Origin of the sequence: Diaphorobacter sp. JS3050, assembly GCF_013154915.1 — a bacterium.
Lineage (GTDB): Bacteria > Pseudomonadota > Gammaproteobacteria > Burkholderiales > Burkholderiaceae_C > Diaphorobacter > Diaphorobacter nitroreducens.
This window is the reverse complement of the sequence record NZ_CP053553.1, coordinates 950003-1006347: the sequence shown is the minus strand read 5'-3', so window position 1 is coordinate 1006347 and position 56345 is coordinate 950003. Positions and strand designations below refer to the sequence as shown.

52 protein-coding genes and 1 pseudogene (2 of these 53 running past the window's edge) are annotated in these 56345 nt (G+C 64.2%); 19 read left to right on the top strand and 34 right to left on the bottom strand.

All coding sequences use genetic code 11. The features are described from left to right. The 5 genes from HND92_RS04945 to HND92_RS04925 form a co-directional block, all read right to left on the bottom strand. Positions 1-415, bottom strand: partial view of a phospholipid-binding protein MlaC gene (locus tag HND92_RS04945; RefSeq protein ID WP_047349918.1) — the 5' portion only. The gene continues 233 nt to the left of window position 1, outside the view; only the first 415 of its 648 coding nucleotides appear in the window; the start codon lies at positions 413-415; its stop codon lies beyond the left edge, outside the window. A gap of 178 nt (positions 416-593) precedes the next feature. Further along, positions 594-1358, bottom strand: coding sequence for a VacJ family lipoprotein (locus HND92_RS04940; protein ID WP_172206270.1), 765 nt, complete (start codon positions 1356-1358; stop codon positions 594-596). Then, entirely contained in the window at positions 1355-1843 is a 489-nt protein-coding gene (gene mlaD / locus HND92_RS04935; RefSeq protein WP_172206268.1) for an outer membrane lipid asymmetry maintenance protein MlaD, read from the bottom strand. Before mlaD ends, HND92_RS04940 begins: the two co-directional genes overlap by 4 nt. Before the next feature lie 34 nt (positions 1844-1877). Then, entirely contained in the window at positions 1878-2660 is a 783-nt protein-coding gene (mlaE, locus tag HND92_RS04930) for a lipid asymmetry maintenance ABC transporter permease subunit MlaE (protein ID WP_172206266.1), read from the bottom strand. After that, a complete protein-coding gene (locus HND92_RS04925) occupies positions 2657-3478 on the bottom strand; it encodes an ABC transporter ATP-binding protein (protein ID WP_172206264.1) in 822 nt (273 codons plus the stop codon). The genes mlaE and HND92_RS04925 overlap by 4 nt, the downstream gene beginning before the upstream one ends. A gap of 363 nt (positions 3479-3841) precedes the next feature. On the opposite strand from HND92_RS04925, the gene speD reads away from it, so the two are divergent. Both speD and speE read left to right on the top strand, forming a co-directional pair. Then, complete coding sequence (gene speD, locus HND92_RS04920) at positions 3842-4252, top strand: adenosylmethionine decarboxylase (RefSeq protein ID WP_172206262.1); 411 nt, start codon at positions 3842-3844, stop codon at positions 4250-4252. Next, complete coding sequence (gene speE / locus HND92_RS04915) at positions 4252-5214, top strand: polyamine aminopropyltransferase (protein ID WP_172206260.1); 963 nt, start codon at positions 4252-4254, stop codon at positions 5212-5214. The genes speD and speE overlap by 1 nt, the downstream gene beginning before the upstream one ends. Positions 5215-5673: 459 nt before the next feature. On the opposite strand, the gene HND92_RS04910 is transcribed toward speE, so the two are convergent. The 17 genes and pseudogenes from HND92_RS04910 to HND92_RS04830 all read right to left on the bottom strand — a co-directional run bounded on the left by HND92_RS04910 (position 5674) and on the right by HND92_RS04830 (position 27167). After that, positions 5674-6456: an amino acid ABC transporter ATP-binding protein gene (locus HND92_RS04910; RefSeq protein ID WP_103737815.1), complete on the bottom strand. Its 783-nt coding sequence runs from the start codon at positions 6454-6456 to the stop codon at positions 5674-5676. After that, positions 6437-7090 (bottom strand): amino acid ABC transporter permease, encoded by a 654-nt coding sequence (locus HND92_RS04905; RefSeq protein ID WP_011804194.1) that lies wholly within the window; start codon positions 7088-7090, stop codon positions 6437-6439. Before HND92_RS04905 ends, HND92_RS04910 begins: the two co-directional genes overlap by 20 nt. A 177-nt stretch (positions 7091-7267) precedes the next feature. Continuing rightward, a complete protein-coding gene (locus HND92_RS04900) occupies positions 7268-8068 on the bottom strand; it encodes an amino acid ABC transporter substrate-binding protein (protein ID WP_041835888.1) in 801 nt (266 codons plus the stop codon). A 316-nt stretch (positions 8069-8384) separates the two neighbouring features. After that, positions 8385-9863 carry a glutamate synthase subunit beta gene (locus tag HND92_RS04895; RefSeq protein WP_172206258.1) on the bottom strand — a complete coding sequence of 493 codons (1479 nt, stop codon included), beginning with the start codon at positions 9861-9863 and terminating at the stop codon, positions 8385-8387. Between the two features lie 63 nt (positions 9864-9926). Next, complete coding sequence (locus HND92_RS04890; RefSeq protein ID WP_172206256.1) at positions 9927-14660, bottom strand: glutamate synthase-related protein; 4734 nt, start codon at positions 14658-14660, stop codon at positions 9927-9929. A 181-nt stretch (positions 14661-14841) separates the two neighbouring features. Further along, positions 14842-15543 carry a transposase gene (locus HND92_RS04885; RefSeq protein WP_172206254.1) on the bottom strand — a complete coding sequence of 234 codons (702 nt, stop codon included), beginning with the start codon at positions 15541-15543 and terminating at the stop codon, positions 14842-14844. Positions 15544-15625: 82 nt separating this feature from the next. Continuing rightward, positions 15626-16555, bottom strand: a complete 930-nt coding sequence (locus HND92_RS04880; RefSeq protein ID WP_253940105.1) for an SAM-dependent methyltransferase — start codon at positions 16553-16555, stop codon at positions 15626-15628. Further along, positions 16552-17169, bottom strand: coding sequence for a DUF1415 domain-containing protein (locus HND92_RS04875; protein ID WP_172206252.1), 618 nt, complete (start codon positions 17167-17169; stop codon positions 16552-16554). Before HND92_RS04875 ends, HND92_RS04880 begins: the two co-directional genes overlap by 4 nt. A gap of 158 nt (positions 17170-17327) precedes the next feature. After that, positions 17328-18416 carry an IS5-like element ISDisp1 family transposase gene (locus HND92_RS04870; protein WP_011803559.1) on the bottom strand — a complete coding sequence of 363 codons (1089 nt, stop codon included), beginning with the start codon at positions 18414-18416 and terminating at the stop codon, positions 17328-17330. A gap of 108 nt (positions 18417-18524) precedes the next feature. Next, positions 18525-19603: pseudogene (locus HND92_RS04865) on the bottom strand (IS630 family transposase). Positions 19604-19763: 160 nt separating this feature from the next. Beyond that, positions 19764-20918, bottom strand: a complete 1155-nt coding sequence (locus HND92_RS04860; protein WP_371814853.1) for a deoxyguanosinetriphosphate triphosphohydrolase — start codon at positions 20916-20918, stop codon at positions 19764-19766. A gap of 75 nt (positions 20919-20993) precedes the next feature. Further along, the gene (gene aroB, locus HND92_RS04855; protein WP_011804186.1) at positions 20994-22097 is read right to left on the bottom strand and encodes a 3-dehydroquinate synthase; all 1104 of its coding nucleotides are present in this window, start codon (positions 22095-22097) and stop codon (positions 20994-20996) included. A gap of 71 nt (positions 22098-22168) precedes the next feature. After that, entirely contained in the window at positions 22169-24259 is a 2091-nt protein-coding gene (pilQ, locus tag HND92_RS04850) for a type IV pilus secretin PilQ (protein ID WP_011804185.1), read from the bottom strand. Beyond that, the gene (locus HND92_RS04845) at positions 24256-24807 is read right to left on the bottom strand and encodes a pilus assembly protein PilP (protein WP_011804184.1); all 552 of its coding nucleotides are present in this window, start codon (positions 24805-24807) and stop codon (positions 24256-24258) included. Before HND92_RS04845 ends, pilQ begins: the two co-directional genes overlap by 4 nt. Continuing rightward, the gene (locus HND92_RS04840; RefSeq protein ID WP_011804183.1) at positions 24804-25478 is read right to left on the bottom strand and encodes a type 4a pilus biogenesis protein PilO; all 675 of its coding nucleotides are present in this window, start codon (positions 25476-25478) and stop codon (positions 24804-24806) included. The genes HND92_RS04845 and HND92_RS04840 overlap by 4 nt, the downstream gene beginning before the upstream one ends. A gap of 1 nt (position 25479) precedes the next feature. Continuing rightward, the gene (locus HND92_RS04835; protein ID WP_135149653.1) at positions 25480-26091 is read right to left on the bottom strand and encodes a PilN domain-containing protein; all 612 of its coding nucleotides are present in this window, start codon (positions 26089-26091) and stop codon (positions 25480-25482) included. Next, positions 26088-27167: a pilus assembly protein PilM gene (locus tag HND92_RS04830; protein ID WP_371814852.1), complete on the bottom strand. Its 1080-nt coding sequence runs from the start codon at positions 27165-27167 to the stop codon at positions 26088-26090. The genes HND92_RS04835 and HND92_RS04830 overlap by 4 nt, the downstream gene beginning before the upstream one ends. 300 nt (positions 27168-27467) lie before the next feature. On the opposite strand from HND92_RS04830, the gene HND92_RS04825 reads away from it, so the two are divergent. Continuing rightward, entirely contained in the window at positions 27468-29807 is a 2340-nt protein-coding gene (locus HND92_RS04825; RefSeq protein ID WP_370567812.1) for a penicillin-binding protein 1A, read from the top strand. A gap of 75 nt (positions 29808-29882) precedes the next feature. Here HND92_RS04825 and cyaY read toward each other — a convergent pair whose 3' ends face one another. Beyond that, positions 29883-30212, bottom strand: coding sequence for an iron donor protein CyaY (cyaY, locus tag HND92_RS04820; RefSeq protein WP_172206246.1), 330 nt, complete (start codon positions 30210-30212; stop codon positions 29883-29885). A 12-nt stretch (positions 30213-30224) separates the two neighbouring features. On the opposite strand from cyaY, the gene HND92_RS04815 reads away from it, so the two are divergent. The 3 genes from HND92_RS04815 to HND92_RS04805 all read left to right on the top strand — a co-directional run bounded on the left by HND92_RS04815 (position 30225) and on the right by HND92_RS04805 (position 32627). Next, positions 30225-30434 carry a lipoprotein gene (locus HND92_RS04815; RefSeq protein ID WP_084002063.1) on the top strand — a complete coding sequence of 70 codons (210 nt, stop codon included), beginning with the start codon at positions 30225-30227 and terminating at the stop codon, positions 30432-30434. Then, a complete protein-coding gene (gene lysA / locus HND92_RS04810; RefSeq protein ID WP_172206244.1) occupies positions 30431-31726 on the top strand; it encodes a diaminopimelate decarboxylase in 1296 nt (431 codons plus the stop codon). The genes HND92_RS04815 and lysA overlap by 4 nt, the downstream gene beginning before the upstream one ends. Before the next feature lie 64 nt (positions 31727-31790). Beyond that, positions 31791-32627, top strand: a complete 837-nt coding sequence (locus HND92_RS04805; RefSeq protein WP_172206242.1) for an MBL fold metallo-hydrolase — start codon at positions 31791-31793, stop codon at positions 32625-32627. Between the two features lie 67 nt (positions 32628-32694). Here the strand turns inward: HND92_RS04805 and HND92_RS04800 are convergent, their stop codons facing one another. The 5 genes from HND92_RS04800 to HND92_RS04780 form a co-directional block, all read right to left on the bottom strand. Continuing rightward, positions 32695-33354 (bottom strand): sulfite oxidase heme-binding subunit YedZ, encoded by a 660-nt coding sequence (locus HND92_RS04800; RefSeq protein ID WP_172206241.1) that lies wholly within the window; start codon positions 33352-33354, stop codon positions 32695-32697. Continuing rightward, complete coding sequence (gene msrP, locus HND92_RS04795; RefSeq protein ID WP_172206239.1) at positions 33354-34352, bottom strand: protein-methionine-sulfoxide reductase catalytic subunit MsrP; 999 nt, start codon at positions 34350-34352, stop codon at positions 33354-33356. The genes HND92_RS04800 and msrP overlap by 1 nt, the downstream gene beginning before the upstream one ends. Positions 34353-34443: 91 nt before the next feature. Beyond that, positions 34444-35778, bottom strand: coding sequence for a c-type cytochrome biogenesis protein CcsB (gene ccsB, locus HND92_RS04790; protein WP_047350981.1), 1335 nt, complete (start codon positions 35776-35778; stop codon positions 34444-34446). Continuing rightward, entirely contained in the window at positions 35775-37928 is a 2154-nt protein-coding gene (locus tag HND92_RS04785) for a cytochrome c biogenesis protein ResB (RefSeq protein WP_172206237.1), read from the bottom strand. Before HND92_RS04785 ends, ccsB begins: the two co-directional genes overlap by 4 nt. A gap of 168 nt (positions 37929-38096) precedes the next feature. Further along, positions 38097-38735 carry a c-type cytochrome gene (locus tag HND92_RS04780; protein ID WP_011804161.1) on the bottom strand — a complete coding sequence of 213 codons (639 nt, stop codon included), beginning with the start codon at positions 38733-38735 and terminating at the stop codon, positions 38097-38099. Between the two features lie 84 nt (positions 38736-38819). Here HND92_RS04780 and yihA point away from each other — a divergent pair, with 84 nt between their 5' ends. Together yihA and HND92_RS04770 are read left to right on the top strand one after the other, a co-directional pair. Then, positions 38820-39542: a ribosome biogenesis GTP-binding protein YihA/YsxC gene (gene yihA / locus HND92_RS04775; RefSeq protein ID WP_047350979.1), complete on the top strand. Its 723-nt coding sequence runs from the start codon at positions 38820-38822 to the stop codon at positions 39540-39542. Positions 39543-39590: 48 nt separating this feature from the next. Beyond that, complete coding sequence (locus HND92_RS04770; RefSeq protein ID WP_172206235.1) at positions 39591-40520, top strand: alpha/beta fold hydrolase; 930 nt, start codon at positions 39591-39593, stop codon at positions 40518-40520. Between the two features lie 45 nt (positions 40521-40565). On the opposite strand, the gene HND92_RS04765 is transcribed toward HND92_RS04770, so the two are convergent. Further along, positions 40566-41438, bottom strand: a complete 873-nt coding sequence (locus HND92_RS04765) for a lysophospholipid acyltransferase family protein (protein ID WP_011804158.1) — start codon at positions 41436-41438, stop codon at positions 40566-40568. After that, on the bottom strand, positions 41435-42310 hold the full coding sequence (locus HND92_RS04760; protein WP_172206233.1) for a lysophospholipid acyltransferase family protein: 876 nt from the start codon (positions 42308-42310) through the stop codon (positions 41435-41437). Before HND92_RS04760 ends, HND92_RS04765 begins: the two co-directional genes overlap by 4 nt. Before the next feature lie 132 nt (positions 42311-42442). Between HND92_RS04760 and metK the strand changes: the two genes are divergently transcribed. The 9 genes from metK (at position 42443) to HND92_RS04720 (ending at position 50272) form a co-directional block, all read left to right on the top strand. Then, complete coding sequence (gene metK, locus HND92_RS04755) at positions 42443-43624, top strand: methionine adenosyltransferase (protein WP_011804156.1); 1182 nt, start codon at positions 42443-42445, stop codon at positions 43622-43624. 205 nt (positions 43625-43829) lie between these two features. Then, the gene (locus HND92_RS04750; RefSeq protein WP_172206231.1) at positions 43830-43970 is read left to right on the top strand and encodes a hypothetical protein; all 141 of its coding nucleotides are present in this window, start codon (positions 43830-43832) and stop codon (positions 43968-43970) included. A gap of 169 nt (positions 43971-44139) precedes the next feature. Further along, complete coding sequence (locus HND92_RS19485; protein WP_256376596.1) at positions 44140-44274, top strand: hypothetical protein; 135 nt, start codon at positions 44140-44142, stop codon at positions 44272-44274. 129 nt (positions 44275-44403) lie between these two features. After that, a complete protein-coding gene (locus HND92_RS04745) occupies positions 44404-44589 on the top strand; it encodes a DUF1328 domain-containing protein (protein WP_011804154.1) in 186 nt (61 codons plus the stop codon). A gap of 66 nt (positions 44590-44655) precedes the next feature. After that, positions 44656-45513, top strand: a complete 858-nt coding sequence (locus HND92_RS04740; protein ID WP_172206229.1) for a cysteine hydrolase — start codon at positions 44656-44658, stop codon at positions 45511-45513. A gap of 55 nt (positions 45514-45568) precedes the next feature. Beyond that, a complete protein-coding gene (locus HND92_RS04735) occupies positions 45569-46603 on the top strand; it encodes a bifunctional nicotinamide-nucleotide adenylyltransferase/Nudix hydroxylase (protein ID WP_012655679.1) in 1035 nt (344 codons plus the stop codon). A 210-nt stretch (positions 46604-46813) separates the two neighbouring features. After that, positions 46814-47104 carry a co-chaperone GroES gene (locus tag HND92_RS04730; RefSeq protein WP_011804151.1) on the top strand — a complete coding sequence of 97 codons (291 nt, stop codon included), beginning with the start codon at positions 46814-46816 and terminating at the stop codon, positions 47102-47104. A 90-nt stretch (positions 47105-47194) separates the two neighbouring features. Then, complete coding sequence (groL, locus tag HND92_RS04725) at positions 47195-48835, top strand: chaperonin GroEL (protein ID WP_172206227.1); 1641 nt, start codon at positions 47195-47197, stop codon at positions 48833-48835. A gap of 270 nt (positions 48836-49105) precedes the next feature. After that, positions 49106-50272: a GGDEF domain-containing protein gene (locus HND92_RS04720; RefSeq protein ID WP_172206225.1), complete on the top strand. Its 1167-nt coding sequence runs from the start codon at positions 49106-49108 to the stop codon at positions 50270-50272. A 30-nt stretch (positions 50273-50302) separates the two neighbouring features. Here HND92_RS04720 and pgi read toward each other — a convergent pair whose 3' ends face one another. Together pgi and tal are read right to left on the bottom strand one after the other, a co-directional pair. Beyond that, on the bottom strand, positions 50303-51919 hold the full coding sequence (gene pgi / locus HND92_RS04715) for a glucose-6-phosphate isomerase (RefSeq protein WP_172206223.1): 1617 nt from the start codon (positions 51917-51919) through the stop codon (positions 50303-50305). Continuing rightward, complete coding sequence (gene tal / locus HND92_RS04710; protein ID WP_012655675.1) at positions 51916-52866, bottom strand: transaldolase; 951 nt, start codon at positions 52864-52866, stop codon at positions 51916-51918. The genes pgi and tal overlap by 4 nt, the downstream gene beginning before the upstream one ends. Positions 52867-53061: 195 nt before the next feature. Here tal and zwf point away from each other — a divergent pair, with 195 nt between their 5' ends. Together zwf and HND92_RS04700 are read left to right on the top strand one after the other, a co-directional pair. After that, entirely contained in the window at positions 53062-54537 is a 1476-nt protein-coding gene (gene zwf / locus HND92_RS04705) for a glucose-6-phosphate dehydrogenase (protein ID WP_172209154.1), read from the top strand. Continuing rightward, positions 54531-55376 carry a MurR/RpiR family transcriptional regulator gene (locus HND92_RS04700; protein WP_012655673.1) on the top strand — a complete coding sequence of 282 codons (846 nt, stop codon included), beginning with the start codon at positions 54531-54533 and terminating at the stop codon, positions 55374-55376. The genes zwf and HND92_RS04700 overlap by 7 nt, the downstream gene beginning before the upstream one ends. Before the next feature lie 205 nt (positions 55377-55581). Here the strand turns inward: HND92_RS04700 and HND92_RS04695 are convergent, their stop codons facing one another. Both HND92_RS04695 and HND92_RS04690 read right to left on the bottom strand, forming a co-directional pair. Then, positions 55582-56076, bottom strand: coding sequence for a YbhB/YbcL family Raf kinase inhibitor-like protein (locus HND92_RS04695; protein WP_011804144.1), 495 nt, complete (start codon positions 56074-56076; stop codon positions 55582-55584). 78 nt (positions 56077-56154) lie between these two features. Next, on the bottom strand, positions 56155-56345 hold the final stretch of the coding sequence (locus HND92_RS04690; protein ID WP_011804143.1) for a bifunctional UDP-sugar hydrolase/5'-nucleotidase. Its footprint extends 1723 nt past the window's final position; the window shows 191 of its 1914 coding nt (coding positions 1724-1914); the start codon falls outside the window, past its right edge — the gene reads right to left on this strand; the stop codon is at positions 56155-56157.

The following is a 56345-nucleotide window of genomic DNA, read 5'->3' as shown; positions in this document are numbered from 1 at the left end:
CGAGCACGTCCTTGTCTTCGGCGGCTGCGCGCAGCGGCTTCACAACGATGCTCTGGTCCGTGACCTGGCTGAGCGCGCCCGCGTAAGTGCGCACCAGCAGTGTCTTGAACTCGTCCTGCAGGCGCGCCTGCTGCTCCGGCGTAGCCTTGCGCCAGCCCGGCCCGACGGACGCTGCCGTCATGCGGCGGAAGTTCACGTGGGGCATGATGGTCTTGTCCACCAGTGCCATGATGCGGTCCACGTCGCCGGCCTTGATGGATTTGTCTTTGCGCAGCGTCTCCAGCACATCGACCGAGAGGCGCTTGACGAGGGCATCCGGCGCCTCGTCGGCCGCCAGCGCGGCCTGGGGCACGGCCACCCACGTGGCCACCGCCATCGCGGCGGCGGCATGGATCAGGGTACGGCGGTTCATCATGGTGAGGCTCCTTGCGTGCAGCGCCACGCCGTGCGCTGCCATGTCTGGTTTCGTTGGGTAGATTGTGGAGGGCGCCCCGCGCTGCACATGCGTCGCCCCCGTGCAGGGATGCAAGCAACTGCAACCGCGCCTGTCAGCCAGGGGCCCGAGTGCTTGTCAGGCCGGCCTTTGCGGGTTTTCAGTACTCGTCGTCAGGCAGCTTGCCCCCGTTTTCCTCATAGGCGCCCTCGTCGCGTGCGCCTGACACGCCACTACGCACCTTGAGGTACACGTCGCGCGTGAAGCTGTAGGGGTCCAGGGTCGCCGTATCCAGCACCGAGCCCGCGCGCAGCAGGCTGGCGCGCTTATCGACAATGCGCAGGCCGTACAGGGAATTGCGGACCTCCACCGGGTCGAGCTGGCCCAGCGGGTTGCCCCAACTGTCTACCGGCAAAGCGGCCGTGTCGCGCACGGTGGACGGCCCCAGCAGCGGCAGCACGAGATACGGCCCCGTGGGCACGCCCCAGCGGCCCAGCGTCAGGCCAAAGTCCTGCTTGTGCCGCTCGATGCCTGCCTCGCTGGCAATGTCCAGTACGCCGCCCAGCCCGAAGAAGGTGTTGGTGGTGAAGCGCACGAGGCTCTCGTAAGCCTCCAGCCCGCGGAACTGCAGCAGGTTGTTGACGAACGACCAGGCATCGCCCAGGTTGCCAAAGAAGTTGCTCACGCCCGTACGCACCGGCTGCGGCGTCACGTCGCGGTAGGCGGTGGCCACCGGCTTGAGCACGGCCCTGTCCAGCGTGTCGTTGAACGAATACATGCTGCGGTTGAAAGGCTCCAGGGGGTCTGCCGGATTGGCATTCGGGCCGGTGGCGCAGCCGCTCAGGAGTGCGGCGCCCAGCAGCAGCGCCGCAGAGCGGCCCACCCAGCTTCTGGAGCGCGTTGTGGAACAGGTCTGTGTTGTCATTTTTTGCTGCCTCCGGCGCTGGACGAAGCGCTGTCCTCGGCCTTGCCGTACAAGAATTGTCCGATCAGATTTTCGAGCACCACGGCGGATTGCGTGGAGGTCACCACATCGCCTTCGGCCAGATTGTTCTCGTCGGCACCCGGCTCGATGCCGATGTACTGGTCGCCCAGCAGGCCGCTGGTCAGGATCTTGAGCGAGCTGTCCTTGGGGAAGGCATATTCCTTGTCCATGTCCAGGGTCACCCGCGCCTGGAAGGTGTTGGAGTCGAAGGTGATGGCCTGCACGCGCCCCACCACCACGCCCGCGCTGCGCACGGCGGCCTTGGGCTTGAGGCCGCCGATGTTGTCGAAGCGCGCCGACACCAGGTAGCCCGAGCGGAAGTTGAGGCTCAACAGATTGGCCGACTGCAGGGCCAGGAAAACCAGCGCCGCGCCGCCCAGCAGGACGAACAGGCCGACCCAGAAATCGTTCTTGGAATGCTGCATGGTGAATTTCTCTCCGTGGGCGTGCGTGCCGCCCTCAAATACTGAACATCACTGCCGTGAGGACGAAGTCCAACGCCAGCACGGACAGCGACGCCATCACCACCGTGCGCGTGGTGGCGCGCGAGACGCCTTCCGGCGTCGGCTTGGCCACGAAGCCCTGCAGCACCGCGATGAAGGTGACGGCCACGCCGAACGCGAGGCTCTTGACGATGCCGTTGCCCACGTCCTTCCAGACGTCGACACCGCTTTGCATCTGGCCCCAGAACGCCCCGCCGTCCACGCCGATGAGCACCACGCCGACCAGCCAGCCACCGATCACACCCACCGCGTTGAACACCAGTGCCAGCAGCGGCATGGCGATCACGCCGCCCCAAAAGCGCGGCGCCAGGATGCGGCGCACCGGGTCCACGGCCATCATTTCCATGGCCGACAGCTGTTCGCCGGCGCGCATCAAACCGATCTCGGCCGTGAGCGACGTGCCCGCGCGTCCGGCAAACAGCAACGCCGTGACCACCGGCCCCAGCTCGCGCACCAGGCTCAGGGTGACCACCAGGCCCAGGGAGTTGGACGAGCCGTACAGCTGCAGCACGTTGTAGCCCTGCAGCGCCATCACGAAACCGACGAACAGGCCCGAGGTGGCGATGATGGACAGCGAGTAGTTGCCCAGGAAGTGCACCTGGTCGCGCACCAGCGCCGGGCGCCGCATGACCGCCCCGAACAGCCCCACCATCTGCCCGAACAGGCGCGCGCCCATGCCGACGTCCACCAGTTTGCGGCGCACGGCATAGCCCACGTGCGACGGGCGCCACCAGCTCATGCCACACCTCCAAAATCCTGCTGCACCGAGGGGCCGGGGTAATGGAACGGCACGGGCCCCGTGGGCAGCGCATGCACGAACTGATGCACCAGCGGGTCCTGGCTGGCGCGCACCTCTTCGGGCGTGCCCTGCGCGGCCACGGTGCCGGGGCCGAGGATGATGACGTGGTCGGCCAGGCGGAAGGTCTCCTCCAGGTCGTGCGAGACGATGATGGTGGTCAGGCCCATGGCGTCGTTGAGTTGGCGGATGAGTTGCGCCGCAGTACCCAGGGAGATCGGGTCAAGCCCGGCGAAAGGCTCGTCGTACATGATGAGGTCGGGGTCGAGGGCGATGGCCCGCGCCAGCGCCACGCGCCGCGCCATGCCGCCCGAGATCTGGCTGGGCATGAGGTCGCGCGCGCCGCGCAGGCCCACGGCGTGCAGCTTCATGAGCACGATGTCGCGGATCAGCTCCTCGGGCAGATCGGTGTGCTCGCGCAACGGAAAGGCCACGTTCTCGAACACGCTCATGTCGGTGAACAGCGCGCCGAACTGGAACAGCATGCCCATGCGTCGGCGCGCGGCATACAACTGTGCGGTATCCATGCGCCCTACGTCCTGGCCGCCCACCAGCACCTCGCCCTGCTGGGCGCGCTGCTGGCCGCCAATGAGGCGCAGCACCGTGGTCTTGCCGCCGCCCGAGGCGCCCATCAGCGCCGTGACCTTGCCGCGCGGCACGGCCAGCGACAGGTCGCGCAGGATCACGCGCTCGCCATACCCGAAGGTGACGTTGCGCAGCTCCACGAGGGCGTCGCCCGGCGATGAAAGTGGGGAGGACATGGTGTATGCAGATACGCCCAACTCTACGACAGAGCGCGAGGCGAACCCGACATCATAGGGGAAACCCCTCTGCTCGGCTGCGCCTCTCATTAAAACCTGTGGTTTGCATATGACGTTTGGCTATACTCGCCGGTTCTTAAGAAATGTCCCGCCCGACCCTCCGGGCGGATTGCTTGTCAGCGTTGCTGCATGGGCGTCATCGACGCACAACGGAACGAAGGCGCGGCAATGTGCCTGCGACATTCCCTTTTCTTCCGTTGCGCGTCTGCCTCCCGGCAGCGTGCTGGTCGGTACCCGGCGGACGGCGTCCGACCGCGGCGCCGTTTCCTGCCACCCCCGCAGAAAGAGAAAAGGCTCCAGATAATGAAGAATCTCCAGTCCGTCGTTCCCATCCCGGCTCCTGTCCCCCAGCGCCAGGCCACGGGCCTGCACCTGATCGGCGACCTGTATGGCTGTCTCTGCGACAGCCGCCTGATGTTGGACGCCGCGCACCTGGAATCGTTCTGCAGGGAGCGCGTGGCCGCCGCCGGGCTGACCACCGTGGGCAGCCTGTTCCACAGCTTTGGCGAAGGCGGCGGCGTGACCGGCGTGGTGGTGCTGGCCGAATCGCATCTGTCCCTCCACACCTGGCCCGAGGCAGGCTACGTCACGCTGGACGTCTATGTCTGCAACTACACCGAGAACAACCGCCCCAAGGCGCAAAAACTGTTCGACGACCTGCTGGCCGCGTTCAACCCGGCCGACCCGCACCTGCACCGCGTGGATCGCGCCTGATGGCCGGCCCCCTGCCCGCGCAGGCCACGCGCTACGTGGCCGAGCGCCTGAGCGCCGACTTCGGCCTGTACCTTAGCGACACCCGCACGCTGGCCACGCGCCAGTCCGCCTGGCAGCACATCGAGGTGTTCGAGAACCCGCAGTTCGGCCGCGTGATGCGCATCGACGGCTGCTTCATGACCAGCGAGCGCGACGAATTCTTCTACCACGAGCCGATGGTGCACCTGCCGGCCATCGCCCACCCCGGCGTGCGCCGTGCGCTGGTCGTGGGCGGGGGGGACGGCGGCGCCGCCGAGGAGTTGCTGAAGCTGCCCGGCATCGAGCAGGTGGTGCTGGCCGAACTGGATGGCGAGGTGATTGCCATGGCCCGCGATTGGCTGGGCCAGATCCACCGTGGCGCCTTTGACGACCCGCGCCTGGAGGTGCGCCTGGGCGACGCGCGCGCCTTCATCGGCCAGACCGAGGAGCGCTTCGACCAGATCGTCCTGGACCTGACCGACCCCTTCGGCCCCGCCGTCGAGCTGTACACCGTGGAGTTCTACGCCGCCTGCCGCCGCGCGCTGAACCCGGGCGGCGTGCTGTCGCTGCACCTGGGCTCGCCCGTGCACCTGCCCGAGAGCCTGGGGCGCATCGCCGCCTCGGTGCGCGCGGTGTTTCCCATCTTCCGCCCCTACCTGCAGTACGTGCCGCTGTACGGCACGTTGTGGTGCATGGGCATGGCATCGGACAGCACCGACCCCGCCCGGCTCAGCGCCGACGAGGTGGACGCACGCATCGCCGCGCGCGGCCTGGGCGATCTGCAGCTGTACAACGGGGCCGTGCACCATGCGCTGCTGGCGCAGCCGAACTTCGTGCGTGCGCTGCTGGATCGGCCTGCGCTGCCGCTGCACAGCGGGGATGTGCTGGAAGAAGTGCGGGACCCAGCAGAGTTGCCGGAGGTGGTGGTGTCCGCTGCCGCGTAATGTCTAGGGCCTGTTCACACTATTTTTGCCAGTGCGAATGGCGTGAAAACCGCGCCAATCTAGGCGCGTGACGACGCCAAGGCCGGGGCCTTGGCTAGGAGGGCAACGACGAATGGCGCGGTTTTCACTCCGTTCCCTCCGGGTTGCGATCAAAAAGGGCCATTCGCGGCGTTGCCAAGCCTCGCTGGGGTAGCACCCCAGCTTCGTTTGGCGCCTTGCGCCTGGCCCTTTTTGATCGCAACGCATCTGGCAAAAATAGTGTGAACAGGCCCTAGCCCAATCGCCGCCTAGCGCTTGCTGGGCGAGCGCTGGCAGCTATCTTTTTTAAGCCCCTGCGCAGGGTTGGATGTCGCTAGCCGAGGCCGTCCCCGCCAGCGACACAGAATCCCATTAGCTACCAAAAGCATAGCTTCCAGCGCTTATCCCATAACCGCCAGAGCCCAATTCGGCGCTAGACCTTCAAAGCATGTGCTGCAAGAACGCCCGCGCCCGCTCATGCCCGGGATCGGCAAAGAACTCCCCGGCCGGACGCGCCGCGATGAGTTCACCCTGGTCCATGAAGGCCACGGTATTCGCCACCTCGCGCGCAAAACCCATCTCGTGCGTGACGACCAGCATGGTCATGCGCTCCTCGGCCAGCTCGCGCATGGTGCGCAGCACCTCGCCCGTGAGTTCGGGGTCCAGCGCCGAGGTGGGCTCATCGAACAGCATGATGTCGGGCTCCATGCACAGCGCACGCGCGATCGCCACGCGTTGCTTCTGGCCGCCCGACAGGCGCGAGGGATAGTTGTCCCGCTTCTGCGCCAGGCCCACCTTGTCCAGCAGGGCCTCGGCGCGGGCGATGGCCGCGTCGCGCGCCAGGCCCTGCACCACCATGGGCGCCTCGATGAGGTTCTCCAGCACCGTGAGGTGCGGAAACAGGTTGAAATGCTGGAACACCATGCCGGTCTTGGCGCCGATGCGGCGCACTTCGGCATCGGGCACGTAGGCGCAGCGCCCCTGCGCGTCGGTCGTGGCCAGGGTTTCGCCTTCGATGGCGATGTGGCCGCTGTCGATGGTTTCCAGGTGGTTCAGGCAGCGCAGAAAGGTGCTCTTGCCGGAGCCCGAGGGACCGATCACCGCCACCACCTCGCCACGGTGCACCGACAGCGACACGCCGCGCAACACCTGCACATGGCCGAAGGCCTTGCGCACGTCGCGCGCCTCGATCATCTGCGTGGCGTCACTGGTCAAACTTGGCATAGCGTTTCTCCAGGCGCTGGAAGCCCCAGGTGAGCACCAGGGTCATGACGAGATAGAAGGCGGCGGCAACGATGAAGGGCGTGGTCGTGAAGTCGCGCTGCACGATGCCGCGCGCGGCGCGCAGCAGGTCGTTCAGCGCCAGCACGTAGATGAGGGACGTGTCCTTGACCAGGGTGATGGTCTCATTGCTCATGGGCGGCAGGATGCTGCGCACCATCTGCGGCAGCACGATGCGGCGCATGGTCTGGCCGTAGCTCATGCCCAGCACCTTGGCGGCCTCGTACTGGCCACGGTCCACCGACTGGATGCCGGCGCGGAAGATCTCGGCGAAATAGGCCGCGTAGTTCAGTGCGAAGGCCGCCACGGCGGCGGGGAAGTCCGGCAGGCGCACGCCGATCACCGGCACGAAGGGCAGCGCGAAGTAGATGAACAGCATCTGCAGCATGAGCGGCGTGCCGCGCATGAGCCAGATGTAGCCGTTCACCGCGCCCGACAGGGCCTTCCAGCGCGACAGCCGCATGAGCGCCAGCGCCAGGCCCAGCGGCACGGCCAGCACCAGCGTGATGAAGAACAGCTTCAGGGTGACGGTGGCGCCCTGCGCCAGCGGCCCCAGGAGGGAGAGTAGGTAGTCCATGGGGTCACGAGAATTCAGTGCCTTGCACAGCACGCAACCGTCGAAACTGGCGCGCCCCAGGCCAGCGGACGCCGCGCAAGGGCCGCCCCGCCGCGCTGGCGTCGTCCCCCTTCCCGAATTGCGCAGCAATTCGAGAGAAGGGGGAAGGAGCGAAGCGACACAGGGGGTTGTTCGCTATTACTTGATGATGTTCTTGCCGAACCACTGCTCGGCAATCTTGGCGGCGCTGCCGTCCTGCTTCATGTCGGCCAGCGCCTTGTCCAGCTTGCCGTGCAGTTCGGTGTCGTCCTTGCGCACGCCCACGCCGTACTCTTCGGTGCCGAAGTTGTCGTCCAGCACGGCGTACTGGTCAGGCTTCTTGGCCACGTAGTAGCGGCCCACCACCTCGTCCACCACCACGGCTTCCAGGCGGCCGGTGGTCAGGTCCATCAGGGCGGTCACGTTGTCGCCGAAGGTCTTGAGTTCCTTGAACGACTTGAAGACAGCCTCTTCCTTCTTGATGGCGTCCACGGCGCTGGAGCCTTCCTGCGCGCCGACGACCTTGCCGGCCAGATCGGCCTTGGCCTTGATGGCGGAGCCTGCGGGCACCACGATGATCTGGTGGTTCTCCATGTAGGGCGCGGTGAACAGGATGTTCTGCTTGCGCTCCTCGGTGATGGTCAGGCCGTTCCACAGCGCATCCACGCGCTTGCCGGACAGCTCGGCTTCCTTGGCGCTCCAGTCGATGGGCTTGAACTCCACCTCCACGCCCAGGCGCTTGGCGGCTTCCTTGGCCATGTCGATGTCAAAGCCCACCAGCTCGTTCTTCTCGTCGCGGAAGCCCATGGGCGGGAAGTTGTCGTCCAGGCCCACGACGATCTTCGTGACGGCGGCCGGGGCGGGTGCAGGCGCGGCTGCGGGGGCGGCGGGTTCCTGCTTGGAGCAACCCACCAGCACGGCGCCCAGGGTCAGCAGGGCAACGGCGGCAAACTTCTTCATGGTGTAGCGATTCTTGAAAAGAACAGTCGGAACGAACAAACGGCCCGGGCACGCCGCTCGACCAGGAAGGTCGCGCAGCAAGCCCATGACCGGGCAAACCCTGAATTGTCCCACCGATGCGGAGACTGCGCCCACTGCCAGCGTTGGAACGGGGGATTTGATGCCAACAACTGCCGCAGCGCCCGTCCAGCAAGCGCAAGCAGCTATCAAAAAATGAGCACAACGGCGCCCAGGGCGCCGTTGTGCGGATAGACGGGCATGCAGACTGCGGCTGCGACCGCCTTCTGTAATTGCCCAATGGCGAGGGATTCCCGCCTCAGCGCGGCAGACTGCTTTCCCCCATCAGGAATTCATCCACCGCACGCGCGGCCTGGCGGCCTTCGCGGATGGCCCAGACCACCAGCGACTGGCCGCGGCGCATGTCGCCGGCGGCGAACACCTTGGGCGCGCTGGTCGCATAGCCGCCGGTGAAGTCCGTCGTGGCCTGGGCATTGCCCCGCGCATCCTTGTCCACCCCGAAGGCGTCCAGCACGGCAGCCACCGGGCTCACGAAACCCATGGCCAGCAGCACCAGGTCGGCCTGGTATTCCTTCTCGGTGCCGGGGACCTCGATGAACTTGCCATCCTTGAACTCCACCTGCACGGTCTTGAGGCCCGTGACCTTCTTGCCGTCGCCGATGAACTCCTTGGTGGCGATGGCGAACGCGCGCTCGCAGCCCTCCTCGTGGCTCGAGCTGGTGCGCAGCTTGTACGGCCAGTAGGGCCACACCAGGGGCTTGTTCTCTTGGCTTGGCGGCATGGGCATCAGCTCGAACTGCGTGACGCTGGCCGCGCCATGGCGGTTGCTGGTGCCCACGCAGTCGCTGCCCGTGTCGCCGCCGCCGATGACGATGACGTGCTTGCCGTCTGCGCGGATCTGGCCCTTGAGCTTGTCGCCCGCGTTGACCTTGTTCTGCTGCGGCAGGAACTCCATCGCGAAGTGAATGCCGTCCAGTTCGCGCCCCGGCACGGGCAGGTCGCGCGACTGCTCGGCGCCACCCGTCAGCAGCACGGCATCGAAGTCCTTGCGCAGTTGCTCGGGCGTGATGGTTTCCTTGGACCAGTTGGTGACCTTGCTGCCTTTGCCCAGCCCATCCTTGGCCGCGCCGATGAAGACGCCGGTACGGATCGTCACGCCCTCGGCCACCAGTTGCTCCACGCGGCGGTCGATGTGCCACTTCTCCAGCTTGAAGTCGGGAATGCCGTAGCGCAGCAGGCCGCCCACGCGGTCGTTCTTCTCGAACAGGGTCACGTCATGGCCCGCGCGGGCGAGCTGCTGCGACGCGGCCAGACCGGCGGGGCCGGAGCCCACCACGGCGACCTTCTTGCCGGTCTTGTGCTTGGCCGGCAGAGGCTGCACCCAGCCGTGCTCCCAGGCGCGGTCGATGATGGCGTGCTCGATGCTCTTGATGCCCACCGCGTCGTCGTTGATGTTCAGCGTGCAGGCCGCCTCGCAGGGTGCGGGGCAGATGCGGCCGGTGAACTCGGGGAAGTTGTTGGTGCTGTGCAGCACCGCGATCGCGCTCTTCCAGTCCTGGTGGTAAACGAGGTCGTTGAAGTCCGGGATGATGTTGTTCACCGGGCAGCCGTTGTGGCAGAACGGCGTGCCGCAATCCATGCAGCGGGCGCTCTGCAGCTTGGCCTGGGCGTCATCAAGGCCGATGACGAATTCCTTGTAGTGCTTGAGGCGCTCGCCAACGGGCTTGTAGCCCTCCTCGATGCGCTCGTATTCCATGAAACCTGTGGTCTTGCCCATGATCGTGGTGTCCTGTCTTTGTGCATGCTGCCGCAGCGGGGCCCCAGGCCCCGCCCGCGCGAGTTACTTGGCGGCTACCGCTTCCGTTTTAGGAGCTGCTACCGCAGGTGTAGCCTGCTCTTCCAGCACTTTTCTTTCATAGATTTCCGACAGGGCACGCTTGTACTCGGTCGGGAAGACCTTGACGAACTTGCTGCGCGACGCGGCCCAGTTGTCCAGGATCTCCCGCGCACGCTGGCTGCCGGTCCAACGGCTGTGGTCCTCCAGCAGCTTCTTGAGCTGGGCCTCATCGGTCTGGCCGTTGTGCCAAGTCGCTGGACTGACCGTGGCCGCCTGCTCGCCCGAGGGCAGGATGCGCTCGAGCGTCACCATCGACAGGTTGCAACGCGAGTCGAAGCGTCCGTCCTCGTCATACACGTAGGCCACGCCGCCGCTCATGCCAGCGGCGAAATTGCGGCCCGTCTTGCCGAGCACGACCACCGTGCCGCCCGTCATGTACTCGCAGCCGTGGTCGCCCACGCCCTCGACCACCGCAGTGGCGCCCGACAGGCGCACCGCGAAGCGCTCGCCCGCCACGCCGGCGAAGAACGCCTCGCCGCTGGTGGCGCCGAACATCACGGTGTTGCCGACGATGGTGTTGCCCACGGCCTCACCGCGGAACTCATGGCTCGGGCGCACGATCACGCGGCCGCCCGACAGGCCCTTGCCCGTGTAGTCGTTGGCCTCGCCGGTCAGGTTCAGCGTGATGCCCTTGCACAGGAACGCGCCGAACGACTGCCCACCCGTGCCCTCGAAGTGGATGCGGATCGTGTCATCCGGCAGCCCTTCGGGATGCACCTTGGTCACGGCACCCGAGAGCATGGCGCCCACGGAGCGGTTGACGTTCTTGGCCACTTCCATGATGCGCACGCTCTCGCCGCGCTCGATGGCGGGGCGGCAGCGCTCGATGAGCTTCACGTCCAGCGACTTCTCCAGCGCATGGTCCTGCGACTCGACGTGGTAGCGCGCCACTTCCGGGCCGACGAGCGGCTGCGCGAACAGGCGCGAGAAATCCAGGCCCTGGGCCTTCCAGTGTTCAATGCCCTTGCGGGTGTCCAGCAGGTCGGTGCGGCCGATCAGCTCGTTGAAGCTGCGCACACCCAGCTGGGCCATGATCTGGCGCACTTCCTCGGCGATGAAGAAGAAGTAGTTCACCACGTGCTCGGGCTTGCCCGAGAACTTGGCGCGCAGCAGCGGGTCCTGCGTGGCCACGCCCACGGGGCAGGTGTTGAGGTGGCACTTGCGCATCATGATGCAGCCTTCGACCACCAGCGGAGCGGTCGCAAAGCCGAACTCGTCGGCACCCAGCAGCGCACCGATGACCACGTCGCGGCCGGTCTTCATCTGGCCGTCGGCCTGCACGCGAATGCGGCCGCGCAGGCGGTTGAGCACCAGGGTCTGCTGGGTCTCGGCCAGGCCGATCTCCCAGGGGCTGCCCGCGTGCTTGATGGACGACCAGGGCGAGGCGCCCGTGCCGCCGTCATGGCCTGCGATCACGACGTGGTCGCTCTTGCACTTGGCCACGCCCGCGGCGATCGTGCCCACACCCACTTCGGACACCAGCTTGACGGAGATGTCGGCATGCGGCGCGACGTTCTTCAAATCGTGGATGAGCTGGGCCAGGTCCTCGATCGAATAGATGTCGTGGTGCGGCGGCGGGCTGATGAGGCCCACGCCCGGCACGCTGTGGCGCAGTTGGCCGATGTAGTCAGATACCTTGCCGCCGGGCAGCTGGCCGCCCTCGCCAGGCTTGGCGCCCTGGGCCATCTTGATCTGGATCTGGTCGGAAGACGCCAGATACTCCGCCGTCACGCCGAAGCGGCCCGAAGCCACCTGCTTGATCTTGGAGCGCAGCGAGTCGCCATTGAGCAGCGGGATGTCGGCCTGCACCTTGTCGCTGCCGATGATGGACGACAGCGTCTCGCCCTGCTGGATCGGAATGCCCTTGAGCTCGTTGCGGTAGCGCTTGGGGTCCTCGCCGCCCTCGCCAGTGTTGCTCTTGCCGCCAATGCGGTTCATGGCCACGGCCAGGGTGGCATGGGCCTCGGTGGAGATCGACCCCAGCGACATGGCGCCGGTGGCGAAGCGCTTGACGATCTCGGACGCCGGCTCCACTTCTTCGACGGGAATGGCCTTGGCAGGATCGAACTTGAACTCGAACAGGCCGCGCAGCGTCATGTGGCGCTTGCTCTGGTCGTTGACGATCTGCGCGTATTCCTTGTATGTGTTGAAGCTGCCCGAACGCGTGGAATGCTGCAGCTTGGCGATGGCGTCGGGCGTCCACATGTGCTCCTCGCCACGGGCACGCCAGGCGTATTCGCCGCCGGCATCGAGCATGGTGGCAAGCACCGGGTCGTCGCCAAATGCGGCCAGGTGGGTGCGGATCGCTTCTTCGGCGATTTCGAAAACGCCGATCCCTTCCACGCGGCTGGCGGTGCCGGTGAAGTACTTCTGCACCGTTTCGCTGTTCAGGCCGACGCACTCGAAGAGCTGGGCGCCGCAGTAGCTCATGTAGGTGGACACGCCCATCTTGGACATGATCTTGGACAGACCTTTGCCCACCGCCTTGACGTAGTTGTAGATGGCCTTGTCGGCAGACAGATCGCCGCTGAGTTCCTGGTGCATGTCCACCAGCGTCTCCAGCGCCAGGTAGGGGTGCACGGCCTCGGCGCCATAGCCCGCGAGCACGGCGAAGTGGTGCACTTCGCGCGCCGTGCCGGTCTCCACCACCAGGCCGGCCGTGGTGCGCAGGCCCTCGCGCACCAGGTGCTGGTGGATGGCCGACAGCGCCAGCAGCGCAGGGATCGCCACCTGTGTAGCGCTCAGGTTGCGGTCGCTGATGATGAGGATGTTGGCGCCGCCCTTGATCTCATCGACGGCCTGCGCGCACAGCGAGGCCAGCTTGGCCTCCACGCCCTGCTTGCCCCAGGCCAGCGGGTAGGTGATGTCGATGGTGGCGCTCTTGAACTTGCCGTGCGTGTGCTGCTCGATCTGGCGCAGCTTGGCCATGCCCTCGAAGTCGAGGATGGGCTGGTGCAGCTCCAGGCGCATCGGGGGATTGACCTGGTTGATGTCCAGCAGGTTGGGCTTGGGACCCACGAAGCTGACCAGCGACATAACGATGGCCTCGCGGATCGGATCGATCGGCGGGTTGGTCACCTGCGCGAACATCTGGCGGAAGTAGTTGTACAGCGGCTTGTTCTTGTCCGAGAGCACGGCCAGCGGGCTGTCGTTGCCCATGGAGCCCACGCCCTCCTCGCCGTTCTTGGCCATGGGCGCCAGCAGGAACTTGATGTCCTCCTGCGTGAAACCAAACGCCTGCTGGCGGTCCAGCAGCGGCAGCGCGGACGCGGCCGGATGCACGGCCGATTCGCCCACCTTCACGTCATCGAGCTTGATGCGCAGATTCTCGATCCACTGCTTGTAGGGCTTGGTGTTGACGATGTTGGCCTTGAGCTCGTCGTCCTCGATCAGGCGGCCCTGCTCCAGGTCGATCAGCAACATCTTGCCCGGCTGCAGGCGCCATTTGCGCACGATCTTGCCGTCCGGCACGGGCAGCACGCCGGCTTCGGAGGCCAGGATCACCAGATCGTCGTCGGTCACCACGTAACGCGAGGGGCGCAGGCCGTTGCGGTCCAGCGTGGCGCCGATCTGGCGGCCATCGGTGAACACGATGGAGGCCGGGCCATCCCAGGGCTCCAGCATGGCGGCGTGGTACTCGTAGAAGGCGCGGCGGCGCTCGTCCATGGATTCGTGCTGCTCCCAGGGCTCCGGGATCATCATCATCACGGCCTGGCTGATGGGGTAGCCCGCCATGGTCAGCAGTTCCAGGCAGTTGTCGAACGTGGCCGTGTCGGACTGGCCGGCGAAGCTGATGGGATAGAGCTTCTTGAGGTCTTCGCCCAGCACGGGCGACGCCATCACGCCTTCGCGCGCCAGCATCCAGTTGTAGTTGCCGCGCACGGTGTTGATTTCACCGTTGTGGGCCACATAGCGGTAGGGGTGGGCCAACGGCCATTCGGGGAAGGTGTTGGTCGAGAAGCGCTGGTGCACCAGGCCAATGGCCGAGACGCAGCGATCATCGGCCAGGTCCTTGTAGTACACGCCCACCTGGTCGGCCAGCAGCAGGCCCTTGTAGACCACCGTGCGACTGCTCATGCTGGGCACGTAATACTCTTTGCTGTGCTTGAGCTTGAGCGCTTGGATGGCGGCGCTGGCGGTCTTGCGGATCACGTAGAGCTTGCGCTCCAGGGCGTCCTGCACGATCACGTCGGAGCCGCGGCCGATGAACACCTGGCGCAGGATGGGCTCCTTCTCGCGCACGGTGGGCGACATCGGCATGTCGCGGTTCACCGGCACGTCGCGCCAGCCCAGCAGCACCTGGCCCTCGGCCTTGATGGCGCGCTCCATCTCCTGCTCGCAGGCCAAGCGGCTGGCATGCTCTTTGGGCAGGAAGATCATGCCCACGCCGTATTCGCCGGCGGGGGGCAACTCCACGCCCTGACGCGCCATTTCCTCGCGGTAGAGCTGGTCGGGAATCTGGATCAGGATGCCCGCGCCGTCGCCCATGAGCTTGTCGGCCCCCACGGCGCCGCGGTGGTCCAGGTTCTCCAGAATCTTGAGCGCGCCGGTCACGATGTCGTGCCGCTTCACGCCCTTGATATGGGCCACGAAGCCCAGGCCACAGGCGTCGTGTTCATTGCTGGATGCATACAGGCCGTGCTGTTGCAGATGCTGGATTTCGGCAGCCTTGGTCATGGCGCGCTTCCTCAAAGATTCGCAGGGAACGCAAGCGTAGTGCAACGCAACATGGCCACGCAAGCATTTTAATCGGGGTCAGATACCGAAAAGTCCGCGCACTTTATTGGTGCTTTTTTATTAGGGACACATCAAACTCAGGAGCAGTAAAACCAGTCGTCACAATGAAAGTGCAGGCCAATTACGGTTTGGGTGGAACCACGGAAGCGGGACGCCCCGCGCGTGCTCGGGTGAGCCGACGGGGGGTCAGCTGTTGCAGAGCCTGCACAAACCCGTCATCCCCCAGGGCCCAACCGTTCAGGCCCGACTGCGTCAGTGCCGCCTGTTCGCTGGCGGAAATCCCCGCCTGCACGAGTGCGGCATAGGCCGCTTCGCGGGCAAAGGGGGTGTTGCCCAAGGCCCAGTAGAGGGCATGCGGCGTGATGAGACGATCACTGCGCAGGCCGATGTAGTGGCCGTGGCTGGACCACCGGAAGTCCGCCGCCGCTACGCACAGGCCCGCGCGCACGGGGTTGAGGTCCAGATATGCCATGCAGGGCAGCAGATAGCGCTCGGCCTGCAATACGGCGCTGCGGTAGCGCCCTTCCCATAGCGTGCCCGAACGCCCATGGCGCTGGTTGAAGCGCCGCACATAGCTGCGCCCCACGGCTTGCATCATCAGAGGCAGCGATTTGCCTTCCTGCGGCGTGGCCAGCAGGTGGAAATGGTTGTCCATGAGCACATAGGCGTGCACCGCCACCTGCTGCTGCCGCGCATGCTCGACCAGCAACGACCACATGAGCTCCCGGTCCGCGGCATCCAGGAAAATCGGCTGGCGGTTGTTGCCGCGCTGGATGATGTGGTGCGGGTAGCCAGCGAGGGCGAGGCGGGGAAGGCGGGCCATGAAACCGTCTTGGGACCGTTCAATTGCTCTTAAATCTATAGCTTCTAGCGCTTTATTGGCGGGCGCTAGAGGCTTAAATGGCTCATATCGCCACCGACCCGGCGCCATCCAGACCGAAGCGCGACCCCAGGGCCTGCGCCAACCCGAACTCTTCGAGTATGGCCGCCAGCCGCTCGCGCGCGCTGCGCTTCTTCTGGCCGGTGTAGCGCGCCAGGATCAGCTCGTTCTTCATGCTGTGCTCCCAGCCCACCAACTCCGTCACCGTGACCTGGTAGCCGCTGGCTTCCAGATGCAGGCACCGCAACACATTGGTGATCTGGCTGCCCATCTCGCGCGTGTGGATCGGGTGGCGCCACAACTCGGCCAGCGGCGTGCGCGACAGGCTCAGCGCCTTGGTGCCGCGCAAGCAGGCCGCCACCTCGGCTTGGCAACAAGGCACCAGCACCATGGCACGCGCCTGCTTTCGCAGGCCGAAGGCAATCGCATCATCAGTCGCCGTGTCGCAGGCATGCAGCGCAGTCACGATGTCAAAGCGCTCGGGCAGCTCTGCCGCGCCCGCGGCATCCGCCACCGCCATGTCCAGGAAGTGCATGCGCGCGAACCCCAAGCGCTGCGCCAATTCACGTGAACGCTGCACCAATTCCACGCGCCACTCGATACCGTAAATCTCGCCACGGCCGAGCTGCTTGAAGAACAGGTCGTAGAGAATGAAACCCAGGTAGGACTTGCCCGCGCCATGGTCGGCCAGCAGTGGCGCGTGGCCATCGGCGGAAAGCTCGGCGAGCAGTGGCTCGATGAACTGGTAGAGGTGATAGACCTGCTTGAGCTTGCGGCGCGAGTCCTGGTTGAGCCGTCCCTCGCGCGTGAGGATGTGCAGTTCCTTGAGCAATTCCACGGATTGGCCTGGCCGCAGTTCGGCCAGCACCGCAGCGTCGGCGGCGCCCGTCTGCTGCGTGCCCGACTTGGCACGCGCACTGCGGTGCGGTTGCCCGGTGGTGGTGGAGCGGCTCATACTTGCGGAGCACCCTTCGCAGCCGCGCCCTCTGGCCAGTGGGGCCCCACGTCCAGATCGGCCCATCCGGCCGCGCCCAGGCGCTCCAGCAATTCCATGTTGCGCTCGAAGATCTCTTGCGCCTCGGGAAACACTTCCACCGCGCGGTCGATGCTTTCCTCGCGCAGCAAATGCAGCGTGGGATAAGGCGCGCGGTTGGTGCAGTTGGTCACATCGTCAGCGAGGGTGCCCTCGAACTGGAAGTGCGGGTGGAACGACGCAACCTGCAGGATGCCCGCCAGGTCCATGGATTCGACGAGCTCGTCGGCCAACTCCAGGAAGTCGTTGAAATCCAGAAAGTCCGGCATGGCCAGCGGCGCGATGAGCAGCGTGGTGTCCCGCTTTTCGGGAGAGGCTTCGGCCAGCGCCTCCAACTCGGCAGCCAGGTCTTGCAACAGTTCACGCGCATCCGTGGCATGGCTCACCACGTAATGGATCTGGTCCTTCACATGCACGCTTTTGGCGAACGGGCACAGGTTGAGTCCGATGACGGCACGCTCGAGCCAGCGCACCATGTCCGCCACCACCACGTTGTCATCGCAGGCGGCTGCATCCTCGCGGGGCTGGTCGGGCATAGGGCTAGCAGGCCGTTGAAAAAGTGCTTTTCGAACGCATCAGGGACGCTGAGTGCGAAGACACGAGCTGCCCAGACGCGTCTGCGCAGCGATTGCAACGGCCCATCTGGCCGGTTTGCAGGCCCTCCCGCCCATTTCGGGCGCACGTATCCCTGGGCTCACGCATGATGCGCGTCCCACCAGCCGCCGATGCTGCCCATTCGCACAAGGTTGTAGGTGGCAAAGCACAGCAGCGCCTGGCCCGTGAGCTTGGCCTGACCGATCAGCTTGGTCTTTGCCAGACCACCGACGGTCTTGATCCAGCCAAAGGCCTCTTCGATGCGCTTGCGCACCTTCAGGCTGGTCTTGTAGCCCTCGTGCCGTGTCACTCGCGCATCCACCGCCGAGTGTTTGTCCTTGGCCGCCACGTGGGGCGTGACTTTGAGCTTTCTGCAGCCTTTGATGAAGGCCTTGCTGTCGTAGCCCTTGTCGGCACCGACCGTGGCCCGTTTGTTCCTGTTGCCCCGACGCTCCAACATGGCCAGCGCCGCCTCGCGCTCGGCCGTGCCGCTGGCGTGGGTGATCTCGACATCCACGATCAGCCCGTTGCGGTTCTCCATGAGGATGTGCCCCATGTGGCACAGGCGGGATTTGTCGCCCTGGCTCTTCTTGAACAGCCGGGCATCGGCGTCCGTGGTGCTCTCGTGGGTGTCGTTGCAGCGCTCCTGCCCCTTGAAGTCCACCTCGGGGTTGCGCCCAGGCGGCGTGCCGCTGTCGTCGTCTTTGCGCTTGAAGCTCTTGTGCGAGGCCCAGGCGTCAATGAGCGTGCCGTCCACGCTGAAGTGCTCGTCGCTGGCGAGCTTGCCCCACTGGGCACTGAGCTTGACGCGCTCGAAGAAGGCGCGGGCGAGGTCTTCGTTGAACAGACGTTCGCGGTTGGCGCTGAAAGTGGAGTGGTCCCAGACCTTGTCTTCGATGTTCAGGCCCACGAACCAGCGGTACAGCAGGTTGTAGTTGATCGCTTCGACCAACTGGCGCTCGCTGCGGATGGAGAACAGGATCTGCAGCAGCAAGGCCTTGAGCAGCATCTCCGGTGGCACCGATGGGCGGCCACGGCGGGCGTACACCGCTTCGAACTCGCGGTTCATGGTTGCCAGCAGCGCATCAACCACCGCGCGCAACTTGCGCAGCGGGTGTGCCTGCGGCACGCGCTCTTCAAGGCTGATGTAGCTGAACATCGCCCCCTGGAAATCTTGACTGCCTCTCATCGTCCTCGTCTGGGTCGTTCACCGATGGCTTCAGATCGTAGCGGCCAACGCGGGCGTCGGCGGGGGATTTTTCAACGGCCTGCTAGTGTGGTGTCTCAAAAGTAATCATCAAATAATGGTACTCGCTGCCCGCGCCACAGATGCCAAGATGGTGTCCGCACTTTTATGCCACACGAACGGCTTGGGATCCTCGTTGTGACGATCAATGTATTCCCGTATGGATTGCTCCAGCTGAGCAACGCTGGTGTGGGCGCTGCGCTTGATCCACTGCTCGCTGATCTGGCTAAAGAAACGCTCGACCAGATTGAGCCAGGACGCTGAGGTGGGCGTGAAGTGAACGTGGTAGCGAGGATGGGCTGCTAGCCAGGCCCGCACTGCCTGCGTCTTGTGCGTGCCGTAGTTGTCCATGATCAGGTGGATGTCTTGTTCGCCAGGCACCGCTGCATCGATGGCTTTGAGGAACTGCAGGAATTCCACACTGCGGTGACGGCGCTTGAGCTGTCCTATGACTTTGCCAGTGGCCACATCCAGCGCTGCAAACAGCGACGTTGTGCCATGGCGCTTGTAATCGTGCGTGCGCGTGCTGGGTTTGCCAAACGTCAGTGGTAACCCTGGTTGGGTGCGATCCAGAGCCTGGATCTGGCTCTTCTCGTCCACGCACAGCACCAAGGCGCGATCGGGTGGTGCCATATACAGCCCCACCACATCCCGTACCTTGTCCACGAAATGGGGATCCGTCGATAGCTTGAAGGTTTCTTGCAGGTGCGGCTTCAGCCCAAAGGCATGCCAGATGCGCTGCACCGTCGCGGGCGATACGCCAGCGTGCCGACTCATCTGGCGCACGCTCCAGTGCGTGGCGTTGTCAGGCTTGCTCTGGCGAACCTTGTCCACAATGAGCTGAACCTGCTCGTCGCCCACACTGCGCGGGCGGCCAGCGCGCGGGCATCGGTCAAACCCGCCAGACGATACGCCCGGTAGCGCCGCCGCCACTTGGAGACAGTTTGCACCGTCGTGCCCAAGCGTTGGGCAATCATGGTGCCCGACTCCCCATCTGCGCAGCCCAGCACGATTCGCATGCGCAGCTTCTCGTCCTCGGGCGCTTTGCGTACGCGCAGTCGCGCATGCAGCTCTGCGCGCTCGGCATCGGTGATCTGCAGCTTCGTGGCGGGGCGTCCAGGGTGGGCCATCAGCGTAGTCTCCTATAAGGAAGCTGATTCGACCAACACCGGTCAAAATAGTTCTATCTATTTTTGAGACACCACACTAGTGGTCATGGCGGGCGTGGTCTGAAGAGGGCTCGCATTGTATGTCTCTGCCCTGGCGCACAGGCGGACCGGGGCTGGCGCGTCAGGCCAGCAAGCGCTGACCGGTCAAGCGTTCGTGCTCTCGGGCGGCGAACCGGTCGGTCATGCCTGCGATGAAATCCGCCACCGTGCGCGCACGGCGTGCATCGTCGCCATCCAACGCCCAGCCGGCCTGCGCCGGTGGCATTTGCCGCGGGTCCGCCTGGTAGATGGCGAACAGGTCGCGCACCACCTGACGGGCACGGTCCGTGGTCTGCATAACCTGGGGATGGCGGTACAGCGACTGGAACAGGAACCGCTTGAGCACCTGCGACTGCGCGCGCATGGCCTGCGAGAAGCCGACCAGGGCAGGCAGCCGGCGCACCGCTTCCACATCAGCGGGCGCATGCTCTGCCAGCGCTGCGCGCGTGGCATCGATCACGTCGTACACCTGCTCGCTGAGCATGCGACGGATGGCCTCGCTCAGCAAACGGCGCCGCCCTTCGGACTGCGCGAGATGCGGGTAGTCGTTCTGCGCTTGCGCGCGGTAGCGGTCGAACAGCGGTACGTCGCGCAACTGCTCCAGCGTAATCAGGCCCGAGCGCACACCATCATCAATGTCGTGGGCGTTGTAGGCAATCTCATCGGCCAGGTTGCACAGCTGCGCCTCCAGACTCGGCTGCTGGCCGAGGAGGAAACGCCGCCCCACACCGCCGGGTTCGCGCGCCTCCAATTGCTCGGCGTTGCGCCGCGAGCAGTGCTTGAGGATGCCCTCGCGCGTCTCGTAGGTCAGGTTGATGCCATCGTAGGCGGGGTAGCGGTCTTCCAGCGTGTCCACCACACGCAGGCTCTGCAGGTTGTGCTCGAAGCCTCCATGGTCCGCCATGCACTCGTTGAGCGCATCCTGCCCTGCATGGCCGAATGGCGTATGTCCCAGGTCGTGCGCCAGGCAAATGGCCTCGACAAGGTCTTCGTTCAGCCTCAGCGACCGCGCGATGGAGCGCCCCAACTGCGCAACCTCCAGTGAATGCGTGAGCCGCGTACGGAACAGATCGCCCTCATGGTTGAGGAATACCTGGGTCTTGTAGACCAGCCGCCGGAACGCGGTGGAATGCACGATGCGGTCGCGGTCCCGCTGGTATTCCGTACGCGTAGGCGCCGGCGCCTCGGGATGGCGCCTGCCCTGGGTGCGCGCCGAGTGACAGGCATAAGATGCCAAATGCGTCTCAAGCACCAAACAGCCCCATAACGCCCACCAGACAAGCGCAATAAGCTATTATTTTTACAGCAAACATTAGGACGCACAGCACTGGTCGATGACTTCGCGCACCAGCGCATCCGGCGCGGCGCGCATGATGGCTTTGCCGGGTCCGTCGATCAGCACGAAGCGGATCTCACCGCCTTCTGCCTTCTTGTCCACGCGCATGAGTTCCAGATAGCGCCCCGCATTGTCCTGCGCGTCAAGCACCGGCCCCCGTGTGGGCAGACCGGCGCGCTCGATCAGGCGCGTCAGGCGTTCAACGAAAGAGCCGTCCACCAAACCCAGCCGCTGCGATAGATGCGCGGCCATCACCATGCCTGCGGCAACCCCTTCGCCATGCAGCCACACGCCGTAGCCCATGCCCGCCTCGATGGCATGGCCAAAGGTATGGCCGAAATTCAAAATGGCACGCAGCCCGGCTTCGCGTTCATCCGCGCCTACCACCGCCGCCTTGATCTCGCAGCTGCGCTTGACCACATGGGCCAGCGCGCCGCGCTCCCGCGCGACGAGCGCGTCCATGTGGGCCTCGAGCCAGGCAAACAACTCCATGTCTGCGATTGGCCCGTACTTGATCACCTCGGCCAGGCCCGCCGCCAACTCGCGCGCCGGCAAAGTGTCCAACGTGTCCAGATCACATACCACCAACTGAGGCTGATAGAACGCGCCGATCATGTTCTTACCCAGCGGATGGTTGATGGCAGTCTTGCCGCCCACCGACGAATCCACTTGTGCCAGCAATGTGGTGGGCACCTGCACGAAGGGCACGCCGCGCATGTAGCACGCCGCGGCGAAACCGGTCATGTCGCCGATGACGCCGCCGCCCAGCGCGAATAAAACCGTCCTACGGTCGCAGCCGTGCTTCAGCAGACCGTCAAAGATCAGATTCAGCGTATGCCAATCCTTGTGTGATTCGCCATCTGGCAAGACAACTTCGTGCAGCTGCGCATATTGCATCCGCAGGGCATTCCGCAATCTCTGCGCATACAACGGTGCAACCGAGGTATTGCTGACAATGAGCGCGGCGTACGCTGCGGGCAAGCCCTTGTAGGTGCCTGCATTCTCCAGCAGACCGTTGCCGATATAGATGGCGTAGCCCCGATCCCCTAGTTCGATCTGTACCGTAGCCATCTTTGCCATACATGCCACTCCATCTACCCAATAAAAACAGGGGGTGAACCACCCCCTGTCGAACCAACTGAACACGTGCCTCAGCGTACCGGCCCGCGATCTGTGATGACCTTCGGAGTAATAAACACCAGCATCTCCCGCTTGGTGGACTCCTTCGTTCTATTTTTGAATAGATTCCCGACCACGGGAACGTCACCCAAGACAGGTATTTTGTTCTCTTGGTTGGTCTCTTCCATCTCAAAAATACCCCCGATCACGACGGTGCCGCCGTTCTCGATCAACACTTGGGTCTTGACGTGCTTAGTATCGATGGCCACCCCCTGCGTGGTGGTCTCTCCTCGACTGTCCTTGTTGACGTCCAGATCAAGAATGATGTTGCCCTCAGGGGTGATCTGAGGCGTCACTTCCAGTTTCAATACGGCTTTCTTGAAGGCGATGGTTGTCGCACCGTTCGGAGCGGTAACCGAATAAGGATATTCCGTCCCCTGTTCGATAAGCGCCTTGGTCTGATCAGCCGTAATTAAACGCGGACTGGAAACGATCTTGCCCTGTCCATCCGCTTCCATCGCAGATAACTCCAGAGAGAGGAAGCGACTGGCGTTGGAATTGAAGATCGACAATGCGAATGATCCAACAGTGGAGACCCCTGATAAAGATGCAGGCAGGCTAACGAACGGTGACATGCCACTCCCCCCGGTGGGGCCGGCCACATTATCGTAGGTACCGCCAACTGCACTTCCGCCCGTGCGCGACCCTCCTCCCAGTCGCACCCCCAAGGAACGACCAAACGTATCCCGCGCTTCCACGATACGCGCCTCGATCATCACCTGCCGCACCGGTACATCAAGCGTCGCCAACAACTGGCGAACTTCTTCAAGTTTGGCCGAAGTATCCGTAACAAATAGCTGATTGGTGCGCGGCTCCGAGATTGCACTCCCGCGATCCGACAGGAATCGATTGGAGTAACCGCTCGTGGACGATCCACCCTGACTGCTCATGGTCAGTTGGGTGACCATGTCGGCGGCTTTTGCATAATTCAATTGGAAAGCCTGGGTTCGCAAAGGCTCCAGTTTCTGAATCGCTAAAGCGGCTTCGTAATCCTTCTTCGTGCGCTCGTCTATTTCGTCTTTGGGCGCGATCCACAGTACCGTGCCAGACTTGCGCATACCAAGCCCCTTTGCGTCCATGATGATCTGGAGAGCCTGATCCCAGGGAACATCCTTCAGCCGCAAGGTCAAAGCACCAGTAACAGTGTCCGATGTGACAATATTGAAATTAGTAAAATCCGCAATCACTTGCAGCAACGAACGAACTTCAATATTTTGAAAATTCAGAGAGAGTTTCTCTCCAGAATATGCAGGACCTTGTGTCAATTTAGTCAAATCAACCTTCTTCGGCCGCACCTCGACTACAAACTGATTATCACTTTGATAAGCGCTATGCTCCCATTCACCAACAGGGTCAATTGTCAGACGCACACGCTCACCCTGTTGTGATGCAGTAATGGTTTGCACGGGTGTACCGAAGTCAGAAACGTCCAATTTGCGGCGCAGGCCTTCGGGCAATGATGAACGCAGGAAATCAACAATCAGCCCCTTACCCTGCTGCTGCAAATCGACGCCCACCTGATTGTTAGGCAACCCAACAACAATACGACCGGCCCCATCTGCTCCACGTCGAAAATCAAGATCCTTCAGCGGCAAATTGTCAATATTTTGACTTTCTGCGAATGTCGTCACCTGAGGAGGAGGCATCTTTACAGCCGAGGACGCAGCATCCAACAGCACCAGGACTGTCTTGCCTTGCAACTCTGCGCGGTAAGAAGTGGGCTGCTTGAGATTCAAAACTACACGTGCCCGCGCTCCTGCTTGCACAATGTTGGCAGACTTGATATTCCCCTGATTGATATCTATTGATGAGCGCCCGGTCCCATTGCTCACTCCAGGAAAGTCCAGTGCAATGCGCGCAGGGTTTTGGATAGAAAACCCAGTGGGCAATTCTGCTTGCGGCTCAGAAAATTCAATCCGCAGAACTTCGGCACCACCTTGCAAAAAAACAGAGATGGAATCAATAGATCCGCGAGCTTGCGCCACAGACACCGTCAGCGCAGCCACAACTGCGGCTCCCAACATCCGCCAGTACGCGTGTAAACGAAGCTTCTCTTGAATCATTTCTTCACCTCATTCCCCTCTTGCAGATCCAGTGTTGTCATACGCTCTACCCAATCGCCCGTCGGATCTTGGACAATCTCTCGCAGGCGCATATTGGTCTCGGTAATACCGACGATTTTCCCGTAGTTTTGTCCTAGATAGTTACCCGCCCGGACTTGATACAGCAACTTATCGACACTGATCAATGCGGTAGGTATACCTGCCTTATTCATGCTCCCCACCATCCGGATTGCATCGAGCGGATATGCCTCCAACGGCTCCTTCCGCCTTGCCATCTCCGGGGCAATCAGGGAAGCATTAGCCGCTGATTCCGCCGAGTCCCGCCGCAAAGCCAATGTCAGTTTCATTGAATTGAACGGATCAATACCACTATCCGAAACATAATCTTGAGGAAAGAATTGCTTAGGCTCTTTCAGCGGGGTAATACGCGGCTTGGTTGTTGCGCGCAATTCCGACATCCACTGACGAAGCTCTTCTTCCCCGCTGGGTCCGCATCCCGCCAGCGCAAAGACAGCACTCAAGGCAATCAGGGCAGTAATCCGCTTCATTTCTTACCCCCCTTAGCCGCCTTCTGCGCCTGTATTTCCTCAGGATCCAGATAACGGAACGTTCTTGCTGTCGCCTCAAGCGTCAAATTGCCGGCTGCATCCTTTGAAATAGGAGTAATTGCCAAATTGTTCAAAGTAACAATGCGGGATAAGTTGGCCACATCTGAGGCAAAAGCACCCATGTCGTGGTACTTCCCTGCCACGCGAATAGCAATAGGCAGCTCAGCGTAATAGTCCTTGACCACTATTTGCCCGGGCCTAAACAATTCAAATTGCAGACTCCGCCCAAGCCCCGCCTGGTTGATATCAGAGAGCAGAGCAGACATTTCCGCCTTGCTAGGCAGTTGCTTTTCCAATTGAATCACATACTGCTGAATCTGTTCTCGTTGTTTTTTTAACGCTTCCAGACTGACCGCCTTAACCAGTTTTTTCTGGTAATCCTCCCGAAGCGTCTGCTCAGTATTCCGCTCGGCCGTCAGTTCTTGCTCATACTCAGTCAACTTAAAGAACCAAAGAAAGGTGGCGACGCCCGCAGCGATGAGTGCACAAAGCAATGCACGGGGCAACACTGGCCATAAAGAAGGATCTTTAGGATCTAAGTTGTGAAACTGCCGTTGCAGATCACCCTGCAGCTTTGCGAAATCAAGTTTTGGCTTATTCTTTTTTGCCATGTTACTTCCTCGCAGCCACGGCACTGGCGGCCTCCATCGCCTTCTGCGCTTCGGCGCTTCGCACCAGCCGGAAACGCAGATTAAAAGAGGCAACCCGACGCTGGTCCTTTGGAGTTAAGGCAACATTTGCTGCGACGATTTCCACCAATTCAGGCTTCGAAAACCATGGGGTATTGTTGGCAAGATTGCGCAGCATTTCAGAGACGCGCTCATTAGACTGAGCCATACCCTGCATAGTTACAGTTTGATCTATTTGCTTCAAACTGGTGATATAGACACCATCAGGTAATTGCGCCACCAATTCATTGAGGAGGTGCACAGGCAAATTTCGATCAGATTGCAAGTCCTCTACTGCTTTCTGCCGCGCTTGTAGAGCTGCAATTTCTTCTTCAATAGTCGCGATTTCCTTGATTTGTCCCTCAAGGACTCCGATTTCGCTTCGAAGAAAATTATTACGATCCTGCTGATCGGTAATCATCGCTTGAAACCACCAATAAATAGCCGCAGCAATGGCAAGCCCCACCAATGCAGAAGCGAGCATGACGGCTTGAAACGCCTCCCGCCTGCGTTTACGAGCAGCCTCCCGATGCGGGAGTAGGTTGATAAGAATCACTGCAGGAACCTCCGCATTGCCAGCCCACAGGAGGTCAAGTAAGACGGGGCCTCGCGCACCATCTTTTTGAGGCGGACACCCCTACCTACTTCCATGCCATCAAAGGGGTTGATGACGCTGCACGCAAACCCCGTGTTCTGAATGACAGACTCCGTCAAGCCGGGCAGAGGGGCAGATCCGCCTGCGAGCATGATGTGATCCACGCGGTTGTATGGTGTACTCGTAAAGAAGAACTGCAGCGCGCGGCTGATTTCCTGAGCGAGACTGTCCACGAAGGGGCGCAGGACAGCAGATTGATAGTCTTCAGGCAAGTCGCCATTGCGCTTCTTGCCCTCTGCTTCTTCTTGTGAAAACCCATATTGGCGCACGATCAACTGGGTCAACTGCGCACCACCAAAAGCTTGGTCGCGTTCATACAAGACATCGTCATTCCGAATGACCTGCATGCTCGTCGTCATTGCCCCCACCTCAAAGAGGGCAACGACCGCATCGACGCCCCGATTGGGCAACCCTTCAATCAGCCGCCCTGCTGCCAAGCGTGCCGCATGCGACTCAATGTCGACGATCACGGGCTTCAGTCCAGCCGCCTCCGCGAGGCCTTGACGATCTTGTACCTTCTCTTTGCGAGAGGCCGCAATCAGCACGTCGACATCGCCTGGCGCGCTCTTGCTGGGGCCCACCACGCAGAAGTCGAGGCTCACCTCGTCCAGCGAAAAAGGAATGTACTGGTTGGCTTCGGATTCCACCTGCACTTCCAGTTCCTGCTCGGACATCCCGCCGGGCAGCGTGATGCGTTTGGTGATCACAGCAGAGGATGGCAATGCAAGGGCGACATTCTTGGTTTTGGTCCCGCTCTTCTTCACAACGCGACGCAACGCCTCGGCGACTTCATCGAACTTTTCGATGTTGCCATCCGTGATCCACCCACGCTCCAGTTGCTCGATTGCACAGCACTCGAGAACCAGCGCCCCTCCCTTATCTCGTCCCAACTCCACCAGCTTGACGCTGGAAGAGCTGATGTCCACACCCAGCAATGGGGCAGACTGACGACTGAACAACGACCCCATTGAGATCAAGGTGCCCCTCCGCTACTTATATCTATATGACGCAACAAAACTTAACACTTCACATGAATGCTATCAGTAAGGTTCTTCACCAGCCAAGAGTTTTACCTTTCTCACACAAAAGCGGCGTTGTCAAAAGCAGACGATTTTCAGGTGCTATCGCTAATCGTCGGCCCCATTTTTCGCGCGCTGACCAAGGCAAGGCGCCCCAGCCAAGCCGAAACGCCAAGATTTTTATAATGACGGGTTGCCTCGTATCGAGACCCTATGCCACAGCCTCCCGACAGAACATCTTCCCCGCCCACATCCTCAATGCCACGCGCCGTGCGCTGGCTTCTGCTGGGGTTCACGTGGATCCTCGGCCTGGGCGTCGCCGCAACGTTGACCGGTGCTCTCGCCATCGGACTGGGCCTTGCGGTGGCCTATCCCAATCTGCCTGATGTGTCCGATCTGGCGGACTACCGCCCTAAGCTACCCCTGCGGGTGTACTCCGCAGAAGGCGCATTGTTGGGAGAGTTCGGTGAGGAGCGGCGCAACTTGACGCCTATCCAGGACATCCCCCCTGTGATGACCAATGCAGTGTTGGCGATCGAAGACGCACGCTTCTTCCAGCACGGGGGCGTGGACTACAAAGGGGTGTTGCGCGCTGCGCTGGCCAATCTGGGACGCGTAAAAAGCCAGGGGGCTTCCACTATTACCATGCAAGTGGCGCGAAATGTTTATCTTTCTTCCGAAAAAACATTCACCAGAAAAATTTACGAAATATTACTCACATTTAAGCTTGAGCATCTGTTAACAAAAAACCAGATTCTCGAGATCTACATGAACCAGATTTATCTGGGGAATCGCGCGTATGGATTTGCAGCAGCCGCAGAAACCTATTTTGGCAAGCCGCTGAAGTCCATATCCATTGCCGAAGCAGCCATGCTTGCTGGCCTTCCGAAAGCCCCATCCGCTTACAACCCCATCTCCAACCCCAAGCGCGCAAGGATCCGGCAGCTGTACATCATTGATCGCATGCTGGAAAACGGCTTCATCACTGCCGAGGAAGCCACTGCTGCAAAGCAAGAAGATCTCAAGCTGCGCTCGTCGACGGATTCGACCCGTATCCATGCGGAGTACGTGGCCGAGATGGCGCGTCAACTCATCTACGCGCAGTACGGCCCCGAGGCATACACGCGCGGATTGAATGTGTACACCACGCTGAATGCCGGCGAGCAGGAGACAGCCTACACCGCGTTGCGCAAAGGCATCATGGACTACGAGCGCCGACAGCACTATCGCGGGCCTGAGCGGTTTGTCAGCCTGCCCTCCGCGTCTGAGGAGACCGAAGACGCCATCGACGACGCTCTGGCCAACCACCCGGATAACGGCAATGTGCTCGCCGCGGTCGTGCTGGAGGTCAACGCCAAGAGGATTCTGGCGGCCCGCGCCGATGGCGAACAGATCGAGATCACGGGCGAAGGCCTCAAGCCAGCGCAGTCCGGACTCAGCGAGAAAGCCCCGCCCAACATCAAACTGCGCCGGGGCGCGGTCATCAGGGTCGTACAAACACCCAAGAAGACTTGGGAAATCACCCAGCTTCCTGAGGTGGAAGGTGCTTTCGTGGCCATCGATCCGCGTTCCGGTGCCATCCGTGCCCTGGTGGGCGGCTTTGACTTCGACAAGAACAAGTTCAACCATGTCACCCAGGCCTGGCGCCAGCCAGGTTCGGCGTTCAAGCCGTTCATCTACTCCGCCGCTCTGGAAAAGGGCTTCACACCTGCCACGGTGATCAACGACGCTCCCCTGTTCTTCAGTGCGGGCGTGACAGGCGGGCAACCCTGGGAGCCCAAGAACTACGATGGCAAGTACGACGGTCCCATGACCATGCGCGCAGGGCTTGCCCGCTCCAAGAACGTCGTTTCCATTCGCATCCTGCAGGCTGTCGGCCCCAAGAACGGGCAGGACTGGGTGACCCGTTTCGGATTCGAAGCCGACAAGCATCCCCCCTATCTGACGATGGCGCTGGGCGCAGGCTCTGTCACCCCGATGCAGCTTGCTTCGGCCTACGCGGTGTTTGCCAACGGCGGCTACCGCATCAACCCCTATCTCATCACCCGTGTCACGGACCACAAGGGACGCATCCTGTCGGATTTCCAACCTCCCGCCGTCACAGACAACCCCCGCGCCATTGAGCCACGCAACGCGTTCATCATGAACAGCATGCTTCAGGAAGTCGCGCGCTCCGGCACGGCGGCACGTGCACAGGCCACGCTCAAACGCCCCGATATCTATGGCAAGACAGGAACGACCAATGACGCAGTCGATGCGTGGTTTGCGGGCTTCCAGCCCACGCTGGCGGCTGTGACGTGGATCGGTTACGACACGCCGCGCAACCTCGGAAGCCGTGAGACCGGTGGCGGACTCAGTCTGCCGGTCTGGATCAGCTTCATGGAAAAAGCGCTTAAGGGCGTCCCTGTGGCAGAGCCCACCGTGCCCGCTGGCGTCGTGAACGTGAGTGGCGAATGGTTCTACGAAGAATATGCACGCAACGCGGGCGTCGCCAGTGTGGGTATGGAGAGCGCCACTCCCACCGACGGTGCGCCGGCTCCGGGAACACCGCCTCCACCCGAAGAGCGCAACCGCATCCTCGACCTATTCCGTAATTAATGAAGAGGCGGGCCTGTGCGCCCGCGCAATCATTTGCGCAGCCCTTCGCTTGTGGATCGAGCCGCGCTGTCGCCGCTAATCGGTGAACTGGAGCGCTTCCCCCGATTGCAAAGTGGCGTTGTGGCTGAGCGCTGCAAAGAACTCACCGGCACCCTTGGTATCCATCCACGACGTCCCGTCATGGCGGAAGTGATATCCGCCGGATTGCGCCGCCATCCATATCTCGTGCAGCGGCTTTTGAAGGTTGATCACGATCTGGCTGCGGTTGCGGAAAGTGATGGTCACCATGCCCCCCGTACGCTGGCCATCCAGATCGGCGTCAGTAGTGTCGTTGATACGGTCGCAGCTTTGTTCCACCGCCAGCAGCAGCTTTTCTGCACGGTCCATGAATTCGAGGTCGGTCATTACAATTTGCGTATGTTCAGAGCTCGTCAAATTCTAGTCAGGACGATTGTCCTTGCTGTGAGCACGGCAGCCTTCGCGGCCTGTGGCCAACGGGGTCCGCTTTACCTGCCCACGGACCCGGCTGCCGCGCAGCGCGCCACACTCCCTGAAACCCTCAACCCCGCCGCCTCGCGGGCTCCCGCCTCGTCGCCAGTCGATTCCGCTTCCACCACCCGTCCATGACCCATCCCGTTCTGCCCGGCCACCCCCACTTGCACTACCACGACCAAGCGCTTCAGTTGGAGGGCCTTCGCCTTGCCGACCTGGCCCGGGAGTTCGGCACGCCCCTCTACGTCTATTCCCAGGCAGCCATGCTGGACGCCCTGGATGCCTACCAGCGCGGGTTCGCTGGGCGCAAGGTGCAGATCTGCTATGCCATGAAAGCGAACTCGTCGCTCGCTGTCCTGCAGCTTTTCGCACGCCATGGCTGCGGCTTCGACATCGTTTCTGCCGGCGAACTGCAACGCGTGATTGCGGCCGGCGGCGACCCGGCGAAGGTGATCTTTTCCGGCGTAGGCAAGACGCGCGCAGAAATGCGCCAGGCGCTGGAGGTCGGCATTGGCTGCTTCAACGTGGAAAGCGAGGCAGAACTCGACGTGCTGAGCGAAGTGGCCCAATCCATGGGATTGCGCGCACCGATCAGCATTCGTGTCAATCCCAACGTGGACGCCAAGACCCACCCCTACATTTCCACGGGCCTCAAGGGCAACAAGTTCGGTATCGCCCATGAACGCACGGTCGCCACCTACCAGCGCGCAGCCGCCCTGCCCGGCTTGCGCGTGGTGGGCATCGATTGCCACATCGGCTCCCAGATCACGGAAGAGAGCCCGTATCTGGACGCCATGGATCGCATGCTGGACCTCGTGCAAGCCATCGAGGCCGCAGGCATCGCGATCCACCACATCGATTTTGGCGGTGGTCTGGGCATCGATTACAACGGCGACACGCCACCCCAGGCCGACGCGCTGTGGGCCAAGCTGTTGGCCAAGCTGGACGCGCGCGGCTACGGTGACCGCCAATTGATGATCGAGCCCGGTCGCTCCTTGGTGGGCAACGCCGGTGTTTGCCTGACGGAGGTGCTCTACCTCAAGCCCGGCGAGCAAAAGAACTTCTGCGTCGTCGATGCGGCCATGAACGATCTGCCGCGGCCGGCGATGTACCAGGCCTACCACGCCATCGTGCCCCTGCAGGCAACAGCCCCCACGGCCGTGTCGCACGTGTATGACGTCGTCGGACCGATCTGCGAAAGCGGGGACTGGATCGGCCGTGACCGCAACCTGGCGGTGGCAGCGGGCGATATGCTGGCGGTGCTGTCCGCCGGGGCGTACTGCAGTTCCATGGGGAGCACCTACAACACCCGTCCCCGCCCCGCCGAGGTGCTGGTGGACGGAGCGCAAGCCCACCTCATCCGCACGCGCGAAAGCGTGAACGACATCTTCCGCAGCGAAAAGCTGGTACCGCAGGGCAAACCTTGATAACCATCAAGGAATAACCATTTCGCTCTGAGTACTATTGCACTTTCATTGCGGAGTCACGTGCATGCCTCAGGAACCTCTTGAACTCTACCGGGACAAGAACCACACTTGTCTGATGTTCTCGGACCTTGTCGAGGAGGATGGGCAGGCGGTTCAGGCCAACCAGTTCCTGATCGTGGACGACGACACGGGCGCCATCATCGACCCGGGCGGCAATCTGGCGTTCAACGAGTTGTTCATGGGCATGTCCAAGCACTTTCCGCCCCACAAGCTGTCCTACCTGATTGCGTCGCACGCCGACCCCGACATCATCGCCTCGCTGGACCGCTGGTTAAGCAGCACCAAGGCGACGCTGGTCATCTCACGCATCTGGGAGCGCTTCGCGCCGCACTTCACCAAGCTCGGCAAAACCGAGAACCGCATCATCGGGGTGCCCGACAGCGGCGGCCGCCTGCCGCTGGGCCGGCACGAGCTGGTGCTGCTGCCGGCGCATTTCATGCATTCCGAAGGCAACTTCCACTTCTACGACCCGGTCAGCCGCATCCTGTTCACGGGCGACCTGGGCGTCTCCATGACCTCGGGCGCCGACGCACGCGTGCCGGTGACCCATCTGGCACCGCACATTCCACGCATGGAAGGCTTTCACCGCCGCTACATGGTCTCCAACAAGATCCTGCGCCTGTGGACGCGCATGGCGCGGCAACTCGACATCGCCATGGTGGTTCCGCAGCACGGCGCGCCCATCATGGGTAAGCCGGCCATCGACGACTTCTTCCAATGGCTCGACAGCCTGATGTGCGGCATCGACCTGTTTGACGACCGCGCCTACCAGATCCCCACGGGTCACATCGATCCCGTCACCCGCCAGGTGCGCCCTGCGCTGCAGGCCGTGCGCGCCTGAAGGTTTGATAGAAAATCGGCTCTAGCGCTTACCCAGAAAGCGCTAGCAGCTATATAAATAATAGCAATCAGACCGCACGGCGGCGCCGGCGCAACCAAGGCCGAGCGAGCAGCAACGCCGCCAGGATGGCGGCATAGACCGCCACCTCGACAAAGTCGTTCTTGCCCGACCGCATCCAGAAAAAGTGCAGGATCGCCAGCCCCGCGGCCAGGTACACGCCGCGGTGCAGTTGCTGCCAGCGCCGCCCGCCCATCCAGCGCATGGCCCGGTTGAACGACGTGGCCGCCAGCGCCAGGAGCACCGCAAAGCAGCCCATGCCCACCAGGATGAAGGGGCGCTTGAGCACGTCACGAAGGATTTCCGGCACATCCAGCCCCATGTCGAACCAGCCGTAGCACAGCAAGTGGAGTGCCGCGTAGGCGAAGGTGTACAGACCCAGCATGCGCCGAAAGCGTGCCAGCGGCGGCTGGGCCAGCGCCAGCCTCAGGGGTGTGACTGCCAGGGTGAGGCACAGCATGCGCAGCGTCCAGTCGCCCGTGGAGCGGATCAGGGCTTCGGCAGGGTTGGCGCCCAGGCGATCCGCGGCCGCCCCATACACCAGCCAGGCCAGTGGTAGCAGGCACAGCACAAACAGCACCGGCTTGGCTGCCGGGTGCAACAACACGCGCGCGCCCCAGCCGCGACCCGCCAGCGCGGGAGTACTGCCCGAAAGGCGTGCATGCGCCATCAGTAGAACTTGCGCAGATCCATGCCCGCGTAGAGCTGCCCCACCTGGGCCTCGTAGCCATTGAACAGCAGGGTCTTGCGCTTCTTGGCGAACAGTCCACCCTCGCCGATACGCCGTTCGGTGGCCTGGCTCCAGCGCGGGTGGTCCACATCCGGATTCACGTTGGAATAGAAGCCGTACTCCTGCCGTGCAGCCTTGTTCCACGCGGTACCAGGCTCCTTCTCGACGAAGCGGATCTTGACGATGCTCTTGGCGCTCTTGAAGCCGTACTTCCACGGCACGACGATGCGCACCGGTGCGCCATTCTGATTGGGCAGCACCTCGCCATACATGCCGAAGGCGAGCAGCGTGAGCGGATGCATGGCCTCGTCCAAGCGCAGGCCTTCGGTGTAAGGCCAGTCCAGCACACGCGAGCCCACGTAAGGCATGGTGGCTTTGTCCGCCAGCGTGACGAACTCGACGTACTTCGCACTGCCCTGCGGCTCCACCCGCTTGATCAACTCTGCCAACGAGTACCCCACCCAGGGGATCACCATGGACCAGCCCTCGACGCAGCGCAGGCGGTAGATGCGCTCCTCCTGCGCGCTGAGCTTGAGCAGCTCGTCGATATCGAAGCGCCGTGGCTTGTTGACCAAGCCTTCCACTTCTACGGTCCAGGGGTGGGTTTTCAGGGTATGGGCATTGCGCGCGGGGTCGCTCTTGTCCGTGCCGAATTCGTAGAAATTGTTGTACGTGGTGGCATCTTGGTACTCGGTGACCTTCTCCATGGTCACCGCGCCCGGCACGGCGGACGGCGCACCCGGCAGGGGTGCAAGCCGCCCCGGGCGGCGGACTTGGTCAGCGAGGGCGACACGCCCTGCCCAGCCGGCCATCGCCGCGCCACCAGCACCCGCTGCCAGCAGGCGGAGCATGGCGCGTCGCTGCTCATAGACGGCGCGCGGCGTGATCTCGCCGGCGCAAGGGTGGATGTAACCGTTGTCTCGGGTAGGAATCAACATGGGGGTCCTTCTGGCAGCCGCATCTGCCACAGTCTGCATGAGACACAGACTGCCCGCAGGGCCCGCAGGTTCCCCCCTTGGACGCCGAGGGTTACAAGGTTCCGTAGCTGTGCAGCCCGCTCAGGAACATGTTCACGCCCAGAAAGGCGAAGGTGGTCACCGCCAGGCCCACCAGCGCCCACCACGCCGACATGGTGCCGCGCAAACCCTTCATCAGCCGCATGTGCAGCCATGCCGCGTAGTTGAGCCACACGATCAGCGCCCAGGTTTCCTTGGGGTCCCAGCTCCAGTAACCGCCCCAGGCCTCCGCGGCCCACAGCGCTCCCAGGACCGTGGCGATGGTAAAGAACGCAAAGCCCACGGCGATGGACTTGTACATCACATCGTCCAGGATCTCGAAGGACGGCAACCGCTCGGCAATGCGCCGGCGCGCCAGCAAGATGCCCGCCACGATCAGCGCAGAAACGCCGAAATACACCATCCAGTAGCCACCGCCGTTGTCGGCCGCGCCCTGGCGAAAGACGATGGGCTCAAAGCACAGCACCACGCCCAACAGCCACAGCGGTGCCAGTTTCCACCAGCGCGTTTCGCTCGCCTGCTGTTTGATCAGGTAAGCAAAGGCCACCATGGCTGACAGCGCGAAGGTGCCGTAGCCGATGAAGTTGGCCGGCACATGCAGCTTCATCCACCAGCTCTTGAGCGCGGGCACCAGCGGCTGGATCTCATGCGCCTCGCGCACGACCGTGTACCACAGCAGAAAGCCCACGGCGGCGCTCACCACCAGCATCACGAAGCCGCCGAGCGCGCAGGTTTCGTACTGCTCCTCATAGTACAGGTAGAACACGGCCGTCATCCAGCAGAACATGACGAACACCTCGTAGAGGTTGCTCACCGGGATGTGGCCGATATCCGGGCCGATCAGGTAGCTTTCGTACCAGCGCACCATGGTGCCGATCAATGCCAGCGCCACGGCCACCCACGCAATGCGCGAGCCGATGCGCATCATCGTCTGCCCTTGACCGCGCGAGAGCATGCCCACCCAATAGAACGCGGTGCTCATGAAGAACAGCATGCTCATCCACAGGATGGCCGACTGGCTCGACAGAAAGTACTTGAGTCCGAAGACCGTGTCCGCGCGCGCCAGGTCGCCCGCGCCATTGTTCTGGTACAGCCCGATGGCCAGCAGCGAGCACGCGGCCACCATCAGCATCAGTGTGCTCAGCGGGCGCCAGAACCAGCCCAGCCAGATCACGCTGGGAATGGAGCCCAGCAAAATGGCCTTCTCATACACATCCATGTACGCCGCATAGCGCTGCAGCGCGAACACGCCCCCCGCGACCACCAACAACGCAAACAGCCAGTCCCACCAGCTGCGGCGTGCGAAATACCCTTCGCTCAACGTGAGCGTGGTCGTGGCTGTATTCATGAGGCACCTCCGTGCGGGGATGTTCCGATCAATTGGGTGGTGAGCTGCGCGAATTCACGATCCGCATCCAGCGTCTTGCGGTTGGTGGACAGCGCCATCGTCGCGCGAGCGCCAGTCTCATGGGGTGCCAGCCATACCCATACGCGGCGTTCACGCACGTAGAGCATGGCAAACACTCCGATGATCAGCAGCGCGCAGCCCAGGTACACCACGTTCTTGCCCGGCGCGCGCGCCACCTGGAACACGCTGGCCTGCACCTGCTTGAAGTCACGCAGCTCGAACGCCAGGGGCACCGGATAGGCCTGTGCATCGCTCAGGCTCAACACCGCCTGCGTCATGAACGCCTGCGTTGCGCCATTCTGTGGCAAGGGGGCAAGGCCTGCACGTTCGCGGGTGATCTGCGCCAGTTCGAACAAGGCGCCGTTGAGGATGCGCACCAACACCTCGCTGGCGCGGTTGCGCTCGTCTTCGGGCACATTGGCCTCCATGAAGTCCGATATCGCCTGCAGCCCGCCGCGCGGCCGGCCGCCCGCCGCAGCAGGCTCGTCGATCGCACCGGCGAACAGCGCGAGCGCGCGCCCCGCCGACTGCGCGAGTTGCTCGGCCAGCTCGGGGCGCGCCCCATCCACGGCCGCTGCCGCGTAGCGACGCACCGCCAGTTCGCGCATCTGCGGATCGGCCAGTGCCAGGCGCATGCGCAAGAAGCCGTCCATGCCACCCTCGGCATCCACCGGCACGCGCAGATAGCGGAAGGGCTCCGCGGGGGTCTCACGCACACCCAGCAAATACATGGGCTGACCGTCGCCCGTGTCCACGGGCAGCATGAAATTGTGGAACTCCCGCGCCTGGCCCGCTGCATCGCGCAGCTTGTAGGTGATGCTGGGGCCTACGTTGCGCAGTTCGCGCTTGCTCACGGTCTTGTTGCCGGCACCCAGGCGCGATTCGATCGATTCGCGCAGATCCACCTTGCGCACGTCAGCGCCCGAACCGCTGGCGCCGGTATCGCCGAAGTTCTCCACATTGAGCACCCGCAGCCCCGTGAACTCCAGCGTCATGCCTTCGCCCGAGCCCGAGTGCGTGAGGCGCGTGGAGCCGCCGATCACGCCTTGCACATCGAAGGGCTCCGCGCCCGGCGCCATGGGACGCGCACGCAGGTGCACTTCGGAGCCGCCATCGTCAAAGCTGGATTGGTAGATTTCGATGCCCCGGTAGCTCACGGGATGGTTGACCTCCACGCGCGCCGGCGTGGCCTCGCCCGTGGCGCGGTCGTGGATCACGATCTCGCTGGCGAACAGCTTGGGCATACCGGTGGAGTAATGCTCCACGATGAACTTCTTGAGCTCGACGGCAAACGGCAGTTCCTGCAGCAGTACGCCGTCGGACTGGCTCAGGATGGCGGTGCCGGACTGCGTGCCCTCGGCCACCACAAGATTGCCGCGGAACGTGGGATTGCGCTCGGACAGCCGGTGTTCGGGCTTGACCTCGGAGATCAGGCCAGAGCCGGCATAGGGCGTCTTGCCACCAAACCACATCTGTGCCCGCACGACGAGATCGCCGTCCAGCAGGCCGCCCAGGCACACCAGCACGATGGCGCTGTGCGCGGCGATATAGCCCAGCTTGTTGGCGGCACCGGCCTTGGCGGCCACCATCCAGCCGTCACCTGCCGGGGTCTGGCGCTGCTGCAGGCGTACCTTCCAGCCTTTGGCAACCAGTTGCTGGCCCACGCGGCGCGCGGCCGCCTCGGGCGTTTCGGCCGCCAGCTCCGCACTGGCCTTGTGGTGGAACGCCTGCAGGCTCTTCTCGCGGATGTCTTCCTTGTAGGTACGCAGATCCGCCAGATACTTGGGCGCATGCCGGGCAATGCACAGCGAAGTGCTGACCACCAGAAAGCCCAGGATCACGAGGAACCACCAGGCGCTGTAGACCGCGTTCAGCTTGAGCGCCAGGAACACCTCCGCCCAGAATGGGCCGAACTGGTTCACATAGTTGACGGCCGGCTCGTGCTGCTTGAGCACCGTGCCGATCACCGAGGCAATGCAGATCACGGTCAGCAACGCGATCGCGAAGCGCATGGACGCCAGCAGCTCGGTCATCGACCGCATGGCGTGCGTCCGGGGGGCGCTGCTAGGACCGAAAGTGGTGTCAGACATGAAAGACGCGAAGGCCGGGAGGAATCCACCTACGCCAGTCAACCCTGCGTGCGTAGGCCCATGAGAAAAGGCGGGCCATCCGTTCAGATGAGCCCGCCCGTCTTGGGTGCGATTATCGGCGGTAGGTTCCAAAGGCGCATCGGAGCACCCCTGGAAATTTGACGTGAATCAACGCAAACCGGCAATGTAGTCAGCCACGGCCTTGATCTCGCGGTCGTTGAGCTTGGCGGCCACGTCGCGCATCTGCACGTTGTTGCCACGCTTGCCGTCGCGGAAGTCCACCAGCTGCTTGACCGTGTAGTCGGCATGCTGGCCCGACAGGCGCGGGTACTGGGCAGGAATGCCGGAACCGTTGGGGCTGTGGCAGCCGGCGCAGGCGGCAATGTTGCGGTCCTGGATGCCGCCGCGGTAGATGCGTTCGCCCATGGCGACCAGATCCTTGTCCTTGGCAAAGCCTTCCTTGGCTTGCTTGGAGGCCAGCCACCACGACACGTTGCGCATGTCGTCCTCGGAGAGGATGGCGGCCATGCCTTGCATGATCGGGTCAGCGCGCTTGCCGGCCTTGAACTCCTGCAGCTGCTTGACCAGGTACTCCGGGTGCTGCTGCGCCAGCTTGGGGTTGGCTGCGATGGTGGAATTGCCGTCGGCGGCGTGGCAGGCGGCGCACACGGCGGCGTAGCTGGCCTCGCCCTTCACGAGATCAGGCTTCGCTGCCTTTTGCGGCGCCGGGGTTTCGCCTGCGGCAAGGGCCGAGGCAGCGGGGACTGCCAGTGCGGCAGCCATCAGCAGGGAGGCGAGCAACTTCATATCGGGGGATCTTGTGTTATGAGCGCAAAACCCCGCGATTCTACAATGCCCCCTGTTTCGCCCTATCCCTTGGAAAACCCATATATGCCGACCACATCACATGCGCCAGTTGCTGGCTCCCTCCCGCCAGCGCCGGACGCCAAGGTCGCCATGGGGTGGATGCACACCGCGCGCTTCCTGACGACGGCCGCGCAGTTGCACCATTTGCCCGCCATCGAGGTGCCCGAGATCGCCTTCGTGGGCCGCTCCAACGCAGGCAAATCCACCTGCATCAACACCCTCACCCAGCAGCGCCAACTGGCGTTTGCATCCAAGAAGCCCGGGCGCACCCAGCACATCAACCTGTTCGCGCTGGGCAAGCAGGGCGCGACGGACGCGGTGCTGGCCGACCTGCCGGGCTACGGCTACGCGGCCGTGTCGCGCTCGGACAAGCTGCGCTGGCAGCAAGTGATGCTGAGCTACCTGGTGAGCCGCGAAAGTCTCACCGCCATCGTGCTGCTGTGCGACCCGCGCCTGGGCCTGACCGAGCTGGACGAGGCGCTGCTGAACGCCGTGCGGCCGCGCGTGGAGGCAGGGCTCAAGTTCCTGGTGCTGCTCACCAAGGCCGACAAGCTCACGCGCGCCGAGCAGGCCAAGGCACTGTCCATCACGCGACTGCAGGCCGGCGGCGGTGAGGTCAGGATGTTCTCCGCGCTCAAGAAGCAGGGCGTGGACGAAGTGGCGCAACTGCTGTGGCAGTGGGCCCACCCCGTCCAAAAAGAGGATGCGGCCGTGGAAGCCCTGCCGCCATCTGAAGACCAAAACTGACGCCAGCGCCCGTCCATCAAGCGCTGGCAGCTATGAAAGGCGTAGCGTATGGCGGAGACGATCACCCACACACTGCCGCACGGCATCACGCTGCACTGCCGCGTGGCCGGCATGCCGGGGCGCCCGGTGCTGCTGTTCCTGCACGGCTTTCCCGAGGGCGCGTTCATCTGGGACGCGCTGCTGGGCCATTTCGCCGATCCGGCACACGGCGGCTACCGCTGCGTGGCGCCCTGGCTGCGCGGCTATGCACCCTCCAGCGCGCCGGCTGCAGTAGAGGCCTACCGCCCCAAACATCTGGTGCAGGACATCGCCGCGCTGATCGCCCAGGAAGCCGGTGCCGGCACGCCGCTGGCCGCGCTGGTGGCACACGACTGGGGCGGCGCCGTGGCCTGGAACCTGGCCAACCAGCATCCCGGACTGCTCAAGCGCCTGATGGTCATCAACGCGCCTCACCCTGGCGCCTTCCTGCGCGAGTTGCAGGGCAGTGCCGCGCAGCAGGAGGCCAGTGCGTACATGCACTTCCTGTGCCGCCCCGATGCCGAGTCGCTGCTGGCCGAGAACGATTTCGCGCGCCTGTTCGGCTTCTTTCGCCGCGCCGATGGCAGCGCGCCCGGCTGGCTCACCCCTGCACTGCGCGCGCACTACCGCGCGCAGTGGGCGGCGGGGCTTGCCGGGCCTTGCAACTACTACCGTGCCAGTCCGCTGCGGCCGCCGCTGCCCTCGTCTTCCCAGGACGACGGGACGCCGGACATCCGCTCCCTCACGCTGCCCGCCGACATGCTGGAGGTGCCCGTACCCACGCAAGTGCTGTGGGGCATGGACGACCCCGCGTTGCTGCCCGGTCTGCTGCAGGGGCTCCAAGCCTGGGTGCCACGCCTGCAGGTGCAGCAAGTGCCAGGCGCCACGCACTGGGTGGTGCACGAGCAGCCGGGGCTGGTGCGCGACACCCTGGCGGATCTTCTTCGCCAGTCACTATGATTTTCGTAGCTGCTAGCGCTTACCAGATAAGCGCTAGAGCCATTTTTACTGGTACACCGAATCCTGCCCCTCCGGGCGGGTCTTGAAGCGCTTGTGCACCCAGTAGTACTGCGCGGGCATGGTGCGGATGGCGGCTTCCAGCTCGCGGTTCATGCGCGCCGTGTCGGCCACATGGTCCTCGGTGGGAAAGTGGTCCCAGGCGGGGGTCAGCTCGGCCACGTAGCCCTCGGGCGTCATGCGGCTGTACAGCGCCACCACCTTGGCGCGCCCCAGGCGCGCAAAGCGCGACAGTGACGGGATGGTGGCCGCGTCCGGCATGGCGAAGAAGGGCACGAACACCGAGTCGTTCCTGCCGTAGTCCATGTCGGGCAGCAGGTACAGCAGCCCGCCCTTGCGCAGGCACGAGATGATGGGTTTCACGCCGTCGGCGCGGTTGAGCATGCGCACGTTGCCAAAGCGCTGGCGGCCCGCCATGAACCATGCGTCCAGCACCGGGTCGGGGTTGGTGGCGAAAATCGAGGTGAACTCGCGCCGCGTGTTCAGCGGCAAGGCGAGGCCGCCCGCGTCCATGCTGTAGAAGTGCGGCGCGAAGACGATGGTCGGCGTGTCGCCTTCCAGCTCGTGCAGCGCGCCCACCAGCTTCACGCGACTGCGCACCAGCGCCTCGGAGCCCGACCACAACCAGCCGCGGTCCAGGAAGGTCTGGCAGAACACCACGAAGGACTCGCGCGCCCACGCGCGGCGCTGCGACTCGGGCACCTCCGGGAAGCACAAGGCCAGGTTGCGCAGCGCCACCCTGCGCCGCGGCACGGCCAGCACGAACAGCACCCGGCCGATGAACCGCCCCAGCGCACGCAGCGCCGGCAGCGGCAGACGACCCAGCAGATTCAGCAGCGCGATGCCCGCGCGCGCCATCATGCGCGGCCCTCCGGCGGCGCATCGGCCCCGGCAGAGGTATGCATCTCCGCGCGGGGCTGCTTGTAGCGGGCGTAGCCCCACAGGTATTGGTCGGGGCTTTGGCGGATGAGGTATTCCATGGCTTGGTTGAGCTGCAGCACGGCCGCGTCGAGTGTAGGCGCCAGCGGCTGGGGCAAATCCTCCAGGTGCAGCACATAGCCGCGCCCGCGTGGCAAGCGCTCGCACCGCGCCAGGATCACCGCCGCACCGGTCTGCTGCACCAGGCGTGCAGCCAGCGTCATGGTGTAGGCCGGGCGGCCGAAGAACGGCGACCACACCCCCAGCCCCTGCGGCGGCACCTGGTCAGGCAGCAGGCCCACCGCCTCGCCGCGCCGCAGCGCCTTGATCATCTGGCGCACGCCCTGCAACGTGGTGGGCACGGCCTGGATGCCGGGGCGGTTGCGCGCGGTCTGCATCACCTCGGCCAGCCAGCGCTGGCGCGCGGGCCGGTACAGGATGGTGATGGGGCCGTGCTCCGGCGACCAGCGCCGCGCCGCCGCCTGCACCGACAACTCGAAACAGCCAATGTGCGGCGTGAGGAACACGATGCCGCGGCCTTGGCCCCAGGCCCGTTGCACGCATTCGGCCCCGCGTATCTCGCAGGCCGGCGGCTCGGGCCACAGCCACAGACGCGGCGCCTCGGCCACCATGCGCCCCGCGTGCGCTATGGCCGCACGCACGTCACGCAAGGCATAACCCGCGCGCGCGGCGTTGTCGATGAAGCGGCGGCGGTAGGTGGGCGATGCGCAAAACGCCACCCAGCCAAGCGCCGCGCCAATGACATGCAGCAACCACAAGGGCAGCGCGGAAACGAGCCGAAAGAGGGATGACATTACAATGACGGCCGTCGCCGAGTTAAATGAGCAACTTGCAGGGCGACGTTAAACACAACTGCTAAAGCGTTCGCCGAGGCTCCATGAGGCTCTGGGCAACGCCCAAATGCTGACAACACGGAGTTTATTCAAATGGCGAACGATTTCCTCTTCACGTCCGAATCGGTCTCTGAAGGCCACCCCGACAAGGTGGCGGACCAGATCTCCGACGCCATCCTGGACGCAATCTTCACGCAAGACCCCCGCAGCCGCGTGGCAGCCGAGACGCTGACCAACACCGGCCTGGTGGTACTGGCCGGCGAGATCACCACCAACGCACACGTGGACTACATCCAGGTGGCGCGCGACACCATCCAGCGCATCGGCTACGACAACACCGAGTACGGCATCGACTACAAGGGCTGCGCAGTGCTCGTGGCCTACGACAAGCAGTCCAACGACATCGCCCAGGGCGTGGACCACGCCAGCGACGACCACCTGAACACCGGCGCGGGCGACCAGGGCTTGATGTTCGGCTACGCCTGCGACGAGACGCCCGAGCTGATGCCCGCGCCCATCTACTACGCGCACCGCCTGGTCGAGCGCCAGGCCCAGTTGCGCAAGGACGGCCGCCTGCCCTTCCTGCGCCCGGACGCCAAGAGCCAGGTGACCATGCGCTACGTGGACGGCAAGCCCCACAGCATCGACACCGTGGTGCTCTCCACCCAGCACAGCCCGGACCAGAGCGAGACCGCCACCAAGATGAAGGCCAGCTTCACCGAGGCCATCATCGAGGAGATCATCAAGCCGGTGCTGCCCAAGGAATGGCTGCAGGACACCAAGTACCTCATCAACCCCACGGGCCGCTTCGTCATCGGCGGGCCGCAGGGCGACTGCGGCCTGACGGGCCGCAAGATCATCGTGGACACCTACGGCGGCGCCTGCCCGCACGGCGGCGGTGCGTTCAGCGGCAAGGATCCAACGAAGGTGGACCGCAGCGCCGCCTACGCTGCGCGCTACGTGGCCAAGAACATCGTGGCCGCCGGCCTGGCGCGCCAGTGCCAGATCCAGGTGGCTTATGCCATCGGCGTGGCGCGCCCGATGAACATCACCGTGTACACCGAGGGCACCGGCGTGATCCCCGACGACCAGATCGCCCAACTGGTGCAGGAGCACTTCGACCTGCGCCCCAAGGGCATCATCCAGATGCTGGACCTGCTGCGCCCCATCTACGCGAAGACCGCCGCCTACGGCCACTTTGGCCGCGAGGAACCCGAGTTCACCTGGGAGAGGACGGACAAGGCTGCCGCGCTGCGTGCAGCGGCCGGGCTGTAAGGCACGGCGACCCCCACCAGCGGGTGCGGCAGCCTTGCGGCACAAAGCCCAGGCGCTGCGCGCAGCGGCGGGGCTATGAACCCCGCGTCTGCGTCCAGGCAGTCCCTGAGCTTGGGGGCGGAATTCATATCCCGCCGCGTTACGAACGCAGACCAGTACGCCGCGTGGCACCAAGCGGCCGGCTTGTAACCCTGTGCAGGCGCGCATGTCAACGCCGCGCGCGCTGCTGGCCGCTGGAGGCGCGCCGGCCACGGTGGCGCAGGAACTGGGCTTTGAGGACCAGCGCCACTTCCACAACGCGTTGCGCGAAGGCGTGGCTACTGCGCCGGGAGATTCTCGGCGCTAAGGGCGGCGGCCTGCTGCAGGGCCGCAGCGATGCCCTGCTGGGCAAGGCCGCGCATGTATGCCCTTGCAGACGCCATTTTTTCCAATACACCCCCGGCCCCCGCGTCCAGGCTGCCTGAGAATGCGCTGTTCACGCCCACCTGTTCCTGCTGCTGGCGGGCACGCCGCCTGTGCTGCAGCGGCTGTACAGCGCCTGGACGGTTGCCATCATCCTGGGATGGGTTCTGCGGATGGCCGCCACAGAACGCACGGGCGCCGTGCTGCTACCGATCGCCGGCGGCGTGGTGCTGCATGTGCTGCGATAACCGGCAGCACTGTCAACACCCTCCTACACGCTGCGGTTTCGCCAGATGACGGAGCGCCTGCGCCAGCGCCTCTACTCTGATGCCCAGCCGCCGCACCCGCCGGCGGCCCATCCCAAGGAGGCCTATCCCATGCTCAAGTACGCGATCATCTTCGCCATCATTTCGCTCATTGCCGGCGCGCTCGGGTTCACCGGCGTGGCCGCTGGCTCGGCCGCCATCGCCAAGGTGCTGTTCGTGGTGTTCCTGGTATTGGCCGTGCTGTTCGTGGTGCTCGCGCTGCTGGGTATCGGGGCCGCGCGCAAAGCCATCAAATAGCGGTGCCGCCCGGATGCGGCCCCGCAGTTGCCTACACTGCAGGCCCTGCACGCTCGCATCCGCCCCATGACCCGCACCGTCCACCTGCTCGCCATCGATCCCCAGAACGACTTCTGCGATCTGCCCGCCGCGTGGCACTCGCGCGATCCCCATAGCGGCGCGGTAACCGCCCCGGCGCTGCCCGTTCCCGGCGCGCATGCGGACATGCAGCGCCTGGCAGCGTTCATCCGCGCGCAGGGAGCAGGTATCGACCACATCACTGTCACCCTCGACTCGCACCAGCGGTACGACGTGGCGCACCCTGCCTACTGGCAGCGCAGCGACGGGGGCGCGGTGGCGCCCTTCACCGCCATCACCGCTGCGCAGGTCCGCGCGGGTGCGTTTGCGCCGCGTGACCCTGCCGCGCTGGCGCGCACACTGGACTACCTGGACACGTTGGAAACCCAGGGCCGTTACACCCTCATGGTCTGGCCCGTGCATTGCGAAATCGGCAGCTGGGGCCATGGCGTGCATACCGACGTGCTGGCCGCGTGCAGCGACTGGCAGGCGCATCGCGTGCGCGCCGTGCAGTCCGTCTTCAAGGGCATGAGCCCCTGGACCGAGCACTACAGCGCTGTGCAGGCCGAAGTACCCGACGCGGCCGACCCGCACACCGCCCTGAACACCCAGCTGCTGGACCAATTGGCCAGCGCAGACCTGCTGCTCATCGCAGGCGAGGCCAGCAGCCACTGCGTGCGCGCCACCACCGAGCACATCATCCAGCACCTGGCCCGCCTGCACCCCGGGTGGAGCCCGCGGCGCCTGGTGCTGCTCACCGATTGCATGAGCCCCGTGGCCGGCTTCGAGGCGCAGCATGAGGCCTTCCTGGAGGCGATGCACGCCCAGGGTGCACGGCTGGCGACTTCAAGCGAAATTTGCCTCTAGCGCTTATCCATCAAGCGCGAGCAGCTCACTTTTTTGAGAACACACGAATCGTCGCATGTACGACACCGCCATCCTCATCGGCCGCTTCGAGCCCGTCCACACCGGCCATCTCGCCCTGCTGCGCGAAGCGCTGGTGCAGGCGCGGCAGGTCATCGTCATCGTCGGCTCGGCCTTCCAGGCGCGCACACCCAAGAACCCGTTCACCTGGCACGAACGCGAAGCCATGCTGCGCGGTGCTCTGCCCGAGGGCGACCGCACGCGCCTCACCGTGCTGCCGGTGCGCGACTACTACAACGAGGCGGTGTGGGTGGAAGCCGTGCGCAACGCGGTGGCGCGCCACAGCCCGCCGCAGGCGCGCGTGGGGCTGGTCGGCCATTTCAAGGACGCCACGAGCAGCTACCTCAGCGCCTTTCCGGGCTGGGAATTGATACGCATGGAGCGCCAGGGCCGCATCGACGCGACCGCCATCCGCGACGCCTACTTCGGCGCCACACCCGCCACCGTGGCCCATGCGCTGCAGCCGCTGGCGCCCATGCTGCCGCCCGCCACGCAAGCGCTGTTGGAGCAATTCGCCCACACGCCGCACTTCGCCACACTGCAGCAGGAATGGCAGATGCTGCGCGGTTACCGCGCCGCCTGGGCAACGGCGCCCTACCCGCCCGTGTTCGTGACCGTGGACGCGGTACTGCGCTGCCAGGATCACGTGCTGCTCATCCGCCGCGCCCACGCACCAGGGCGTGGCCTGCTGGCGGTGCCCGGCGGCTTCATCGAACAACGCGAGACGCTGTGGCAGTCCTGCCTGCGTGAACTGGCAGAGGAAACGAATTGCGCCCTGCCCGAGGCCACGCTGCGCGCGGCGCTGCGCAGCGTGACGGTGTTCGACCATCCCGACCGCAGCCAACGCGGCCGCACCATCACCCACGCGCACTACTTCGACCTGCAGGACGCTCCGCTGCCCCCGGTGCAGGCGGCTGACGACGCGGCGCATGCCGAGTGGGTGGCCATCGACCGGCTCGCGGGCATGGAAGAAGCGTTCTTTGAAGACCACTTTCACATGCTGGACCACTTCTTGCGCCTCACAGTCCACTGAGGCGGACGGGGAAGTGCGGCTGCCCTCCGCACTCCCGCACCTTGATCGCAGGCCCTGTCGACACTGCGGCCTTGAAACTGTCACGAATGCCTCTATCATTAGCACTCGAAACAGATGAGTGCTAACAACACCGCTGTGTCAGTTCCCTGCGCCCGCGTTGAGGGCGCGTTGTTTGATGTCGCAATCCTTTTTATTATCAGGAGAGATGCAATGAATCTTCGCCCCCTGCACGATCGCGTGATCGTCAAACGTATCGAAAGCGAAACCACGACCGCCTCGGGCATCGTGATCCCCGACAACGCTGCGGAAAAGCCCGATCAAGGCGAAGTGCTGGCCGTTGGCCCTGGCAAGAAGAACGACAAGGGCGAGCTGATCGCCCTGAACGTGAAGGTCGGCGACCGCGTGCTGTTCGGCAAATACAGCGGCCAGACCGTGAAGGTCAATGGCGACGAGCTGCTGGTGATGAAGGAAGACGACCTGTTCGCGGTCGTCGAGAAGTAATCCCTTCTGGTCAACTCATTTTTCATAGCTGCCTGCGCTTGATAGATCAGCGTTGGCAGCCCATTTGATTCAAATTTGTAGGAGCCAAAAATGGCAGCAAAAGACGTAGTGTTCGGCGGCGAAGCCCGCGCTCGCATGGTTGAAGGCGTGAACATCCTGGCCAACGCGGTCAAGGTGACCCTGGGCCCCAAGGGCCGCAACGTGGTGCTGGAGCGCTCGTTCGGCGCCCCCACGGTGACCAAGGACGGCGTGTCCGTGGCCAAGGAAATCGAACTGAAAGACAAGCTGCAGAACATGGGCGCGCAGCTCGTGAAGGAAGTGGCTTCCAAGACCAACGACATCGCCGGTGACGGCACGACCACCGCCACCGTGCTGGCCCAGGCCATCGTGCGCGAAGGCTCCAAGTACGTGGCCGCCGGCCTGAACCCGATGGATTTGAAGCGCGGCATCGACAAGGCTGTCGTGGCTCTGGTCGAGCAGCTGAAGAAGCAGTCCAAGGCCACGACGACCTCCAAGGAAATCGCCCAGGTGGGTTCGATCTCCGCCAACTCCGACGAGTCCGTGGGCAAGATCATTGCCGACGCCATGGACAAGGTGGGCAAGGAAGGCGTGATCACCGTGGAAGACGGCAAGAGCCTGGAAAACGAGCTGGAAGTCGTGGAAGGCATGCAGTTCGACCGCGGCTACCTGTCGCCCTACTTCATCAACAACCCCGAGAAGCAGTCCGCGATCCTGGACAACCCCTTCGTGCTGCTGTTCGACAAGAAGATCAGCAACATCCGTGACCTGCTGCCCACGCTGGAGCAAGTGGCCAAGGCTGGCCGTCCTCTGCTGATCATTGCTGAAGATGTCGAAGGCGAAGCCCTGGCAACTTTGGTGGTGAACACCATCCGCGGCATCCTGAAGGTCGTGGCCGTGAAGGCGCCCGGCTTCGGCGACCGCCGCAAGGCCATGCTGGAAGACATCGCCATCCTGACGGGCGGCAAGGTGATCGCCGAGGAAGTGGGCCTGACGCTGGAGAAGGTGACGCTGGCCGACCTGGGCCAGGCCAAGCGCATCGAAGTGGGCAAGGAAAACACCACCATCATCGACGGTGCTGGTGCCGCTGCCGACATCGAAGCCCGCGTGAAGCAGATCCGCATCCAGATCGAGGAAGCCACCAGCGACTACGACCGTGAGAAGCTGCAAGAGCGCGTGGCCAAGCTGGCCGGCGGCGTGGCCGTGATCAAGGTGGGCGCTGCCACCGAAGTCGAGATGAAGGAAAAGAAGGCCCGCGTGGAAGACGCCCTGCACGCCACCCGCGCTGCCGTGGAAGAAGGCATCGTGGCCGGCGGCGGCGTGGCACTGCTGCGCGCCAAGCAGGCCGTGGGCAACCTGTCCACCGGCAACCCTGAGCAGGACGCCGGCATCAAGCTGGTGCTGAAGGCTGTCGAAGCCCCCCTGCGCGAGATCGTGGCCAACGCCGGTGGCGAACCGTCGGTGGTCGTGAACGAAGTGCTGAACGGCAAGGGCAACTACGGCTTCAACGCAGCCAACGACACCTACGGCGACATGCTGGAAATGGGCATCCTCGACCCCACCAAGGTGACCCGCACGGCCCTGCAGAACGCCGCTTCCGTGGCCTCGCTGCTGCTGACGACCGAAGCCATGGTGGCCGAGGCGCCGAAGGACGAGTCCGCAGCCCCCGCCATGCCCGGCGGCATGGGCGGCATGGGTGACATGGGCATGTAATTGCCAGGACCCTGCCTGCGCCCTGAAGGCGCAGGCAGCACCCAACCCGCAAGCAGTGCTTGCGGGTTTTTTTTCGCCTGCGTGTGTGGCGGGTGACCTTCCGCGGCGCACCGCGCGCGGATCTGGCCTGCCGTCCCCCAATACCCCTACGCAAAAGCAAGCTTTGCGCTCCTCGCATAATTGTATTTATATGTAAATATTAGTAATTCATTGCTAGCGGTTCACTCTGGCCGTACCGCCATCGCACGGCCCTTCGCAGGAGCCTCCGCCATGCACACGACCCCTCGCCGTCTCTTTCCCTGCATCCTCTCCCGCGACCCCTACCGGCGTGTGCGCGTCGGCATGGCGCTGCTCGCGCTGCTGCTGATGAGCTCCAGCGCCCTGGTAATGCTGTTTCTGCACCACCCCAGCGCAAACCACCACCTGGACGCTGTGCGGTGGTGGGCGGCGCTTTCGGTGGGGGGGCTCGCAGTCATCACGCTGCTGATCCGCACCGGCTGGTCCGAGCGGCTGCGCGATCCGTCCCTGACCCTGGTGCAAATGGCGTGGACCATCACCAGCGGCGCCGTGGCTTACGTGCTGGCAGGGGAAGGCCGCGGCGTGGTGCCCTCCATGCTGGCCATGATCCTGTTCTTCGGTGCGCTGGGCCTGTCGCCGCGCCAGGTCGTGGGCATTGGGCTCTACGCGATGGCGGCGTTCTCGGTGGCGGTGGTCGTCTCGCCGCGTTTCTACGGAACGACTTTTGACGTCATGGATGGCGCCTACGCAGCCATGATCCTGATCGTGCTGGCCGGGTGCATGGTGGTGAACCTGCGCGTGCAGCAGATGCGCCAGCGCCTGGACCGACAACGTGTGGCGCTGGCCGAAGCCCTCGCGGAAAACCGGGCGCTGGCCATGCGCGACGAGCTCACGGGCCTGTACAACCGCCGCGCCATGGTCGAGCTGATCCAGCTGGAGTGCCGGCGGCGCCGTCGCGGGCAGGGCACGTTGCTGTTCGCCATGATCGATGTGGACCATTTCAAGCGCGTCAACGACCACCACGGCCACGCCATGGGTGACCATGTGCTGCGGGTGTTCGCCGACGCCCTGCGCGCCAATGTGCGCGAAACCGATGTGCTGGCGCGCTGGGGCGGCGACGAGTTCCTGCTGCTGCTCAGCGACATCGAACCACGCAGCGCCCAGACCCTGCTGGAGCGCACGCGCGAAGCCATCGCTGCCCTGCCCGTGCCCAACGCACCGCCGGGCCTGCGCCTGAGCATGTCCGCCGGCCTGGCGCTGCACCTGCCCCATTCGTCACCCCAGGAAACGCTGGAGCGTGCCGACCAGGCGCTCTACGCCGCCAAGGACCAGGGCCGCAACCGGGTCGCCCTGGCTCCAGAACTCCAGCCGGCGCCTCTAGATGATGCGCCGGCCATGCCCCAGGCAGCGCGCGCCTGAGCCCCGTCAGAGCGGGAAGCGCACCCCGTTTCAGGCCGCCAGACGGCGCAACAGCCCCGCGCTGGACGGGTCCAGCCCCTGCACATCACCCGTGGCCAGACGCGGCTCCAGGTCCTTGGCGATGCCTTTGCCCAGTTCCACACCCCACTGATCGAAGCTGTTGATGCCCCAAAGCGCCCCGCTGGTGAACACGCGGTGCTCGTACAGCGCGATCAGCGCGCCCAGCGACGCCGGGTCCAGACGCTCCAGCACCAGAAATGTGCTCGGCCGGTTGCCGCTGAAGCGCCTGTGGCCGTCGGCTTCTTCGGGCCGCCCCATCATCAGCGCCCGGGCCTGGGCCAAAGCGTTGGCCACCAGACGCGGGTGCTGGTCCGGCAAATCACGCCCCGGCTCGCGCAGCGCGATGAACTCCACGGGCACGGTGTCGGGCCCCTGGTGGATCATCTGAAAGAACGCATGCTGCCCATTGGTGCCCGGCTCGCCCCAGACCACGGCAGAAGTGGCATAGGGCAGCGGCTGACCGTGCGCATCCACCCCCTTGCCGTTGCTCTCCATCTCCAATTGCTGCAGGTACGCCGGCAGGCGGCGCAGGCCATGGCTATAAGGTGCCATGCTGCGGCTGGAGAAGCCATGGAAATTGCGGTACCACAGGTCCAGCAGCGCCAGCCGCACGGGCAGGTTGGATTCCAACGGCGCGGTGCGGAAATGCTCGTCCATCGCATGTGCACCCGCCAGCAGTGCGCGAAACTGCGGCGCACCCACGGCAATGGCAATCGGCAGCCCGATGGCGGACCACAGCGAATAGCGTCCGCCCACCCAGTCCCAGAAGCCCAGCGTGGTGGTGATGCCGAACTGCGCCGCCGCTTCCAGGTTGGTCGTCAGTGCATAGAAATGGCGCGCCAGCGGCAGCCGCGCCCGCGCGTCCTCGCTGCCGCCTTGGTCCAGGAACCATGCACGCGCCGCCTGTGCGTTGGACATGGTCTCGGCGGTGGTGAAGGTCTTTGACGCAATGAGGAACAGCGTGCTTTCGGGCCGCAGCTGGCGCAACAGGCTGCCCAGCTCCATGCCGTCCACGTTGGAGATGAAGTGCAGGCGCTTGCCCGGGTGGCGCAGGTCGTCCAGCGCCTTGACCACCATCGCCGGCCCCAGGTCCGAGCCGCCGATGCCGATGTTCACGATGTCGGTGATGCCATCGTCAGCGCGCACGCGCTCGGCGAGGGCGAGCATGTCCTCCAGCGTGGCGTGCACGTCGTGCAAGGCAGAGGCAATTTCAGGCGCTACTGTATCGATAGCTTCTTGCGCTTGATCTGTATGCCCTGGAGCCGGTTTTCGCAACAACCAATGCATCACCGCGCGCTGCTCGGTGTTGTTGATCGGCCGGCCTTCGAACATCGCATCGCGGTAGGCCACCACGCCGCATTCACGCGCCAACTGCAGCAGCAGCGCTTCGGTGGGCGCGTCGATCAGGTTCTTGGACAGGTCCGCAAACACATGCGGAGCGTCCTGGCTGAAGCGCTCGAAACGCTGCGCATCCTGCGCAAATGCGGCGCGCAGGTCGAAGCTGCGGCCGGCGCTTTCGTAATGGGCACGCAGGCGCTGCCACGCGGTCGTGTGGTCGCAGCGGGTGCGGGGATCGTCAAAATTCATGCAGCGGCTTGCATCAGTTGTTCCAGCTTGGCCGCGTCCGCCGCAAATGCGCGGATGCCTTCGGCCAGCTTCTCGGTGGCCATGGCGTCGGCATTGAGCGCATAGCGAAAGCCCGCCTCGTCGTACTGCACGGGTTGCAGCGCAACGCGGCGTGCCGCCTCGGGGTCGAGCACGCGTGCCACCGGTGCATCGCTGGCGGCCAGCTGGGCCAGCAGCTCAGGGGCAATGGTCAGCAGGTCGCAGCCCGCCAGCGCGACGATCTGCCCGGTGTTGCGAAAACTCGCACCCATGACCTCGGTGCCGATGCCGAAGTGCTTGTAATGGTTGTAGATGGCGCGCACGGACTGCACGCCCGGATCATTGGCGCCGGCCATGGCGGCCTCGTCCCAGTTTGCGCCGGCCTGCTTCTTGTACCAGTCGTAAATGCGTCCGACGAAAGGCGAAATGAGCTGCACCTTCGCCTGACCACAGGCCACCGCCTGTGCAAACGAAAACAGCAGCGTAAGGTTGGTGTGGATGCCGCGCTGCTCCAGTTGGCGCGCGGCCTGGATGCCCTCCCACGTGGCGGCGATCTTGATGAGCACGCGGTCGATGTGCAGCCCTTCGGCCTGGTACAGCTCCACGATGCGCTCCGCACGCGCCACGGTCGCTGCGGTATCGAACGACAGGCGTGCATCCACCTCGGTGGACACGCGCCCAGGGATGATCGACAGGATCTCGCAGCCGAAACGCACGATCAGGCGGTCCATCAGCTCGTCGATGGCGCGGCCATGCCAGCGCGTCACGCAGTCCTTGAGCAGCGGCGCGTACTCGGGCTTTTGCACGGCCTTGAGGATCAGCGAAGGGTTGGTGGTGGCGTCTTGCGGCTGGAACTGGGCCAGCTGCTTGAAATCGCCGGTGTCGGCCACCACGGTGGTGTACTGCTTGAGCGCGTCGAGTTGGTTCATGGCGTGTTGTCCAGGGAGAAAGGCGCGGGGAGCCCAGCCCCGGCGCGTAACCGGCAAGTGTATGCGCGGCCACGGCCCGTCCCGTATCGGTCAATGCCGACCATGAAACTCGATAACATCGTGCACTGGATACGGACCACATGCGGGCACCGTTTTCCCATCGATCAACCCTCTACACATCACCGCAGCTGGCTCATGAGCTTTGATCTGGTCCTCTTCGGCGGCACGGGCGACCTCGCCTGGCGCAAGCTGCTGCCTGCCTTGTTCCAGGCTTTTCGCCACGGGTCGCTGCCGCCGCAGGGGCGCATCATCGGCGTGGCGCGCGACGCGCTGAGCGACGGCGACTACCGCGCGCTGATTGCCCGGCGCTTTGCCGATGTGGAGGGAGAAAAACGCCCCAGCGACGAAGAATTCGAACGCTTTGCCGCGCTGTTGCAGTACCAGCGCATGGATCTGTCCCAGCCAGAGGATTACGCCCTGCTGGCGCGGCGCCTGCGCGAGCGCCATGCCGACACGGTGGTGATGTACCTGGCCACCGCGCCCGCGCTGTTCACCACCGTCTGCGAGCAGCTCGGCGCTGCCGGCCTGGCGACGCCCGCCACCCGCGTGGTGCTGGAAAAGCCCCTGGGGCACGATTTGGCTTCCAACCGTGCCATCAACGCCGCGGTGCGCAGCGTGTTCGACGAACGGCAGATCTTCCGCATCGACCACTACCTGGGCAAGCCCTCGGTGCAGAACCTGCTGGCGCTGCGCTTTGGCAACGCGCTGTTCGAACCCCTGTGGCGGCGCGAGACCGTGGCCAGCATCGAGATCACCATGGCCGAGCAGCTGGGCGTGGAGCAGCGTGGCGCCTTCTACGACCAGACCGGCGCGCTGCGCGACATGGTGCAGAACCACGCGCTGCAGCTGCTGTGCGCGATCGCCATGGAGCCACCCATCAACGCCCATGCCGATGCCATCCGCGATGAGAAGCTCAAGGTGCTGCGTTCGCTGAGTACGTGGACACCCGCCACGCTGCTGCGGGACGTGGTGCGCGGCCAGTATTCCACCGGCACCACGGCCTGCGAGGGCGTGCGCGCCTATGCCGACGAGGACGGCGTGGCGCCCGGCAGCACCACCGAAACCTTCGTCGCCCTGCGCACCGAGATCGCCAATTGGCGCTGGGCGGGCGTGCCGTTCTACATCCGCACCGGCAAGCGCCTGGCCGCGCGCGAGGCACACATCGCCATCAACTTCCGCCCCACACCCCACGCCATCTACCGCACGCCGCTGGGCGCGGCCAACCGGCTGGTGATCCACCTGCAGCCGCGCGACGGCGTGGCGCTGCACCTGTTTGCCGCGGGGCAGGAAAAGCGCGGCATGCGCATTTCCGAAGCCCAGGCGCTGGCGCCCGTGCAGCTGGACCTGGACTTCGACCAGCGCTTTGGCAGCCAGCGCGTGGGAGCGTACGAGCGGCTGCTGCTGGACGTGATCGCCGGGCGCCTGAATCTGTTCGTGCGCGCCGACGAACAGGAAGCCGCCTGGCATTGGGTGGAACCCATCATGCAGGCCTGGGCCGAGCAGGACGCCCGTGGCGAAGGCCCGCGCCCGTATGCCGCTGGCAGCTGGGGCCCCAGCGCCGCCAGCGCGCTGGTGGCCCGCGAAGGACACACCTGGATGGAAGAATGCTAGACCGCATCACCGCTTCCCTGCCCTCGCTCGCCCCCGCCGAGCAGCGCGTGGCCCAACTCGTGCTGGACGACCCGCGCGCCTTTGCCCACCTGCCGGTGCGCGAGCTGGCCGCGCGCGCGCGCGTCAGCAAGCCGACAGTGGTGCGCTTTTGCCGCAGCATGGGCTATGACGGCCTGGCGGACTTCAAGCTCAAGCTGGCCGGCAGTGTGAGCGAGGGCGTGCCCTTCATCCACCGCAGCGTGGACGCCGACGACAAGACCAACGACGTGCTGGTGAAGGTGGTGGACAACGCCGTGGCCGCCTTCCTGCAGTACCGCAGCGCCGCCAGTACCAATGCGCTGGAGCGTGCGGCCGAGGCCATCGCCAGCACCTGGCAGACGGGGCGGCGCATCGAGTTCTACGGCGCGGGCAACTCCGGCATCGTGGCGCAGGACGCGCAGCACAAGTTCTTTCGCCTAGGCATCACCAGCATCTCCACCAGCGACGGCCACATGCAGGTGATGAGCGCCACGCTGCTGGGCCCGGGCGACTGCGCGGTGATCATCAGCAACTCGGGCCGCACGCGCGACCTGATGGACGCAGCCGACATCGCGCGCAAGAACGGCGCAACCACCATCGCCATCACCGCCAGCGGCTCGCCGCTGGCACACACCTGCCGCATCCACCTGGCGGCCGACCACCCCGAGGGCTACGACCGCTACAGCCCCATGGTCTCGCGCCTGCTGCACCTGCTCATCATCGACGTGGTCGCCACCTGCGTGGCGCTGCGCATCGGCGAGCCGCTGCAGCCGGTGCTGCAGCAGATGAAGAACAACCTGCGGGCCAAGCGGTATACCTGAGGGCTCCCCCTGAGCGGCTGCGCCCGGGCCAAGCCCGCTGCGCGGCGGTTGCTGGGATGGGGCGCGCCAGTTCCATGCCGGGCGCGCTATGGGGAAGTACAAAAACAATAGCTGCTACCGCCTGTCCTGCTTGGATTTCAGGCACAAAAGCATCTGAAATCAAGCATTGGCAAGCGGTAGCAGCTCTCTTTTTCAGAGCGCCGTTTCAGCGTCCGTAGGTGGCGGTGAAGCTCGCCTTGGCCAGGGTGTGGGCGTTCACCATGAAGCCGGCGAGCGCGGCAGGGGCGTCGTCGGGCACATCGATGCGCTCCACCGACAGCGCATGCACCGTGAAGATGTAGCGGTGCGGCTTGTCGCCCGGCGGCGGGCACATGCCGCCCCAGGCGTACTGCCCGTAGTCGTTGCGGATCTGGCGCGCGCCAGCCGGCAGGTGGGCGCCGCCCTTGGCGCCGGCGTTGGCGGGCAGCTCACTCACCGAAGCCGGCAGATCGATCACATACCAGTGCCAGAAGCCCGAGCCCGTGGGCGCGTCGGGGTCGTACACGTTCACGGCAAAGCCCTTCGTGCCCTCGGGCGCGCCGCTCCAGCGCAGCACGGGCGACTGGTTCCGACCGCTGCAGCCAAAGCCGTCGAACTCGAAGCTCTGTGCAATGGTGCTGCCGTCGGCGATGTCGGGACTGGTGAGGGTGAAGGCGGTCATGCGCGGTACTCCTGGGGTTCGTTGACGGGAAACCGTCAGTATGCCCGCGCATTCCCGCCGTTCACTTCACGGGTCCCGTCACTGCCCCGCGAAGCTCTTGGTGCTGTAGAGCTCGTGCGGCAGCCGGTTCAGCACGGGCAGGCCGGTGGCGGCGTCGCGCGGCTGCTTGTCGATGTAGCTGAAGAAGACATCGGCATCCAGCACGCCGATGTCCAGGCGCCGCGCCGCGGGCACGGCCGCCAGCGTCTTGTAGCCGTCGCCGCCCGTGG

Excerpts from the sequence above, each read along its gene's own strand:
- HND92_RS04940 (WP_172206270.1), bottom strand. The coding sequence starts at position 1,358 with ATGACAACACAGACCTGTTCCACAACGCGCTCCAGAAGCTGGGTGGGC.
- mlaD (WP_172206268.1), bottom strand. The coding sequence starts at position 1,843 with ATGCAGCATTCCAAGAACGATTTCTGGGTCGGCCTGTTCGTCCTGCTG.
- mlaE (WP_172206266.1), bottom strand. The coding sequence starts at position 2,660 with ATGAGCTGGTGGCGCCCGTCGCACGTGGGCTATGCCGTGCGCCGCAAA.
- HND92_RS04925 (WP_172206264.1), bottom strand. The coding sequence starts at position 3,478 with ATGTCCTCCCCACTTTCATCGCCGGGCGACGCCCTCGTGGAGCTGCGC.
- speD (WP_172206262.1), top strand. The coding sequence starts at position 3,842 with ATGAAGAATCTCCAGTCCGTCGTTCCCATCCCGGCTCCTGTCCCCCAG.
- speE (WP_172206260.1), top strand. The coding sequence starts at position 4,252 with ATGGCCGGCCCCCTGCCCGCGCAGGCCACGCGCTACGTGGCCGAGCGC.
- HND92_RS04910 (WP_103737815.1), bottom strand. The coding sequence starts at position 6,456 with ATGCCAAGTTTGACCAGTGACGCCACGCAGATGATCGAGGCGCGCGAC.
- HND92_RS04905 (WP_011804194.1), bottom strand. The coding sequence starts at position 7,090 with ATGGACTACCTACTCTCCCTCCTGGGGCCGCTGGCGCAGGGCGCCACC.
- HND92_RS04900 (WP_041835888.1), bottom strand. The coding sequence starts at position 8,068 with ATGAAGAAGTTTGCCGCCGTTGCCCTGCTGACCCTGGGCGCCGTGCTG.
- HND92_RS04895 (WP_172206258.1), bottom strand. The coding sequence starts at position 9,863 with ATGGGCAAGACCACAGGTTTCATGGAATACGAGCGCATCGAGGAGGGC.
- HND92_RS04890 (WP_172206256.1), bottom strand. The coding sequence starts at position 14,660 with ATGACCAAGGCTGCCGAAATCCAGCATCTGCAACAGCACGGCCTGTAT.
- HND92_RS04885 (WP_172206254.1), bottom strand. The coding sequence starts at position 15,543 with ATGGCCCGCCTTCCCCGCCTCGCCCTCGCTGGCTACCCGCACCACATC.
- HND92_RS04880 (WP_253940105.1), bottom strand. The coding sequence starts at position 16,555 with ATGAGCCGCTCCACCACCACCGGGCAACCGCACCGCAGTGCGCGTGCC.
- HND92_RS04875 (WP_172206252.1), bottom strand. The coding sequence starts at position 17,169 with ATGCCCGACCAGCCCCGCGAGGATGCAGCCGCCTGCGATGACAACGTG.
- HND92_RS04870 (WP_011803559.1), bottom strand. The coding sequence starts at position 18,416 with ATGAGAGGCAGTCAAGATTTCCAGGGGGCGATGTTCAGCTACATCAGC.
- aroB (WP_011804186.1), bottom strand. The coding sequence starts at position 22,097 with ATGGCAAAGATGGCTACGGTACAGATCGAACTAGGGGATCGGGGCTAC.
- pilQ (WP_011804185.1), bottom strand. The coding sequence starts at position 24,259 with ATGATTCAAGAGAAGCTTCGTTTACACGCGTACTGGCGGATGTTGGGA.
- HND92_RS04845 (WP_011804184.1), bottom strand. The coding sequence starts at position 24,807 with ATGAAGCGGATTACTGCCCTGATTGCCTTGAGTGCTGTCTTTGCGCTG.
- HND92_RS04840 (WP_011804183.1), bottom strand. The coding sequence starts at position 25,478 with ATGGCAAAAAAGAATAAGCCAAAACTTGATTTCGCAAAGCTGCAGGGT.
- HND92_RS04825 (WP_370567812.1), top strand. The coding sequence starts at position 27,468 with ATGCCACGCGCCGTGCGCTGGCTTCTGCTGGGGTTCACGTGGATCCTC.
- cyaY (WP_172206246.1), bottom strand. The coding sequence starts at position 30,212 with ATGACCGACCTCGAATTCATGGACCGTGCAGAAAAGCTGCTGCTGGCG.
- HND92_RS04815 (WP_084002063.1), top strand. The coding sequence starts at position 30,225 with ATGTTCAGAGCTCGTCAAATTCTAGTCAGGACGATTGTCCTTGCTGTG.
- lysA (WP_172206244.1), top strand. The coding sequence starts at position 30,431 with ATGACCCATCCCGTTCTGCCCGGCCACCCCCACTTGCACTACCACGAC.
- HND92_RS04805 (WP_172206242.1), top strand. The coding sequence starts at position 31,791 with ATGCCTCAGGAACCTCTTGAACTCTACCGGGACAAGAACCACACTTGT.
- HND92_RS04800 (WP_172206241.1), bottom strand. The coding sequence starts at position 33,354 with ATGGCGCATGCACGCCTTTCGGGCAGTACTCCCGCGCTGGCGGGTCGC.
- msrP (WP_172206239.1), bottom strand. The coding sequence starts at position 34,352 with ATGTTGATTCCTACCCGAGACAACGGTTACATCCACCCTTGCGCCGGC.
- ccsB (WP_047350981.1), bottom strand. The coding sequence starts at position 35,778 with ATGAATACAGCCACGACCACGCTCACGTTGAGCGAAGGGTATTTCGCA.
- HND92_RS04785 (WP_172206237.1), bottom strand. The coding sequence starts at position 37,928 with ATGTCTGACACCACTTTCGGTCCTAGCAGCGCCCCCCGGACGCACGCC.
- HND92_RS04780 (WP_011804161.1), bottom strand. The coding sequence starts at position 38,735 with ATGAAGTTGCTCGCCTCCCTGCTGATGGCTGCCGCACTGGCAGTCCCC.
- yihA (WP_047350979.1), top strand. The coding sequence starts at position 38,820 with ATGCCGACCACATCACATGCGCCAGTTGCTGGCTCCCTCCCGCCAGCG.
- HND92_RS04770 (WP_172206235.1), top strand. The coding sequence starts at position 39,591 with ATGGCGGAGACGATCACCCACACACTGCCGCACGGCATCACGCTGCAC.
- HND92_RS04765 (WP_011804158.1), bottom strand. The coding sequence starts at position 41,438 with ATGATGGCGCGCGCGGGCATCGCGCTGCTGAATCTGCTGGGTCGTCTG.
- HND92_RS04760 (WP_172206233.1), bottom strand. The coding sequence starts at position 42,310 with ATGTCATCCCTCTTTCGGCTCGTTTCCGCGCTGCCCTTGTGGTTGCTG.
- metK (WP_011804156.1), top strand. The coding sequence starts at position 42,443 with ATGGCGAACGATTTCCTCTTCACGTCCGAATCGGTCTCTGAAGGCCAC.
- HND92_RS04750 (WP_172206231.1), top strand. The coding sequence starts at position 43,830 with ATGTCAACGCCGCGCGCGCTGCTGGCCGCTGGAGGCGCGCCGGCCACG.
- HND92_RS04745 (WP_011804154.1), top strand. The coding sequence starts at position 44,404 with ATGCTCAAGTACGCGATCATCTTCGCCATCATTTCGCTCATTGCCGGC.
- HND92_RS04740 (WP_172206229.1), top strand. The coding sequence starts at position 44,656 with ATGACCCGCACCGTCCACCTGCTCGCCATCGATCCCCAGAACGACTTC.
- HND92_RS04735 (WP_012655679.1), top strand. The coding sequence starts at position 45,569 with ATGTACGACACCGCCATCCTCATCGGCCGCTTCGAGCCCGTCCACACC.
- HND92_RS04730 (WP_011804151.1), top strand. The coding sequence starts at position 46,814 with ATGAATCTTCGCCCCCTGCACGATCGCGTGATCGTCAAACGTATCGAA.
- groL (WP_172206227.1), top strand. The coding sequence starts at position 47,195 with ATGGCAGCAAAAGACGTAGTGTTCGGCGGCGAAGCCCGCGCTCGCATG.
- HND92_RS04720 (WP_172206225.1), top strand. The coding sequence starts at position 49,106 with ATGCACACGACCCCTCGCCGTCTCTTTCCCTGCATCCTCTCCCGCGAC.
- pgi (WP_172206223.1), bottom strand. The coding sequence starts at position 51,919 with ATGAATTTTGACGATCCCCGCACCCGCTGCGACCACACGACCGCGTGG.
- tal (WP_012655675.1), bottom strand. The coding sequence starts at position 52,866 with ATGAACCAACTCGACGCGCTCAAGCAGTACACCACCGTGGTGGCCGAC.
- zwf (WP_172209154.1), top strand. The coding sequence starts at position 53,062 with ATGAGCTTTGATCTGGTCCTCTTCGGCGGCACGGGCGACCTCGCCTGG.
- HND92_RS04700 (WP_012655673.1), top strand. The coding sequence starts at position 54,531 with ATGCTAGACCGCATCACCGCTTCCCTGCCCTCGCTCGCCCCCGCCGAG.
- HND92_RS04695 (WP_011804144.1), bottom strand. The coding sequence starts at position 56,076 with ATGACCGCCTTCACCCTCACCAGTCCCGACATCGCCGACGGCAGCACC.